This window comes from Streptomyces sp. NPDC044044 (genome assembly GCF_056434405.1).
This window is the reverse complement of record NZ_JBWKFG010000014.1, coordinates 54,232-111,902: the sequence shown is the minus strand read 5'-3', so window position 1 is coordinate 111,902 and position 57,671 is coordinate 54,232. Positions and strand designations below refer to the sequence as shown.

General features: G+C 69.6%; 49 protein-coding genes (1 of these 49 running past the window's edge). 29 read left to right on the top strand and 20 right to left on the bottom strand.

Annotated features, from left to right (window positions below):
* Positions 1–626 carry the 5' portion of an RcpC/CpaB family pilus assembly protein gene (locus tag AC07AG_RS40295; protein ID WP_478761841.1) on the bottom strand. The gene continues 106 nt to the left of window position 1, outside the view, so only the first 626 of its 732 coding nucleotides appear in the window; its start codon is at positions 624–626; its stop codon lies beyond the left edge, outside the window.
* A gap of 593 nt (positions 627–1,219) precedes the next feature.
* On the opposite strand from AC07AG_RS40295, the gene AC07AG_RS40290 reads away from it, so the two are divergent.
* Positions 1,220–2,137 carry a S1 family peptidase gene (locus AC07AG_RS40290; RefSeq protein ID WP_478761839.1) on the top strand — a complete coding sequence of 306 codons (918 nt, stop codon included), beginning with the start codon at positions 1,220–1,222 and terminating at the stop codon, positions 2,135–2,137.
* A gap of 125 nt (positions 2,138–2,262) precedes the next feature.
* On the opposite strand, the gene AC07AG_RS40285 is transcribed toward AC07AG_RS40290, so the two are convergent.
* From AC07AG_RS40285 to AC07AG_RS40265, 5 genes are all read right to left on the bottom strand, one after another.
* Complete coding sequence (locus AC07AG_RS40285) at positions 2,263–2,877, bottom strand: hypothetical protein (protein WP_478761837.1); 615 nt, start codon at positions 2,875–2,877, stop codon at positions 2,263–2,265.
* Between the two features lies 1 nt (position 2,878).
* Complete coding sequence (locus AC07AG_RS40280) at positions 2,879–3,499, bottom strand: hypothetical protein (RefSeq protein ID WP_478761835.1); 621 nt, start codon at positions 3,497–3,499, stop codon at positions 2,879–2,881.
* A gap of 31 nt (positions 3,500–3,530) precedes the next feature.
* Positions 3,531–8,132, bottom strand: coding sequence for a DUF6531 domain-containing protein (locus tag AC07AG_RS40275; RefSeq protein ID WP_478761833.1), 4,602 nt, complete (start codon positions 8,130–8,132; stop codon positions 3,531–3,533).
* A gap of 290 nt (positions 8,133–8,422) precedes the next feature.
* Positions 8,423–9,064 (bottom strand): hypothetical protein, encoded by a 642-nt coding sequence (locus AC07AG_RS40270; protein WP_478761832.1) that lies wholly within the window; start codon positions 9,062–9,064, stop codon positions 8,423–8,425.
* Between the two features lie 128 nt (positions 9,065–9,192).
* Entirely contained in the window at positions 9,193–10,176 is a 984-nt protein-coding gene (locus tag AC07AG_RS40265) for a BtrH N-terminal domain-containing protein (protein WP_478761831.1), read from the bottom strand.
* A gap of 246 nt (positions 10,177–10,422) precedes the next feature.
* Between AC07AG_RS40265 and AC07AG_RS40260 the strand changes: the two genes are divergently transcribed.
* The 19 genes from AC07AG_RS40260 to AC07AG_RS40170 all read left to right on the top strand — a co-directional run bounded on the left by AC07AG_RS40260 (position 10,423) and on the right by AC07AG_RS40170 (position 28,757).
* A complete protein-coding gene (locus tag AC07AG_RS40260; RefSeq protein WP_478761829.1) occupies positions 10,423–11,100 on the top strand; it encodes a hypothetical protein in 678 nt (225 codons plus the stop codon).
* A complete protein-coding gene (locus AC07AG_RS40255; protein ID WP_478761827.1) occupies positions 11,100–12,140 on the top strand; it encodes a hypothetical protein in 1,041 nt (346 codons plus the stop codon). The genes AC07AG_RS40260 and AC07AG_RS40255 overlap by 1 nt, the downstream gene beginning before the upstream one ends.
* A 348-nt stretch (positions 12,141–12,488) precedes the next feature.
* Complete coding sequence (locus tag AC07AG_RS40250; protein ID WP_478761826.1) at positions 12,489–12,803, top strand: hypothetical protein; 315 nt, start codon at positions 12,489–12,491, stop codon at positions 12,801–12,803.
* A gap of 1 nt (position 12,804) precedes the next feature.
* The gene (locus AC07AG_RS40245; RefSeq protein WP_478761825.1) at positions 12,805–14,091 is read left to right on the top strand and encodes an enoyl-CoA hydratase/isomerase family protein; all 1,287 of its coding nucleotides are present in this window, start codon (positions 12,805–12,807) and stop codon (positions 14,089–14,091) included.
* Between the two features lie 143 nt (positions 14,092–14,234).
* Complete coding sequence (locus AC07AG_RS40240; protein ID WP_478761823.1) at positions 14,235–15,152, top strand: hypothetical protein; 918 nt, start codon at positions 14,235–14,237, stop codon at positions 15,150–15,152.
* A gap of 44 nt (positions 15,153–15,196) precedes the next feature.
* A complete protein-coding gene (locus tag AC07AG_RS40235; RefSeq protein WP_478761822.1) occupies positions 15,197–15,940 on the top strand; it encodes a hypothetical protein in 744 nt (247 codons plus the stop codon).
* Between the two features lie 229 nt (positions 15,941–16,169).
* Positions 16,170–18,398: a hypothetical protein gene (locus AC07AG_RS40230; RefSeq protein WP_478761820.1), complete on the top strand. Its 2,229-nt coding sequence runs from the start codon at positions 16,170–16,172 to the stop codon at positions 18,396–18,398.
* Positions 18,388–19,755, top strand: coding sequence for a hypothetical protein (locus AC07AG_RS40225; protein ID WP_478761818.1), 1,368 nt, complete (start codon positions 18,388–18,390; stop codon positions 19,753–19,755). Before AC07AG_RS40230 ends, AC07AG_RS40225 begins: the two co-directional genes overlap by 11 nt.
* Positions 19,756–19,931: 176 nt before the next feature.
* Positions 19,932–20,297 (top strand): hypothetical protein, encoded by a 366-nt coding sequence (locus AC07AG_RS40220; protein WP_478761816.1) that lies wholly within the window; start codon positions 19,932–19,934, stop codon positions 20,295–20,297.
* Complete coding sequence (locus AC07AG_RS40215; protein WP_478761814.1) at positions 20,294–21,562, top strand: putative T7SS-secreted protein; 1,269 nt, start codon at positions 20,294–20,296, stop codon at positions 21,560–21,562. The genes AC07AG_RS40220 and AC07AG_RS40215 overlap by 4 nt, the downstream gene beginning before the upstream one ends.
* Complete coding sequence (locus AC07AG_RS40210; RefSeq protein WP_478761813.1) at positions 21,559–22,446, top strand: hypothetical protein; 888 nt, start codon at positions 21,559–21,561, stop codon at positions 22,444–22,446. Before AC07AG_RS40215 ends, AC07AG_RS40210 begins: the two co-directional genes overlap by 4 nt.
* The gene (locus tag AC07AG_RS40205; protein WP_478761812.1) at positions 22,443–23,201 is read left to right on the top strand and encodes a hypothetical protein; all 759 of its coding nucleotides are present in this window, start codon (positions 22,443–22,445) and stop codon (positions 23,199–23,201) included. Before AC07AG_RS40210 ends, AC07AG_RS40205 begins: the two co-directional genes overlap by 4 nt.
* A 198-nt stretch (positions 23,202–23,399) precedes the next feature.
* A complete protein-coding gene (locus AC07AG_RS40200) occupies positions 23,400–24,074 on the top strand; it encodes a hypothetical protein (protein ID WP_478761810.1) in 675 nt (224 codons plus the stop codon).
* On the top strand, positions 24,065–25,135 hold the full coding sequence (locus tag AC07AG_RS40195; RefSeq protein ID WP_478761809.1) for a hypothetical protein: 1,071 nt from the start codon (positions 24,065–24,067) through the stop codon (positions 25,133–25,135). Before AC07AG_RS40200 ends, AC07AG_RS40195 begins: the two co-directional genes overlap by 10 nt.
* A 354-nt stretch (positions 25,136–25,489) precedes the next feature.
* A complete protein-coding gene (locus AC07AG_RS40190) occupies positions 25,490–25,780 on the top strand; it encodes a hypothetical protein (protein WP_478761807.1) in 291 nt (96 codons plus the stop codon).
* A gap of 12 nt (positions 25,781–25,792) precedes the next feature.
* Positions 25,793–27,058, top strand: a complete 1,266-nt coding sequence (locus tag AC07AG_RS40185; RefSeq protein WP_478761806.1) for a hypothetical protein — start codon at positions 25,793–25,795, stop codon at positions 27,056–27,058.
* A gap of 55 nt (positions 27,059–27,113) precedes the next feature.
* The gene (locus tag AC07AG_RS40180) at positions 27,114–27,542 is read left to right on the top strand and encodes a hypothetical protein (RefSeq protein ID WP_478761804.1); all 429 of its coding nucleotides are present in this window, start codon (positions 27,114–27,116) and stop codon (positions 27,540–27,542) included.
* Positions 27,529–28,155: a hypothetical protein gene (locus tag AC07AG_RS40175; RefSeq protein WP_478761802.1), complete on the top strand. Its 627-nt coding sequence runs from the start codon at positions 27,529–27,531 to the stop codon at positions 28,153–28,155. Before AC07AG_RS40180 ends, AC07AG_RS40175 begins: the two co-directional genes overlap by 14 nt.
* Complete coding sequence (locus AC07AG_RS40170; protein ID WP_478761801.1) at positions 28,152–28,757, top strand: hypothetical protein; 606 nt, start codon at positions 28,152–28,154, stop codon at positions 28,755–28,757. The genes AC07AG_RS40175 and AC07AG_RS40170 overlap by 4 nt, the downstream gene beginning before the upstream one ends.
* Positions 28,758–28,894: 137 nt before the next feature.
* Here the strand turns inward: AC07AG_RS40170 and AC07AG_RS40165 are convergent, their stop codons facing one another.
* A complete protein-coding gene (locus tag AC07AG_RS40165; protein ID WP_249588461.1) occupies positions 28,895–29,197 on the bottom strand; it encodes a WXG100 family type VII secretion target in 303 nt (100 codons plus the stop codon).
* Positions 29,198–29,506: 309 nt separating this feature from the next.
* Between AC07AG_RS40165 and AC07AG_RS40160 the strand changes: the two genes are divergently transcribed.
* A complete protein-coding gene (locus tag AC07AG_RS40160) occupies positions 29,507–34,234 on the top strand; it encodes an FtsK/SpoIIIE domain-containing protein (RefSeq protein ID WP_478761799.1) in 4,728 nt (1,575 codons plus the stop codon).
* Positions 34,235–34,249: 15 nt separating this feature from the next.
* Here AC07AG_RS40160 and AC07AG_RS40155 read toward each other — a convergent pair whose 3' ends face one another.
* Together AC07AG_RS40155 and AC07AG_RS40150 are read right to left on the bottom strand one after the other, a co-directional pair.
* Complete coding sequence (locus tag AC07AG_RS40155; protein ID WP_478761797.1) at positions 34,250–35,911, bottom strand: serine/threonine-protein kinase; 1,662 nt, start codon at positions 35,909–35,911, stop codon at positions 34,250–34,252.
* Positions 35,912–36,027: 116 nt separating this feature from the next.
* Positions 36,028–36,903: a menaquinone biosynthetic enzyme MqnA/MqnD family protein gene (locus tag AC07AG_RS40150; RefSeq protein ID WP_478761943.1), complete on the bottom strand. Its 876-nt coding sequence runs from the start codon at positions 36,901–36,903 to the stop codon at positions 36,028–36,030.
* Between the two features lie 345 nt (positions 36,904–37,248).
* On the opposite strand from AC07AG_RS40150, the gene AC07AG_RS40145 reads away from it, so the two are divergent.
* Positions 37,249–37,452 (top strand): cold-shock protein, encoded by a 204-nt coding sequence (locus tag AC07AG_RS40145; protein ID WP_006138897.1) that lies wholly within the window; start codon positions 37,249–37,251, stop codon positions 37,450–37,452.
* Positions 37,453–37,690: 238 nt separating this feature from the next.
* Here the strand turns inward: AC07AG_RS40145 and AC07AG_RS40140 are convergent, their stop codons facing one another.
* From AC07AG_RS40140 to AC07AG_RS40115, 6 genes are read right to left on the bottom strand one after another with little or no spacing between them, the layout of a single operon-like run.
* The gene (locus AC07AG_RS40140) at positions 37,691–38,494 is read right to left on the bottom strand and encodes an ABC transporter ATP-binding protein (RefSeq protein WP_478761795.1); all 804 of its coding nucleotides are present in this window, start codon (positions 38,492–38,494) and stop codon (positions 37,691–37,693) included.
* Complete coding sequence (locus AC07AG_RS40135) at positions 38,494–39,465, bottom strand: ABC transporter ATP-binding protein (protein ID WP_478761794.1); 972 nt, start codon at positions 39,463–39,465, stop codon at positions 38,494–38,496. The genes AC07AG_RS40140 and AC07AG_RS40135 overlap by 1 nt, the downstream gene beginning before the upstream one ends.
* Before the next feature lie 2 nt (positions 39,466–39,467).
* Positions 39,468–40,325 carry an ABC transporter permease gene (locus tag AC07AG_RS40130; protein ID WP_478761793.1) on the bottom strand — a complete coding sequence of 286 codons (858 nt, stop codon included), beginning with the start codon at positions 40,323–40,325 and terminating at the stop codon, positions 39,468–39,470.
* Complete coding sequence (locus tag AC07AG_RS40125) at positions 40,325–41,272, bottom strand: ABC transporter permease (RefSeq protein ID WP_478761792.1); 948 nt, start codon at positions 41,270–41,272, stop codon at positions 40,325–40,327. The genes AC07AG_RS40130 and AC07AG_RS40125 overlap by 1 nt, the downstream gene beginning before the upstream one ends.
* A 3-nt stretch (positions 41,273–41,275) precedes the next feature.
* The gene (locus tag AC07AG_RS40120) at positions 41,276–42,958 is read right to left on the bottom strand and encodes an ABC transporter substrate-binding protein (protein WP_478761791.1); all 1,683 of its coding nucleotides are present in this window, start codon (positions 42,956–42,958) and stop codon (positions 41,276–41,278) included.
* Complete coding sequence (locus AC07AG_RS40115) at positions 42,955–44,181, bottom strand: C45 family autoproteolytic acyltransferase/hydolase (protein WP_478761790.1); 1,227 nt, start codon at positions 44,179–44,181, stop codon at positions 42,955–42,957. Before AC07AG_RS40115 ends, AC07AG_RS40120 begins: the two co-directional genes overlap by 4 nt.
* Before the next feature lie 120 nt (positions 44,182–44,301).
* Between AC07AG_RS40115 and AC07AG_RS40110 the strand changes: the two genes are divergently transcribed.
* Entirely contained in the window at positions 44,302–45,219 is a 918-nt protein-coding gene (locus AC07AG_RS40110) for a MurR/RpiR family transcriptional regulator (protein ID WP_478761789.1), read from the top strand.
* Between the two features lie 24 nt (positions 45,220–45,243).
* On the opposite strand, the gene AC07AG_RS40105 is transcribed toward AC07AG_RS40110, so the two are convergent.
* A complete protein-coding gene (locus AC07AG_RS40105; RefSeq protein WP_478761788.1) occupies positions 45,244–45,873 on the bottom strand; it encodes a helix-turn-helix domain-containing protein in 630 nt (209 codons plus the stop codon).
* A gap of 108 nt (positions 45,874–45,981) precedes the next feature.
* Here AC07AG_RS40105 and AC07AG_RS40100 point away from each other — a divergent pair, with 108 nt between their 5' ends.
* Entirely contained in the window at positions 45,982–46,764 is a 783-nt protein-coding gene (locus AC07AG_RS40100) for an AzlC family ABC transporter permease (protein WP_478761787.1), read from the top strand.
* Positions 46,761–47,075, top strand: a complete 315-nt coding sequence (locus tag AC07AG_RS40095) for an AzlD domain-containing protein (RefSeq protein WP_478761786.1) — start codon at positions 46,761–46,763, stop codon at positions 47,073–47,075. The genes AC07AG_RS40100 and AC07AG_RS40095 overlap by 4 nt, the downstream gene beginning before the upstream one ends.
* Here the strand turns inward: AC07AG_RS40095 and AC07AG_RS40090 are convergent.
* Positions 47,041–48,825 carry an AMP-dependent synthetase/ligase gene (locus AC07AG_RS40090; protein WP_478761785.1) on the bottom strand — a complete coding sequence of 595 codons (1,785 nt, stop codon included), beginning with the start codon at positions 48,823–48,825 and terminating at the stop codon, positions 47,041–47,043. The genes AC07AG_RS40095 and AC07AG_RS40090 overlap by 35 nt on opposite strands.
* 235 nt (positions 48,826–49,060) lie before the next feature.
* On the opposite strand from AC07AG_RS40090, the gene AC07AG_RS40085 reads away from it, so the two are divergent.
* The 3 genes from AC07AG_RS40085 (at position 49,061) to AC07AG_RS40075 (ending at position 51,302) form a co-directional block, all read left to right on the top strand.
* On the top strand, positions 49,061–49,636 hold the full coding sequence (locus AC07AG_RS40085) for a hypothetical protein (RefSeq protein ID WP_478761783.1): 576 nt from the start codon (positions 49,061–49,063) through the stop codon (positions 49,634–49,636).
* Positions 49,637–49,714: 78 nt separating this feature from the next.
* Positions 49,715–50,086 carry a hypothetical protein gene (locus AC07AG_RS40080; RefSeq protein WP_249588477.1) on the top strand — a complete coding sequence of 124 codons (372 nt, stop codon included), beginning with the start codon at positions 49,715–49,717 and terminating at the stop codon, positions 50,084–50,086.
* A 121-nt stretch (positions 50,087–50,207) separates the two neighbouring features.
* A complete protein-coding gene (locus AC07AG_RS40075; RefSeq protein ID WP_478761782.1) occupies positions 50,208–51,302 on the top strand; it encodes an AraC family transcriptional regulator in 1,095 nt (364 codons plus the stop codon).
* Here AC07AG_RS40075 and AC07AG_RS40070 read toward each other — a convergent pair.
* Together AC07AG_RS40070 and AC07AG_RS40065 are read right to left on the bottom strand one after the other, a co-directional pair.
* On the bottom strand, positions 51,209–54,745 hold the full coding sequence (locus AC07AG_RS40070; protein WP_478761781.1) for a tetratricopeptide repeat protein: 3,537 nt from the start codon (positions 54,743–54,745) through the stop codon (positions 51,209–51,211). The two genes, AC07AG_RS40075 and AC07AG_RS40070, sit on opposite strands and share 94 nt — an antisense overlap.
* Complete coding sequence (locus AC07AG_RS40065; RefSeq protein WP_478761779.1) at positions 54,694–55,185, bottom strand: hypothetical protein; 492 nt, start codon at positions 55,183–55,185, stop codon at positions 54,694–54,696. The genes AC07AG_RS40070 and AC07AG_RS40065 overlap by 52 nt, the downstream gene beginning before the upstream one ends.
* Positions 55,186–55,404: 219 nt before the next feature.
* Between AC07AG_RS40065 and AC07AG_RS40060 the strand changes: the two genes are divergently transcribed.
* Positions 55,405–56,565, top strand: a complete 1,161-nt coding sequence (locus AC07AG_RS40060) for a lipase family protein (RefSeq protein ID WP_478761778.1) — start codon at positions 55,405–55,407, stop codon at positions 56,563–56,565.
* Between the two features lie 57 nt (positions 56,566–56,622).
* On the opposite strand, the gene AC07AG_RS40055 is transcribed toward AC07AG_RS40060, so the two are convergent.
* Positions 56,623–57,489, bottom strand: a complete 867-nt coding sequence (locus AC07AG_RS40055) for an AraC family transcriptional regulator (protein ID WP_478761942.1) — start codon at positions 57,487–57,489, stop codon at positions 56,623–56,625.
* Positions 57,490–57,671 lie beyond the last annotated feature (182 nt).

The window sequence follows — 57,671 nt, the reverse complement described above, 5'->3', positions numbered from 1 at the left end:
GCGCCGGTGCTCACGGTGGCGTCGCTCTTGTCCGAGACGTTGTTGACGCGGGCGGCCGAGACGATGGGCGAGTCACTCGCGCTCGATCCGGCGGAGCCGCCGGTCTCCTTGTCGGAGCCGGAGGAGGCGGAGTCACCGACCTGGTAGACGTCCACGCTGTCGCCGGACTTCAGGCCGGACGCGGGGTACTGCCCCTCCTTGAGGGAGACACCGACGGCCGACTTGCCCGCGGGCAGTCCGCTCTTGCTGGAGAACATCTCGCCGACGGCCACGGCGCCCTTGGGAATGGTGTTGGTGGCCTTGAGCTTCTTCAGCCCGCCGACCTGCGACCACTTCACGTAGTTGATGCTCGCGTCGTCGGCGACCATGACGGAGGTGATGTTGCTGTCGCTCACGGACTCCCCCGCCGGGATCTCCGCCGTCACCTTCACGACCTCCACACGCTCTCCCGCGCGCAGCACGAGGACGGTGGCACCGAGGGCGCCGATGAGGATGAGCAGAACGGCCAGGGCCGCGAGTGCCGGTTTGCGCTCGCGAGGCGGCGCGGGAAGGCGCTCACCGACCGCTGGCTGAACCGGCGCGGCGGAACGGTTGTTGCCCGCCCCCGTACGCTCTTGGATCTTCACGCAACTGCTCCCCGCACGCCCAAGAAGATTCGGTCATTTTCAGACACTCGCGACTCTCTTCGCCCGCCTCGGGCGGGCTATTCAGCCCCAGGCACAGTGTCAAGTCATCGCACCGTATCAGCAGCACATAAGCCCCTCAAGGCGCGTTAAGACTGCTGCGGCCCGTCCCCCTCATCGTTATCCACGCGCAATCCGTACTCCATGGTTCCCACCCATTCCGCGATGCGGAGGAGGAGATGAGGATGTGCGTACGCGAATATCCACCCTTTGCGCAACGGGCGCCGCGGGGGGCGGTGATGAGGAACACCAACCTGGCGGTGACCGATGAGCAGCTGATCGTTCAGCCGCACGGATGACGCCGGGAGGGGCGGGGGTGGTTCCCGGTTGGGCGGAGTTCGGCCAAGTGCGGCTGGGAGGCGTCGCCGGGCCCGGGGGGGGCGCGTCAATGAACCCGCACCCATGCTCCCCCGTCTCACAGTTCGGCGCGCCACGCCCCGCAGCAGCATCAACGCGTGGGCCGGCGTACCGCACAACGGAATCCTGCTTGTTCGACATGATCGACATGCTCGACACGGAAGAGAAATTCGACCCCCATGAGACTTTCCTTTCCCTCGCGTCCTTCGCACTCCTCGCGCGTACGACGTACCGCACGGCCGGCGCCCCGCAAGACGATGGCGGCAGCCGGCGTAGCCACGGCGGCGCTCGCCATGCTGGCCACCACCACCCCCGCCGCGCACGCGATCATCGGTGGCACCGAAGTGTCCAACGACGCCTACCCGTTCATGGCGGCCGTGATGGACAAGGGCTCCGGCAGCCCGCTGGACCGCCAGTTCTGCGGCGGCAGCCTCGTCACCACGGACACCGTGATGACGGCGGCGCACTGCCTGGTGGACGACGCGGGCAAGCCCCTGAAGCCGAAGAAGCTCCAGGTGGCGGTGGGCCGCACGGTCCTTTCCAAGTCCGGCCAGGGCCAGATACGCAATGTGGCCAAGGGCGGCGTGGTGGTGCACCCGCGCTACCTGAAGCGTCAGGAGGCATACGACGTCGCCTTCATCCAACTCAGCAAGCCGGTACGGGGCATCTCCCCGATCGCCCTCCCCACGCAGGGCACGGACGCCCTGATCCGCCCGGGTCAGAAGGCGACGGTCGCGGGCTGGGGAAACACGGACACGGAACTCCCCAACACCCCCGACCGCCTGCGCCAGGTCAAGGTCCCGATCCTCTCGCACGCGGAATGCGGGACGAGTTACGGGGAGTACGACTCAAAGGTCAACTTCTGCGCGGGAGTAGAGACGAAGGACTCCTGCCAGGGCGACAGCGGCGGCCCCATCTTCCGCACTGTCCCCGGCCGCAGGGCCCCGATCCAGATCGGCGTCGTCTCGTACGGGGATGGGTGCGGGGCGCAGGGGGCTCCGGGGGTGTACACGTCGCTGAGTTCGTCGAAGCTGTGGAAGACGCTGGATGAGTCGGCGGCGGGGAAGAGGGTCAAGCGGGGGATGAACCGCCGCTGATTCGACGCTGATCCGGCGCTGATCCGGCGCTGATCCGGCGCTGATCCGGCGCGCTGATCACATGCGCGGGCGGGGGATCCGGGACCGCCCCTCGGGGGCTGAGGTTCTCCCGCCTGCGTTACTCGTCACGAACCGCCGACATGGGCTGAGAACGCAGCGATCAGGCTCGGAGGATTGGCTGCCTCCGTCGCCTCGATCTCCCACTCAGGACGGTCCATGTCGAACACGACAATCGGCACTGCCCTGCCGAGTACGGCGTCGAGTTGGCCACTGTCATGCAGATGACGGGCGAGACCGATGCACACTTCATCGAAATCAAGCACAAGTCGCTCGTCCACAGCATCCCGCACGTCCTCCACCCCGGCCTCGTCTTGCGGTCGCTCCAGGGGCCCAGCCTCACCGTCGTACCAAATCCCCTTCCTCCTCATCTCCTCGACGTAAAGCTCACCACCGACCGGGTCCTCGGGAACGCGCCCGAGCTTTTCGAATCCCTCCAACAGCCAATAGGAATACTCCCACCGGGCCGCTCCCTCGTACGAACACTCCGTGTCCAGTACGCGGCGGACCTCGCTCTCGGTGTTGTAGCCGATGGTCAGGTACGGGAATCGGGGGTCGTAGTTGACACGCCAGATGTTGAACGAGACGACATAGATCTCAGGCTTGAGGTCATCAGGAAACCTCTCCAGGATTTCCTTCGCCCCACGACGCATGTGGTCCCGGAATGTCGTGGGAACAGTCACGTCAGAATCCCCAGGGGTTGGGGTGCGGAGTGAGCGTCGGGTCCTCCGACCAGATGAGGCGGGTCTCCAGTTGATCCCCCAGGAGATCGGCCAGGCGCTCCATCATCCAGCCGTTCCAGCAGACCGCGGTGGGAAATTGCGTCGCCCTGAACGCCGGGAGCTCCGTGGGCACGGCATCCGGACGGAACACCGATGCCTGGATTCGACCGAGCTGGTCCGGAGGCGAGGACTGCTCCGTATCGAGGCAGTCGACGGCGCACTTCACGAGGTAGAGAAAGTATTCATCTTCCGTGCGCGCCGCGGGCTTTGGGGCCTTTTCAGGGGATTCAAAGTGCACCGGCAAGAGGCTGCCGGCCGCCGTGAGGTCGGCACCCAGACGGTCAACTAGACGGCGGCTGAGGGTGGGCACACTGGGAGATCCATAGGGGAATTCACTCTTACGCCAACGCGAGTCACCTGTCCACTCCACATTGAAATGAGTGGGGGGTTCTCCCTCTGAGTCATTCAGCTGCCAGCGCATGACATCCACCAGGGAGCTGTCGAAGCGAAGAAGTTGGAACTCCCGCATACTCGGCAGCAGTCGGTACACGGAGATGGGAACTTCTCGGTCTTCGGTCGTCATGCGCTTTCCACCTCTAGCCTTCCACTTTTCGTCAGGGCGTCAGCCTCGTCCAGGTTGCGGTGGGTGAAGGCGCACCGTTCACCATCTGGGCGGGCGAGAGCTCATGTTGTACCTGTTTACCGATGCTCCGCAATTCCTGACGGATCGAGGCACCGATCTGAGCGACGCTGTGGCCACGGGCCAAGCCGATTGCCTCCGTGTCCACCAGATGCTGGTTCAGTCTGATGAGGAACTTGTCGCGATGCGTGAAGTTGTGCGGCTTCGCATGACCCAAAGGTATCCCGTTCGCCGCGTCGTTGATATCAACGTTGTACCGCTTCAATATGGCTCGGCTGTCGACCGCCAGAGACTTCGGCCGTTTGATTCCGGAAGGAACAATATGCGCCGCGGCCTGACCCGGCAGCACGGGACGCCCGTCCGCTGCCAGGTTCCTGCCGAGGATCACGGAATCGCAGACAAGCCCCAAATAGTCGGTCCAGCGCTGGGGATTGGCGACATAGGCGCGCGCGTTGGGCCCCGCGTCAAGTCCCAAGGGGTCCGGACTGATGTAGGTCGCGGTGGTCGGGTCGTAGTGGCGGAGGTTGTTGTAGTGCAGCTCGGTCTCAGGGTCGAAGTACTGGCCCGGGAACCGGAGAGGGGTGGAGGTCCTGGCATCCGCGTTCCACGTGGTGAGCCCCCAGAGCGTGGTCTCGGACCGCCAGGCGACTATGCCTTCCTCGTCGACGAGTTCGGTCGGGGCGCCAACAAGATCGGTGACGATAGCGAAGAAGCGTTCGTCGACATCCCCTGGGGGTGTGCCGTCCTGGGGTGCGCTGTCCTGGGGCACGCCGTCCTGGGGCGCGCCTCCCATCGTCGTCCGTTCAATCTGGGCGACCGGGATCAGGCCGTCACGATCCCATGTGATCGTCGTCGACTGATCGCGGCTGTTCGACGGCCAGGCCGTCTGCTCCACCAAGTGCGGGCCGTCCCAGACAAAGCGGATCTCCTCTACGACCGTCGCCCCGTCCGCGGACAGCCGTCGTTTGGCGACGCGACGCCCGAGCGAGTCGTACGCGTATCGCCAGCAGGTGCCGTCCGGGGTGGTGACAGCAGTGAGGTGGTCCTCACCGTCCCAGCTGTAACGCCAGATGTCCGGTTTGCGGGACAGCCGTGTCTTGCGGCGCAGTACGACACGTCCGGCGGCGTCGTACTCGTAGTGGACGGAGCCGGCGCGCGTGACACGGCTGCCGGCGTAGGAACGATCGCCCCGGGCGTCGGCGCCGTGAAACGTGTCCGGCCACGTGGCCCGCGTCTGATTGCCCGATGCGTCGTAGGCGTACGACTCGTCCCAGCCTTCGGCGCGCACCGCCGTGACATGGCCCATCGTGTCGAGATCGAATTCCCTCCGACCCGTGGCAAAGTCGTTCATCGCGACGGCGTTGCCGTCGGCCCGGTAGGCGTAAGCCCGGCGCAAGTGCTGCCAGGAGCCTCCCGGGCCGGTCAACATCTGTTCGGTGAGACGGCCCTCGGCATCCCAGCTCAGGGAGAGGGAAGTACCCGTGCCCCCGATGCCGCGGGCGATCTCGCGCCCAAGGTCGTCGTACGCAGACGTCAGGGTGTGGCCCGAGGCAGTGAGCGTCGTACGGCGCCCCGCCGTGTCGTAGCGGTACGTGCTGGTGGCCCCCACGGGAGTGGTACGCCGGGTGGGACGGCTCAAGGCGTCGTACGACGTGGACAGCGCTCGACCGTCGATGGCCTCTTCGGTCTTGCGGCCCACTTGGTCGTACGTGTACGTGAGCGTGGCATCGGGGCTGACAGCCGTCAGCACACGGCTCGCGGCATCGTGCGTGAAGACCGTCGTCACGCCGTCCACGCACTTCTCGACCTGATTCCCCGCCACGTCATAGGTGAAGGTCGTCGTCTGCCCCACGGCGTTGGTACGACTGAGGAGTTGTCCGGCTGCGTCGTACTCGTAGGCGACGGTACGGCCGTCGAAGTCGGACTCCGATATGAGCCTGCTCGCCGGGTCGTACGCGTAATCCCATGCGAGCCCGCCGGGCCCCGTCACCTGTATCAGCCTCAGCTCGGCGTCGTGGGTAAAGGTGTGACGGGCTCCGTCCGGAGTGGTGCGGGAAACCAGCAGCCCGAAGGCTCCATAGGTGTGACGGGTGACCTGGCCGAGTGCGTCGGTGTGCGTCAGCCAGTTGCCTTCACCGTCGTACGTCCAGGACTCGATGGAACCGTCGGGGTGTGTCCTGGCCGCCATCCGCCCTTCGACGGTCCAGAGGATTCGCGTCGTCGCGCCCAAGGGGTCGCTGATGGCGGTCTGGCGGCCGAAGGGGTCGTACTCGTACCGGGTCGTCGCGCCCAGCGGTTCCGTCGCGGTGAGCTGCTGCCCGGCCTCGTTGTTCGTGAAACGGGACACCGCCCCCAGCGCGTCCGTCACTGACGTAGGAGCACCTGTTCCATCACGGGTGAACCGCGTGGTGGCCCCGTCGGCCTCGGTCAGCGAGGTGCAGTTGCCCCGCTCGTCCCATTCCTGGCGCACCACGGTGCCGTCATAGGAGACGTGCTCCACCGGCAAGTTGAGGGCGTTGTAGCTCACTCTGGAGGTGGCCCCGTCGGGCAACTGGACCTTCGTGAGGTTGCCCATCTCGTCCCGCTCCATGCGGAGGGTACGCCCGAGCGCATCGGTCCAGGACACCATCTGGTCGCGGTGGTCCCACTCCTGCAGCACCGTGTTCCCCACGGGGTCGGTCTCGGCGACGAGCTGGTAGGCGTCATTGAACTGGAAGCGCGTGCTGAATCCGAGTGCGTCGACCACGGTCGTGACGTGTGCCTCGTCGTCGTAGTCGAAGGTGTTGTCGAGCAGGCCGTCCACTCCGTGCGTGGCCACGCAACGACCACCGGCGTCGTACTCGTACCGGTACCACGCGCCGTTGCGGTCCTCCCAGCCGTTGATGCGGTGCTGGTCGTCGTGGAAGAGCTTCTGCGGCTGTCCGGAGGAGTCGTACACCTCGGCCAGGCGGCCGTGCTCGTCGTACCCGAAGCGAACCAGTGTGGGCTGCTCTGGGTGGCTGCGCAGGGACAGCTCTGTGACCCGTCCGTCCGCGCACGTCACGCCGACGCGGTAACCGCCGTGGTGGGTGACCTCGTCAGGCAGTCCGTCGGCGTCGTATGTGACCTCGATGGTGTTGTCGTTTCGGTCACTGATCATGGCCAGCGGAAGCTCGTCATCGTCAGGGGAACCCTCCGGCAACGGTCGGAAGTGCAGCCTCAGGCCGGTCTCGGGCTGCTCCACGGTGAGCGTGCCACCGGGGTGGCGGTCCCAGCTCAACGGCCAGGCCGGGCCCTCCACGGGGAGGACAGGCCCGTCCGGTTCCGGCACCGGATAGACGAGGGTCATGCCGTCGGCGGTGGTGAGCAGTGCGCTCGTGGCTTCGAGTCGCAGCCGTTGATCGAGAGTGGAGGTCCAACTCCGCCCGAAGAGGCGGCTGTTGCTATTGCTGTTGCTGTTGCTGTTGCTGTTGCTCGTGCGGTAGTGGCGCTCCAGCACAAGAGGAAGCACGCCACTCAGCTCCACGTCGGTTGCGGACATGACCATGTCGCCGGTGGCTATGTCGATCGGGTCGCCGCAGGTGAAGAGCTTCTTCACCTGCCGCCCCATGGCACGAGCGCCCTTCCCCAGCCCCTTGACGCCGAGCGACAGGCCCTTCATCCCGGCCTTGAGGCCCATCGCGCCCTTGGCGAGGCCGCGGAGGCTGGTGAGGCCCTTCATGCCGGGGATGCAGTCGAGGGCGGCGAAGGCGACGTCCCATAGGGAGGCCTCGCCGTTGGCGTATTTGTTGAGGGTGTCGGCGAGGACGACGAGGGCGGCGATGAGGACGATCGCGCCGAGGATGGGCCCGCCGATGATCATGGCGATGACGCCGAGGACGGCGACGACGACTTTGCAGACGGCGACGATGGTGTCCCAGTTGTCGGTGACCCAGTCCCCGACCTCCTCCCACCACTTGCGGTTCTGGATACCGGCGTCGGAGGCGTCTTCGAGTTTCTTCTTCGCCGTACCCGCCGCGTCCTCGCGCATCTTGCGCGCGTCCTCGGCCATCTTCTTCGCGGCATCAAGGTTGCTCTTCGCGGCGGACACATCCGACTTGGCGGCGCTCTGGGCCTTCTCGGCGGAGTTCGCGTTGCGGGTGGCGGCCTTGACCTTGTCCGGGTCGGGCTTCGGGACGTCCTTGCCACTGTCTTTGTCGTCCTTGTACTTGTCGGCTTCCTTGCCCGCCTTGTCCATCCAGGAGTCGGCGGAGGTGAGCCGGGTCTGGGCGGAGCTCAAGTCCCCTTGCGCTTCACGGCCCTTGACCAGGGCCTTGTCCGCCAGGGCCTGGGCGCGTTCCAGTTCGGGCCAGTAGGTGGAGAGGGCGTCCCCGGCCATCTCGTAGCTCTTCTTGAGCTTCTTCAGCTTGCCCGGCGCATCCTCGAACTCCGCCGTGAACGACTCCGCCGTCTTACCCGCCCAGGTCAGGATCGCGTCCTCGCCCGCCATCCCCTTGATATCGCGGAGGACCTTCGAGACATCGTCGGCGAAATCGTGGAGGTTCTTGGCGAGGTTCCGGACTCGGTCCGGATCGCCGGGAGTTGGGTCCCTGTCCAAGTCGAGGACATGCCAATCCGCCGGACGATTCCCCGCCATGCCGCAACCCCCGTCGCATCCGCCCCGTCAGTTTCCCTACACACATGCGAAGTTACTAGCCATGTGCGAAGCATGGGAAGGCGGCAGGGCCGCAGGGCAGCGGTGTCGACGGGGATCCGGAGTCAGTTCAAACAACCGCTCCCCGAGGGGGACTTGGCGCGGCCCGCGTCGTCGTCGCGCCATCCGGAGGATTCAACCGGATCTCCATGCCCCTCCCCCTTCCTTTCCTCCTCCCTCTTCCCCCCTGCCCGCTACTCCGCGAAGCGGAAGGTGGACGTCACCGCGTCGAAGATGTCGAAGAACGACTCCGCCAGGTCCAGGACCTGGCTGCTCCCCGCCACCAGCGCGACCTTGCCCTCCTGCCCCGGCACCGGAATGAACGTCTGCATCAGTACGACCCTCATCGTGCGGTCGTCGCCGGGGACCGAGACGTCCTCGATGCCGAACGCCCTGGCCGCCATCCCCACGCCCGGTATGTCCACCGTCGTGACCTTCCGGTACGTGTCGCCCTCGCGCTTGGCCTCCCGTACGCCGAGCTGGGCCACGATCGCGGCGGGGTCCGTCGGCAGCACGTCGCCGCTCGACGTGCGGGCGCCGACCAGGGAGACCGTGACCGAGCCGGTGATCGGCACGTCGCCGCCGAAGCTCTCCGCCATGCAGCCGCAGTACAGGGCTCCGGACTGCCAGGCCTCCTTGGACGCCTTGCGCAGGAAGCCCTCGAAGGTGTTCCGGTGCGGCTCCAGCTCGGGGCGTTCGCGTACGCGGTCGTTGATCATCTGGCGGATGCTGGCGTCGCGCGACTCCGGGCGGACGTCGAACTCCCACCAGGTCTCCGGCACCTTGATGCTGAATCCGCCGCGGGCGATGGTCTGCGCTTCGGTGTAGCGGGCCATGCTCTTGTCCCCGTCCCCTTTGTTGGCTCTGGCTTGTCAGCCTACGAGGCGGCACTCGGGTCCTGTGGCGAGGGCCGCCCAGCCGCCCAGCCCAGCCCAGCCCAGCCCAGCCCAGCCCAGCCCAGCCGCTAGAGCATGCTCAGTGCCTGCATCGCCTCGCGTTCGATGCGCGAGAGCTCGTGGAGGAGCGAGCCTGCTTGCACGAGGTGCTTCGCGTCGTCGGATTCGCCCACCGTCGCGACGAGTGCGGCGACCTGTGTCCAGAGGGTGGCGGCCTCGGCGTACAGGCGGTGGCCGGTGCGCAGGTGGCTGCTGTCGATCAGCTGGGCGCACTCGGCGAGGAAGTCCCGGTAGAGGTTGCGGAACAGGGCGCCGCCGGTGCCGGCCTTCTCCATCAGGACCGCGGCCCGCGGCAGGTCCACCCGCGGATTTTCGGTGCGCTGCAACCACTTCGGCACTTGCCTGGCGGCCTTCTCGATGCCCCGGTGGCCCAGGTTCGCGATGGGCGGGTTCAGGAAGGCGTCGGCGCAGGTCTTGATCGCGGGGATGATCCGGTCCTGCGGTGACGTCAGGCTGCTGGGCGCCGTGATCGTGAAGGAGCGGTGCCTTGCGGTCATGGGGCCGCGCTCGGCCCTGGCCCTGGCGAGGGCGGCGAGGCTGGTCGAGACGGCTCCGCCCTGCGGGGCGGTGTCCACCAGGTAGGCGTCCTGTTCGTCGTAGCCGTACATGGCCACGACGTGCCCGCCGAAGTGGACCTTGGTGCTGAAGTAGTCCAGGTGGTAGCTGTCGAGCTGAAGGCCCACCGGCCGACCGGCGTCGATGGGCGCCGCCACGTTCTGCCATGCCTTGCGCGGGGAGGTGGTCTCCTCGACCAGCAGCTCAAGCCCGAGTACGGCGGCCAGGTTCCTGGTGAGCTCGAACGGCTTGACCCGGCCTCCCAGGAAGGGAAAGCCGATGGCTTTGCTGTCCCAGTAGATGAAGGACAGCCCGGAGCCGAGCCCGAACAGCATGGGCTCGGACAGGTCGAGTCCCTCATGCCGCAGGAGCACGCCCAGCGCTGTCGTCTCACAGTGCTGCATGCCGCGGGCATCGATGCCTTTCACCTTGGCCATGCCGCTCATTCTTCCTCTTCCGCCCTTCACGTGCATCGTCTGTCTTCGCGCCTGTGGAGCCTGCCATTCCGGCTATTTGTGACGGGCGAGCCAATTCGTCCCCGCTGCGACCGAACTGGGCGGCTTTGTACGGCCATTCACCTCACGAGACATTCACTACTCGGCATTGTGAAACCTGGCGAATCCATTGACCACTTCAGTACCTTCGGATGGCTTGCAGAACTGTCGCCCCACCGGGAGTCCCACGTGAACCGCAGTCGCACCCTGCCCGTCGCCGTCGTCTCGCTGACGGCAGCCACTGCTCTGCTCCTGACCGGATGCGGGGGTGGGGACGACAAGGACTCGGGCAAGGACAAGATCGCTGGGGCGGATGACGGCGGCAAGAAGAGTGCGTCGCCCAGCGGCAAGAAGAGCGAGGCGCCTGTCGTGGACCGGCCCGAGATGAAGTTTCCCTCGGGCGTGCAGATCGTCTTCGACAAGGCAAACGTGTCGGATCCGGACCAGACCGCTGCCGCGAATGACGCCGGGAACTTCGTGAAGTCGATTCGGTACGGAATCGTGCAGCAGGACACGGAGGACGCGGCGTACAAGTTCTACTCGGAGTATCAGAGCCCGGCCTTCAAGTACGCCAAGGACCAGATCAAGCAGCGCGTCGACAAGGGCTTCACGATCTCCGGGGAAATGCACTTCACCGGCGTCAAGGTCGAGCCCGTGAAGAGCGACAAGTCGGCCGTCGTCACCTTCTGCAGCGACAGCAGCAAGCTGTACAGCAAGGAAGTGAAGTCGAAGAAGGTGCACCACACAGAGGAGAGCATCAGTGACTTCGACTCCTGGCAAGTCCTCATGACCGCTTCCGACAGCAACAAGGGGCTGTGGCGGGCCAAGCAGGTAGAGGTGGCGACCGAGGCGAAGGAGTGCAGGTGATGGTGAGGACAAAGGGCATAGCCCCACTGATACTGGCCGCCGTCAGTTCGTCGCTGATATTCGTCGCCGCGGGGCCCGCAGGTCCCGCGGCGGCCGGTGAGGACGGGCCGTCCAACGGCACCACCTCGGCCGAGAAGAAGGGCGACACCGTAGCCGCCGTAGCCAAGATCACCTACACCTCCACCGGCAACAACAAAGGCGGTGGCGGCCCCGTAGCCTCCGTCGACACCAACTGGACGCCGCCCGGGTGCTGGTACGCGCCGGAGTGGAAGGCCACCGAGTTCCAGGAGTACCGCCAGCGCCTCTACTTCGGCGCCCGGCATGATCCCGACGCACCCCGCGACGTACTCGGTGACATGTCCGATCAGAACCAGGCGTACGCCAAGGACGGCTACAACATCGACAAGGAGAAGGACGGCATGTGGTGGGGGGCTCAGCAGAACCCCAATGCCTCCATGGCCGAGCAGTTCAAGTGCGACAGGGAGCCTTTCTGGGTCGAGAACGGCGAGACCCCTGAGGACGTCCCGCAGGTCATCGATCCGGAGATCCTCGCAGGCCTCGCGTACGAGCAGATCAAGGTCCCCGGCACCAAGGTCACCCTCGCCCCCGACGGCCCCTCCAAGGTGAACCTCCCCACCTGGGCCTGGCTCGACAAGGGTGACTTCAGCCCCGTGTCCGTGACCGCCTCGCTCGACGCCCCCGGACTGCACATCGAGGCGACGACGACCGCGAAGCCCGTCGCGCTCAGCATCAAGCCGGGTACCGAGGACGCCGTGCGGATCCCCGCTTCGGGCAAGTGCGAGCTCAACGACGACGGTTCGATCGGTGAGCCGTACGCGAAGGGCAAGTCCAAGGAGCAGCCGCCCTGCGGCGTCACCTACCAGCGCTCCTCCGGCAACGGCACCTTCAACCTCCAGGCCACCGCCACCTGGGAGATCACCTGGGCCGGCACGGGTGGCGCGGGCGGTGACCTTCCCGACGGCGAGTACGGCAACGATCAGCCGGTCACCGTCGAGGAGGTCCAGTCCGTCAACCGCTGATCAGCAACCGTTGATCAAGTGGGTCCGGTTGGCGGCTCGTCACACGGTCGAGCCGCCACCTTCCCGCTGGGCCACGGGCGTCCGTCGCCTCGTTCCCCGCCGGACCGGGACGCCCAGAAAGTAAATGGAAGCAAAGCGGAAGGCAAAGAAGAAGCAAGATCTCCCGGGTCTGAACAGGCGAGCGTGCACCGGTTCTGCACATACCTCCCCGTCATCCCTCACCTCATAAGCGTTCGCCCTGGCGAATCCCTGCATCCCACAGTTATCGTCGGTCCCGGCGCCCTTCCCGCGCGCCCTGCCAGCCGCCGATGACCGACGATGACCGCCGAGGGGAAACACGCAGCGGACATGAGCGACCTACGCCTCGACGACACGATCTTCGAAGACCTGCGCAAGACCTTCTCCACGGTCAGCGACCGCATGGATGCCGCGCGCCGCGCCCTGCGCAATACCGACGGCTCGGCCGTCGGTGCGGGCAAGCTCGTCGAGGACGTGCACGAGTTCGCCGACGAGTGGGGCTACGGCGTCAAGCAGCTCGGCAAGCACACGCACGGCGCCGTCAAGATGATCGACAAGATCGGCGAGAAGTTCAGCGAGCTGGACCAGGAGCTTGCCGAGTCGCTCAAGTCGTCGAAGGCGGACTCGAAGAAGAAGGGCAAGTGACGTGGCGAAGCGTCCTGCCTTCCCGCACATCGGCTGGGACCCCACCCCTGGGGACGTGACGGACACCCGCGAGCTCGCGAAGAAGCTGGGTGGACTCGCGACGGAACTCGGCGCCGCCGTCCGTGACTTGGAGCGGATCGAGTGCGGGGCCTGGAAGGGCAAGACCGCCCTCGCCTTCACCGAGTACATAGGACAGGACGTCACGCCGCTCGTCCGCAAGAGCCACGAGTCCTTCGACAAGGCCTCCCGGGCGCTGCACAAGTGGGCCGGTGAACTCCAGGACTTCCAGGACGAGGCGGACCGGCTCGAGAAGTCGGCCGGGGAGAAACTCGACGCGCGGGAGAAGGCCGAGACCAAGGCCGAGGGCAAGGGGAGCGAGGAGCTCGGCAAGGCCTCCGGTGACGTCGACGAGGTCACCGGCAAGGTTCATGACCTCGAGGACCGGTACGCGCGTGCCGCCGGGCGGATCAGCAAGGAGCTCGACAAGGCCGGGGACATCGCCCCGGACGAGCCCGGCTTCTGGGACAAGCTCACCAAGGGGGTCGCTGACGCGTGGGACGCCACGGGTCAGTGGATCAAGGATCACGCCGACATGATCGCGCTGATCGGCGATCTGCTGAGTGACCTCACCGCGGTGCTGGGCCTGCTGGCCATCATCACGCTCCCCTTCCCGCCGCTCGCGGCGATCTTCGGTACGGCCGCGCTGATCGCGAGCGGGCTCGCGCTGGCGGCGCACGGAATCGCCAAGGCGGCTGGCGCGGACGTGAGTTGGATGCAGATCGGGATGGACGCGGTGGGGTTGATGCCGGGCATCGGGGCGTTCAGCAAGGGCATCAAGGTGGCCGGCAAGACCTCGAAGCTGGCCAGGAGCGCCGGCCTGGCCAAGGCCGGCAATCTCGGCAAGGGGTTCCAGGCGACCAACATCGGCAAGGCACGCATGCTGATCTCCACCGGTGAGCAGGCGGGTTTCGTCAAGGGCGGGATCAAGCTGCTGCCCGGCAAGGTAGTGCTCGGCGGTATGGCGGACAACGTGTACGAGGTCTCCCATGCCACCAGCGGTCTGGCATCGCGCATGGGCGGAATCGCCAACCAGGGTTACCACGCGGGCCAGTGGCTCGGCTCGAAGGGCGCCAACCTCATCCCGGGGGTGAACATCAACCCCCTTGGGGCCGGTATCGCCATGGACGCAGGCCTCAAGATCTTCCCCAAGATCGAGAGCATCCACCAGCACGTGGGAGAGGCGCTGTTCCCCGGTGACCAGTTCGAGAAATCGGCGGCGGGCGGGTGAGCGTCATGCGGCTGGACATCACGTCGCCGAGCATCGGGCGGCTCGGCTCCCGGCGCGAAGCGTGAGGTCGACGCAGGACGACGGAAACATGCGAACGCACGCCAAAGACCCCAGGATTACCACTTAGGAAGATACTTACCGATATGGACACCTGGCAGCCCGAACCGGGCGAGACGCTCCTCACTCGTGCGTATGTCACCTTCGCCACCGGCCAGGCCACGCGCGTCCGGGGCATGCGCTGGTTTCGCGACACCGAGCGACGTGACATCCAGAGCGAGCTGCCCGGCTGGCCTGAGGGACCCGTGTACGAGGCTCGGTCGACGGGCGGCTCGGTCGCGCGGAACGTCGGCAAAGGCGGACTGATCGCCCTCGGGGGCGCCATCATGGCCGTACTCAGCTCAGCCGGGGGCAATGTCAGCGGCGGCTCGGGGCCGGGGTCGGGCTCCGACACTCCTGACGAACCTGCCGACGAGGTCGAGGACTTCCCCGTGCTGTGGGCCGCCCCCGGCTCCGTCGCCCGCACCCTGCCCTGGCAGCTGGATCCCGCGCGCTCACCCGAGAAGCACTTCCGCACGCACGCGATCGTCACCGATCGCCGACTGGTCGTCGTGGGCTTCCCCTACTCCAAGAAGAACGATCGCCTCATCGAGGACGAAGTGCTCTGGGAGGTCCCGCGCTCCCGGATCAGCCGAGTGGAGCCGAAGCCCTTCAAGGACGGGACTGACGTCAAGGTCATCTTCAGTGACGACTCCTGGTGCAGGCTGCACGCCGTCACGCAGGAGAAGTTCACCCGGTACCTGCGCCATCCCCTCGAACTGATCCCGCTCAACGGCCTCACGCCGGCCCAGCGGGCCACAGTCGAGGCCTTCGTCGCGGCGTCTCCGGCGCCGTCTGAGGCCGGTGCCCCGGTGGTCAGTCGCCGCCCCTGCGGCCACTACGAGGTCTCCTTCATCAGGTCGTACGAAGTCGACTCGTTCTTCGGCCTCTCCGAGAACGACATGACCATGGACGCCGAAGGCGCCGAGGTGGAGTGCGAGGACCGCCACCCCGACGACTTCTAGAACCCGATGCCGCATCCGCTTCCGACCAGGACGGTCCCGCCACGATGACAACCTCCGCCGACTCCACGAGCGGAACGCCGCCCCGTCACGCCGACGAGGAACCCCCGCCCCTCTGGTTCAACGTCCCCGAAGGCTTCTTCGCACTCCCCCTGGCCGCCACTCCCGAGGAACGCGCCCAACGCTCCCAGGAGTTCGTGCGCGGCCTCTACTCCCGCGGCGACGAAAGCATCTGGGAGCCGGCCGCGCCCTATTACGAGGGCCTGGCCGAGCTCATGGCCGGGAACGGCATCTCGTACTCGGCGATGGGGCTCTTCTCCACCGCCGAGGAACCCGAAGGAGCCGCAGAGGGCGAGGACGACGGGGGGCTCGAGGCCCGATACGAAGGCGCCGACGGTGTCGCCCAGTGCGCCTTCACCGTGGCGGCCGTTCCGACGGACCAGTCGGCGAAGGACACCGACATAGCCGCCCAGGGCATCCTCTCGGTCCTCTCCCGAGAGCCGCACAACGACGCACGCTGGCTCGATCTGCCGTGCGGCCCCGCCGTCTCCTGCATCACGCTGACCAAGTACCAGCTCAGTCCGCAAGTGACCGCGTCTGGCGAGGCGGTGGATCTGCTCACCGGGCAGATCCAGGTCCATGTGCCCTTTCCCACCGGCCCGTTCACCGCGATTTTTACGCTCTACACCGCGTCCACGGACTACTGGACCGAGTTCTGCGACATCATGGCGGCCGTTCTCCGCACGGTGAGTTTCACCGAGCCCGTGGAGGACGAGGAAGACATCTTCTGACCCCTCAGGCACCTCGGTGGACGCTGGGCAACCTCCCCCCGGCGAGACCCCCCTCGCCCGCACCGAACCTTCGCCGCCGCACATTCGGCCGCCGGTACGCCTCTCGCCACTCGACGCCCCGGCCGACCCCATGGCCATGCTCCGCAAGCCTTTACGCAGGCCTCCCTCACACTGCCCCGTAACACCGCACCCATGGAAACGCCTCCGTCGCGACAGTAAAGTGCGCCCAATGAATTACGGGGTGGGACGGGTGAGCGTGGCGGGGAACAGTGCCGACGATGCGTGGTCGCGGAGTCCCCATCGCATACCTCGCGTCCGGCCCCGCGTCCGGCCCCGTGGCCGGCGCCGCCCCGCGTGGCTCGCCGCCCTTTGTTCTCTGCTCTGTTCTCTCCTCCTGCTCGGCTTCGGCGCCGCCTCTGCCGCCGCGCAGCCCACGCAACCCACGCAGGACGCGCAGCCCACGCAGGCCGACAAGCCGGGCGGTGCGAACGCACCCACCCAACCCGCCGCCCTCGCCGCCCTCCTGCGCGCCGACCCCGTCTATGTGACCGACCAGCTCCCCCGCGACATCCCCCGCTCCACCGCCCCGCAGTTCAAGAAGCTGGCCCAGCGGACCAAGGTGCCCACCTACGTCCTCGTACTGCCCGATCAGGGCATCGGCAGTGACCGGCTGCTCGCGGCCGTGCATGACCGGCTGGGGCGGGACGGGCTGTATGTGCTCGTCGACGACATGGGCGTCGCCGAGGCCAGCGCCTTCGGGGTGCGGGCGCCCGCCGATGACGCGTCGACCGTCGCGCTCTATGAACTCCCCTACGATGCGGGCCCGTTGCTCAGCTTCGAGCGGTTCACCGACGTCATCGCGCAGGGCGGCAAGAAGGCCGCCGAACGCGCGGAAGCCGCCCGCCAGGAGGACGCCGACGCCCACGGGGAGGAGGAGAAGCTGCACATCGATCCCGTCGATCGCGACAACCAGTCGTTCGTGACCGGGATCGCGCTCAGCGGCGTACCGATCCTGATCGTCGTCCTCGGTCCGTACGTACGCCGCTGGTGGCGCCGTCGCGTGACGGGTGTCGGAGCCGCCCCCAAGACGGCGGGCCCGCCCCATCGCCTCACCGCACGCCGCGTCGAGGCCGGGGCGGCCGTGCTCGCCGCCGGGGCCATCGCCCTCGGCGCCTCGCTCGCCTTCGACCAGGAGACGGCCGACGCCGCGCCGCCGCCCACCGCCTCCGACCTGTCGAGCCGCGTCGAACGTGTCGCCGACGGGCTGCGGAAGGGCGGTCCTGTCTACAGCGATCCCGAGAGTCCGCACGTACTCGACTCCGCGCAGGGACGTGAACTCAAGGAAAAGGTGCGGAAGTTCGGGCGTGGGCCGGTTTTCGTCGCCCTCGTGCCGCAGCTCACCGAGGACGAGTCCGGAGGCGAGCCCGAGCTCTTCGTGGAGGCCGTGCGGCAGAAGATGGGCGCGAAGGGCGACCACGGCGTGTACGTCGTCGCCGATCCCCTCGGCGGTTCCATCGACGTCGTCACCTACGACGTACGCATCGACGCCAATCTCGTCGCCTTCGATCTGCCCGACTCCATCCGCTACGGCGATGACGACGACCGCTCCACCGACCACCGGCTCGGCGAGCGGCTCGACGACCTGATGACGTACCTCGACAAGGCGCCACGCACCGACCGGCCCGAGACCTCCTCGCTCGGCATGGACGACGAGCCGGACCCCATCGAGGAGAACGAGCTCTCCCCGCTCTTCTCCGGCGACTTCTGGCCGGGGCTCATGGTCGGCGCGGTCGCGGCCGGTCTTGTCCTCGGGATCGCTGCCGCGCTGCTCGGCATCCTGCGCCTCGCGGTGCCGGGCCTTCGACGGCCGCGTACGACGTCGCCTCCGTCCGCCACCACGTCCTTCGAGGCTCCCCCAGATCCGTCCCGCGACTATCTGCGCCGCACGGCGCGCGACGAACTCGACGCTCTGGCCCGCGAGTTCGATGCCGCCGACGAGCAGAGCGCGCTCGCGTCCGCCGTCCGTACCCGCGTCTGGGACTGCCTCGACACCGCGACGCTCCTCGCGGACCGCGACCCCGACGGGCACGTCGACGACGACACCACACCTTCCGACCTCGCCGCCGCCGTCGTCCTCGCACGGGCGGGCCGCGGCGCGCTCGTCGGGGCCGACAAGACCTGCTGCGCGCTCAACCCGCTGCACGGCCCGGCCACGGGGTGGCGCGACGCCCAGTACGCGGCGGACGACCAGCGGCTGCGCACCATTCCGGTGTGCGCGCAGTGCCGCGTCCTCGTCGCCGTGCAGCCCCGCCTCGCCTACACGCTCCGGCTGACCCTCCCGGGGGCGCGGCGCGGTGAGCGGGTGCCGTACGAGGAGGCGCCGGGCCCGCTGCCCGCGGCTCGTCACGGAATCTCTCAACTCATCCGCCAGGTAAGGGAGTACGCCGGTGTCCAGTGACGTGAAGCGTCCCCTCGCGACGGCGGCCGTCGCCCTTGTAGCCCTCGTGGCCCTTGTGGCCCTCGTCGCGTCGGTGTCACCGGCCGCCGCGCAGGTGCCCGGGGCTCCCGGAGCGCCCGGAGCGCCGAGTCCGGGCGAGAAGGTGGCCGACGCGTTGCGCAGGTCACCCGTGTACGTCGATGCCGCGTACGCCGGCTCCGTGCCTCCCGCCCGCCAGAAGCAGCTCGTACGGCAGATCGAGAAGACCGGACTGCCGATCAAGGTCGCCTTGGTGCCGATCGTGCAGGGCGACGCGTACGGCGGTGAGGCCGACGCCTTCGCGGAGGTCGTGCACGACCGCATCGACCGCCGCGAGCTCGTCCTCGTGACGGGCGGCGACAGGTGGACCGGCGATCTGCACGGCTTCGAGTGGCCGAGTGAGAAGCACCAGGCCCGCGACGCGGTGGGCGCGGTCGGCTTCCTTGACGAGATGAAGGACGCGGGGCTCGCGGAGCAGACGGAGAAGGCGATCGAGCTGATCGCGGAGGGCGACGGCACGAAGGTGTACGAGGACGCCACGGAGCATCTGGGGGACGGTGACGGCGGAGACGGAACCGGAAGCCTCCCGCGTGAGGACGCCGACGGTGCGGGTGACGGCGGCTCCCCCTGGCTGCTGCCGGTCGCGGTCGCCGTCGCTCTCGCCCTGGCGGCCGGGGCGCTGCTCGCGTTCGTGGGCGTACGCCGCCGGAGGCGCGGCCACTCCCGACGCTACCCGAGCGCCACCGGCTCGCCCTTCGCGTTCCCCCAGGCGGTGTTCGCGGCGGCGCGTACGGCGGACGAGGCGGCACTGCGCCGCCAGACGGAGGCGGAGGTCCTCGCGCTGGGCGAGGCGGTCCAGGCGGCGGACACCTCAACTCCCGGCCTGCACCGCGCACTTGACGCCTACGCCGCAGCGGGCACGGTCCTGGACGCGGCGCGCGGCCTGCCGGACCTGGCGGGCGTGCTGGCCCTGGTGACGGAGGGCCGGGACGCGCTGGACGCGGAGGGCTCCACGGCATCGCCGCTCCCCCTCTGCTTCTTCAATCCCCTGCACGGCCGCGCCGACCTCCGCATCCGGTGGCGCCCCCTGGGGCGGCGCGATCAGCTGCACGTCGCGGCATGCGAGGAGTGCGGGGCGGCGGTCCGCGCCCGCCGGGCGCCGGAGGTACTCACGGACAAGGGCCCCGAGGGGCGCAGGGTGCCGTACTTCGAGGTGCCGGGTGAGCGGAGCGTGTGGGCGGCCACGGGGTACGGGTCGCTGATCCTGGACGCGGAGGGCGAGAGGGATGGGCTTGCGGCTCGGGTGGGGCGGGGGGACTTTTCGCGGGGGCGGGGCTGAGAGTGGGGGCGGGGCTTGAGGGCGGGGGCGGGGTAGGGGCTTAGGGGGGGGCGAGGTTTGTTCGTCCTCCCCTTCGTGAGAGAACCCGTAAACGCCGCGTCAATTCCGCATCAGCCCAGCATCAAGGCCGCACCGAGAATGGCCTGAACTCCGCACCTCCGTAGTCCACTTACGTCATGAGTGACCTCTACATCGACTACGCCATGCTGGAGCAGACCCAGCGCGACATCGGGAACATCTCCGACGTCATGAAGAAGCCGTGCCGCGAGATGGAAGAAGTCGACGGCGCCTCGATGGGGGTCCTGAAGCTGGCCAGGCGCATGGACGACTTCGGTGAGGAATGGTCCTACGGGATCAAGGAGTTGGCGAAGTTCTCCAAGTCCGCGTCGAAGGCTCTCGGCAAGATCAAGAAGAGCTTCGACGATCTGGACGAACAGATCGAGACCGAGCTCCGCAAGAAGCCCGAGGGCAAGGGCGAGGGGGAGGGCGAGGGCAAGGGCAAGAGCACGAGCCCGAGCACGAGCCAGGCCAAGGCCGCGTGAGTGGCAACCCGCAGCCGCCGTGGCTGCGCCCCGACCCCGCCGCCGACGCCCGCTTCCCCGCGATCGGCTACTGCCCCTGCCCCGGCGACCTGCGGACCGCCACCGATGTCGCAGGCATCGTGCGCCGCACGGCCAACGCCCTGCGCGACATAGCCCACGTACTGAACGGCACGGGTCGCGGCGACTGGAAGGGCAAGGCGGCGGAGGCGTTCCGGGAGCAGTTCCACGACAACTTCCGGCCCAAGGTCGACGACGCCCGTGACTCCTTCACCCAGGCCGCCCGCTCCCTGGAGGACTGGGCGACGTACATGAAGGAGAAGCAGGACTACGCCGAGCAGCTGGAGGGCGAGGCCAAGCGCGCCGAGGAGCGCGCGGGCGCCGCCCGGAAGGCCGTCGACGGACTGCCGCCGAAGCCGGGTCTGCTGGACATCGCGCAGGACAAGTCCCATGAGGACAAGGCCAGACGGGAGCGGCAGGAGGCGGACCGCAGCGAGAAGGAGAAGGCCGCGCACACGGCCAACGCCGACCTGGAGGAGATCCGGGGGCGGGCCGAGCGTCTGCGGTCCAGCTACGCGGAGGAGGGCGAGGCCGTCGCGGGGCGCCTGAAGCACGCGATGGACATGGCGCCGAACGAGCCAGGGTTCTGGGACAAGGTCGGCAAGGCCATCGGGGACTTCGCCGAGGCGATCGACAAGCTCGACGACATGATCCTCGACGGGATCAAGGACTTCCTCAAGGAGTACTCCTGGGCCTTCGCGTTCATCGGGAACGTGGCGGGCTTCCTGAGCTCGGTCATCGGCCTCCTCTCGCTCGCCTTCCCGGCGCTCGCGGGGCTGAGCCTCGCCCTCGCGGGAGTGGGGCTGCTGGCCCACTACCTCCAGGCGGTGGGCGAGACGGGCAGCTTCGGCAAGGCCCTGACCTCGCCGACGGTCCTCGTCGATGCCGCGGGGCTCGCCTTCGGGGGCGGTGCGTTCGCCGCGATGAAGGGGCTCAAGGGCATGGGGGCGCCCGCGGTCGGACTCTTCAAGACCGTGCTGACGCAGCCGGGGCGGGTCATGGGCGGCACCGAACTCGGCCTGAAGGGCGTGCAGTTCGCGGGCAACTGGGGCGTCAACTCGGTCGGGCTCGGCCCCGGCGGCGCGGCGCAGATCGGCATCGACATCGGCAAGAAGGCAGTACCCGGGGACCAGACGAAGGGTCCCGGCAAGGATGTCTGGCCGGACGCGCTCAACCCGTGGGCACTCAAGGAAGCGGCGAACAAGTGACGACCACACCACACACCGCCGCCCAGGCCGCGGGCTCACCGCCGGTGGCCCCGCGTGAACTGCCAGCCCCGCCTGAACTGCCAGCCCCGCGTGAACTGCCCACCCCGCGTGAACTGCCCACCCCCGTAGGCGAAGTGGGACTCTTCGTGCCGACGGACTGGTTCGACCTGCTCGCCGACGGACACGACGACGAGGCGGCACAGGAGCGTATCGAGCACCTGGTGGCGCAGGCCTACGCACACCGCGACCAGGGCATCCGCGCTTCCATCACCGACACCTTCGCCACGGCACGCCGCCTCTTCCTCGACGACGGCATGATCAGCTGCGGCCTGATCACACTGCCGACCACTCAGGATGACGGGCCGGTGACCTGGCAGATCTGTGCGGGAGTCATCGACGTGAGCCCGCTGGATCCCGACATCAACGCGGGTGAGGTGCTCGCGCGCCACTTCGGCGAACGCCTGGAGGGCAAGCAGGTGTACGTCGAGTCCTTCCCCACGGAGTTGGGCACGGGTTTCGGCCTGGTCTCCCAGCCCGGCATCCACCCTTCCGGCGAGGTGGACACGTTTCCCGAACTCCCTCCGCCCGGCGGGCCTCCGGTGAGCAGCCGGTACGTGGCACAGCTGGGCATGTCGGCGGCGCTGTCCTGCCCGGTGGGGGGCGGGTCGGGCCTCCTGGTCGTGGGCAACTGTCTCGACCCCGAGCAGGTGGTGTCGCTTGCGGCACTGGTGGCGCTGATCTGCGGGAAATCGACGGTGCGTCTGTACGGGAGCGGGACGGGGGCAGGGACGGGGACCGGGACCGGGACCGGGACGGGGACCGGGACGGGGACCGGGACGGGGACAGAGCAGAAGAAGACAGCGCGGGAGGTGGCCCCCGAGTGAAACCGTCGAACGCCGCCCACGAGGACTTCGCGGCCTACGACACCGCGGACAGACCCCGTGGCATCGACACCCGCCGCCCGCCGGCGTGGCTCGCGCGCCTGCTGCGCGGGACGCCTCCGGGCCGGTTCCACACCGCTGTCGCGGTCATCACCTTCGCCGCGGGCGCCATGATCTCCACGGTCGTCAGCCGCTGGCTCGTCCTTCCGGGGATCGCACTCGCCCTGGTCCTGCTCTGGTTCATCGCCATGCTGACGAACCAGCGACTGTGGCCGATGGCGTCCTTCATCTTCGCGACGGCCGCGCTGGTCCTCCTCGGCCTGTTCCTCGTCCAGGACAAGGTCCTCGACGACCGGGGACGGACGGTCGGCGGAGTCGTCGTCGACACGTCACAGAGGGGCGACAGGACATCCTGCCGGGTCCGGTTCGACGACGGACGCGTGGCGGAAGGTCCGATGGGCGGCTGCCGGGGTACGGGTGTCGGCGAACGCATCCGCCTGTACGTGGATCCCGAGGGCGAGGTCGGCCCCAGCAACACCGCCCCCGACGTCGCGCTCTGGCTCGCCCTGGCCGCGGCAGCGAACGTCGCTTTCACTGCGTCCGTCTCCTGGTCGACAGCCATCGGCATCCGCCGCGAACGGGCCCGCGAGGCCTGGGAGTTGTCCAACACCCCCGCACCTTTCGCGCCACCACCACCACCGCCACCACCGTCTCCGCCACCGTTTCCGCCCTCGCCTCCCCCGCCCGGCCACCACTGAAGAACCTGGCCATGCGCACTGAGGCCTGCGCCGCCCCCTTCGCGCTTGAGGGCGGGGAGTCCCCTCCTCCGCGTCACGACACGATGACAGTCCGCCGGAATCAGCTGAGTTGAGCCGATATCGAACCTGGCGGAACCAACAACCCCACGGATAGCGTCAGCCTGCTGGAGACACCCCTCGCCCCACCGGGAGCCGACCGTGAATCGCCGCACCATGCCCGTCACCGCCGCGCTCGCCGCGACCGCTGCCCTGCTCCTGACGGCGTGCGGCAGCGGGGACGACGGCAAGTCCAAGGACAACGACAAGATCGCCGGCGCCGACCAGGGGGCCGACAAGCCGAAGAAGTCGCCCGACTCGTCGGGCGCACCGGCGGAGGACGAGTCGGACGGCGTCGACCTGACGCTGCCCAAGGACATCGACCTTGTCTTCGACTGGGGCAAGCCGCAGGACAAGACCGAGGCCGCGGCGCTGGACGACGCCCGGCACTTCGTGCAGTCGATCTACCGGGGCGTCGCCGAGCAGACGGTCAAGGACCCGGCCGTCGCCACGTACGCGACGGACAAGGGGCTCACTTACGCCCGCACCCAGATCCAGGGCCGCGTCGACGCGGGGCTGACCTCCACCGGCACGCGACGCCACTTCCAGGAGAAGACCCGGAAGTCGCCCAACGGCAACGCGGTCGAGGTCTCGTTCTGCGTGGACTCCAGCAAGTTCTACTCAAAGGAAGTGAAGTCGGAGAAGGTCCGCAAGGGGGCACCCGGAGCGGCGTCGTACGACTTCTTCAAGATCGTTATGTCCAAGTTCCCGGGGAAGGACGACTTGTGGCGCGCTTCACTCGTGTACGTGACGGAGAAGGCAGACCAGTGCGCGTGAACCGAGCCGCGACCGCCTGCCTCTCGCTGTCCCTCGTCATCAGTGGTCTTCTGGCGGGCGGGGTCGCCCACGCCGACGAGGACTTCGGCAACGGCAAGGGCGGCGCCAAGGAAGAGGGTGGCAGCGACAAGACCGGCATCTACGCCGCCGCCAAGGTCCAGTACTCAGGAGCCGTCACCAAGAACGGCGGCAGCGGAAACGTCTCTTCCGCCGACGTCAACTGGGACCCGCCGCCCTGCTGGTACGCCCCGTACCTCGGTGCCAAGGACTTCAAGAAGAAGATGTCCGCCGACATCGAGGACCAGCTGAACACTCCCGGCTTGGGTTCGGGGGGAACCGCCCTTGGCCAGCTCAAGCGCCACTACGAGGACGACTACGGCTGGACCGACACCCCCGGCTACAAGGACTACAACGTCGACAAGGACGGCGAGGGGATGTTCTGGGCAGGTGTCGAGAACCCCAACGAGCCGGACGCGCTCAAGCGGATGTCGTGCAGCGACATCCCCTTCTGGGTCGACAACGGCGAGCCCGCGCCGCCCCAGTACGAGGAGGCCATCACGCCGGAGATCCTCGCGGCGCTCGCCTACCAGCACATGGAGCTGCCCGGCACCAAGGTCACCCTCGCGCCCGAGGGCGTCACCAAGGTGAACCTGCCGACGTGGGCCTGGCTCGACAAGGCCGTCTTCGACGACGTGAAGGCGACGGCGGCCATCAACGTCCCCGGCTTCAACCTCGAGGCGACCACGACCGCCACCCCCAAGTCGCTCACTCTGAACCCCGGCACCAAGGACGCCACCACCATCCCCGCCAACGGTGAATGCCCCATCGTCGACGGCAGGATCGGCGAGCCCTACGCCAAGGGCAAGTCCAAGGAGACCCCGCCCTGCGGCATCACGTACCGCCGTTCGTCCGGCGGCGAGACGTACCCGCTCAAGGCCTCCCTCACCTGGGAGATCAGCTGGACGGGCACGGGCCAGGCGGGAGCGGTCGGCATGCCCGACGGCACCATCGAGGCGGTCCAGGACATCACCGTCGAGGAAGTCCAGTCCGTCAACCGGTAGCCCAGACACCCCCGCCTTGGGGGGCAGCACCACGGACTTCTACGGGTCACCCGGAAGAGCGGCCACCGCCTCGGCGTTTCCAGCAGCCGATGCACTGGCAAACCTGACTACTCACGTCGACCCCGGCAGCCGCACGGCGGCCGGGGTCTTCGGCTGTCATACCCGCCGTCACGCGTTTGCTGTGCCCTTCGCATCACGACACGATGACAGTGCACCGAGATCTGACGGCTTGCCCGGTTATGGGCCCTGGCGGAACCAGCAGCCCTCTGGATAACGTCGGCCCGATGGAGACACCCATGCCCCACCGGGAGCCGACCGTGAGCCGCCGCCGCACCGCGCTCGAGGAGCGCCGACATGACTGACCTCGGTGTGGACTACGACTACCTGTACACGATCAAGAAGGACCTGGGAACAGTCCGCAGAGAGTTCAAGAACTGCTCCGGACATCAGGACGACCTGCGCGACGAGTACGGATCTCCTTTCGTCTCGGGGGCCATGGAGGAATTCACCGACAACTGGGACGACCACCGCAAGGAAATGCTGGGGAACATCGAAAAGGTCGGCAAGCTCGTCGAGCAGGCGATCGAGAACTTCGAGAAACTCGACAAAGAACTCGCCGAGGCGAACAAGCGCAAGAAGAAGTGAGGGAGAACGCCCGTGGCTGGCCGTCCGGTCGATTGGTCCCCGATTGCCGAATCAGACCCGACTCCAGGTGATCCAGACGCGGTTCGCCTGGAGGCGAAACGGCTCTCGACCATTGCGGAGACCCTGGCTCGGCAGGTCAAGAAGCTTCGCGAACTCGGTGATGACGACAACATCAAGGGCAAGTACGCGAATAGCCTGAAGGAAGAGTCCGACGAACTCGCAGGGCGCTTCGAAAAGACCAAGGGGCGCTACGAGAAGGTATCGGGCCATCTGAAGACCTGGGCCACCGAGTTGGAGCATGCCCAGGGTCTGGCCAAGAAGGCGCGTGACAAGGCCCAGGCCGACGAGAAGGACGAGGACGCCGTAGAAGATGCGCGTCAGCTGCTCTTCACCGCCACCTCTCACTTCAACACCCATGCGATCACGGCGCGCACGAACATCCGGGACGCGATCGACGACGCAGTGGAGGACAGCCCTTGGGATGACCTGGTCTCCTGGGCCAAGGAGCACGCGGAGGGATTCAAGCTCTTCCTCGATGTGCTCAGTTGGATCGGGACCGCCTTGGCCATCGCCGCGCTCTTTGTTCCAGGTCTCAATCTCCTGGTCATCGGAATCGGCCTCTTGGTCGTGGCGGGCCGCGTCGTGTTGGTGAAGGCCGGGAAGGCCACCTGGATGGATGTCGCCTTCGACGCCTTCGGGCTGCTCACCATGGGACTCGGCCGGGGCGCCATGGCCGGGCTCAAGGCCGCGAGCAAGTCGACACGGGCCGCCTCGACGGTGCACAGGGTCACCAAGCTCAAGGACGGACTGCAGGCCACCAAGTCCCTTCGCAACCAACTGGCCAACAGGCTCGCGGGCTCGACCGACGACGCGGCCAAGGCAGCCGTCCGCCAGGAGATGACCGCCCTCCGCAAGGGCATCGCCGGTCGCGCCGGACGTGTGGCCGACGAGATGCCGCCGCCCAGCGGCTGGTCCAAAGCAGCGCACCTCGGGGACGAGGAGCTCGCCTCCTTGCGCCAGGGGATCAAGCACAACAAGGCGCTGTTCGGCGAGGGAGTGTCATCGGGCACCAAGCTGGGCGGAAATGCCGCCTACAGCACCGCCATGGGATCCGCCTACGCCGGTACGGCCGTCGACTGGGGAGACAAACTGCTGGGTGACAACGACACCTTGAACGCCGCGAGCGACGGCCTGGGCCTTCCGCACAAACCCAGCTGGGAGGGCTACAACGACTTCAAGGCCAGCCACGGAGTGAGGCAGGCAGTGTCCGTCTGGTGAACACACGCAGCAGGCCATTCCGTGAGGGAAACGCAAGGAACCAGGAGCCGCTCACATGGTGGACAACAGAACGGTCGGTGCGGTGAGTAGCCTCTCGTCCGATGACCGAGTGGTGATCAGGAACGCGCGGATCGCCATCGTGACGCCGCTCGCCTTTCTCGTCATCGCCATTATCGGCGGGGTCCTCATCTCGTCAGAGGCCATTCCGAGATCACTCAGTGGTGTCTTCCGCGTCCCGGGACGGGTCCTGCCGTTGCTGGCTGTCGCCGCCCTGACCGCCGGCGTCGTCGTTCTCCACAACCGAGGCAGATGGCGCAAGGAATTCGTCCGCTACTTCGCAGGCGGTGGCCTCGCACAACTCGCCCCGCTGCTGCTGCTGATGCACCACATTCCCGCGGTACTCATCGCGCCTCTGTTGCCCGCAGCCGTCACGCTCGCCTATGCGGCGCGCCATCGAAGGAGCCGCCGCGATGCCGCCGGATGACACGATGAACGCATGTGGCTACACCCTCATCATTCCTCCGGGATGGACGAGAATCCCGCTGAAGGAAGGCACCGAGGAGGCGGTCAAGGAAATCGTCGACGAGGCCGCCGAAAGGATCTCCGGCGATCTGCCCCGGGACAAGGTGACCAAGGCGCGGCTGGAGCTGTACCGACGGCTGAACTCGTCGGTCAAGGAAGCACAGCGACGGGACGGTGTGGATCTCTACCTTCCCGTGGAGCCCATGCACGGGCTCCTCGTCGCCGCTTCCATCATCGTGGCCAAGATCGACACCGCGCCGCGCGACGGGGCCGGCCGACAGGACGTACTGACGCAGTTGCTCACCGATTCCACGGAGACCGAATCCGTGGAGGTGGCGGGCTCGGCGGCCGTACGCAGAGAGCGGACGGTGGACGCAGACCCGCAGAAGGGCGCCGAAGCTCCGTCCAGACACGTCGATTACATCGTGCAAGTACCGTCCTCCGGTGCGGATTCCGGCTGGGTCGTCGTCAGTTTCAGCACGATCGGTGACGGAGATCCCGCAAGCGACGTCACCGAAATCCTCGTCGAACTCTTCGACGCCGTCATGACCACGTTCCGCTGGAGGACCGAGTGACCGTCACTTTCTCCCTCGACTCGGACAGCGACGCCACCGTCTGGCCCGCCATGCCCGTTCTCGGCGAAGGACGGGGGGCCGCGCGGGAGCGCAAGAGGTGGGCCCGCCGTACATCGGAACTGCTCTGGTCACTCGTCGAAGATGAACCCGTCGACAAGAAGCAGGTCAAGATGCTGGCCTTCGAGCTGGACTCCGCTGCCGAACTGATCCCCCGCACGATTCCGGTGCACCAGATCTTTCTCTACGTGCCGGATCCCCGCCGGGAGTTCCTCACTTTCCTCGTGCACGCGGGCCCGAGCGAGGGAGACGTCGACTCGAAGCTGGAGGAGCTCGTCCAGAAGAACGAGCCGGGGGCCGCCCAGGACCCTGAAGTCATTGATTTCGACACCGTGCGCTTGGGCCGGGGCATGCGCTCGGTGCGCTTCTTCGTCGCGGCCAAGGCCGGCGCCATGTGCTGCTCGGTGAACTACGCCTGGCGCATCGAGGCGCTCGGCATCGATGTGATCGTGCGAACCCTCAGCGAGGACATCGGGTGGATCACGTCGAACATCGACGAGTTCGACGACTTCGCCCGGAGTCTCTTCGTCAATCTGGACACATAGCGCAGGGCTCAGCGGTCAGACGCCCGGCGGTGCGCGGCTCCGCTTCCCGTGTGGTCCGCGAAACCGGCCCGGTGGGGTGAACCACCACCTCGTGGCGGTTCACCCCACCGGAATACCTCACCAGCTCAAGGGCGTGACTACTTGCCCTTGACACCCCTCGCGAGGTCGTCATCCAGGTCCTCGTACGCCTTCGCGGCGCTGGTCAGGAACTTGCCCATGCCCGTGAGGCCCTCGATGGTGTCCTTTGCGCCCTTCTTGAACTCCTTGAAGGAGTCCTCGAAGGCCTGCGAACCCTTGCGAGTCGTGTAGCCGTTCTTCACCAGGTTCTCGATGAAGCGCTCGAGAGCGTCGAGCTTCTCATCGATCTTGTCCTTGGCGTCGTTCAGCTTGCCCGCCGCGGTCCGCATCTCCTCATATGTGATATCGGCGTCTTTGGCCATGTGGCTTCACATCCAATCCAACTCGCCGCAGGGCCATCCCCCTTGGCTCCTCAGTACGGGTCGCTCGAAGGCCGTGTGACCACTCGTACGATCTTCCGCTCTTGGGTCAGCAGCTTACGGGTGGGGCAGAAGTGAGCACACCCCGGTTGAGTCACAGGTCTGCTATGAGCTCGTGCACAGCCCGTTGCCTGCGGGAAGGGTGGAGCGGCTATCGTCACAGGAACTGTGGACAGCCTCACAGGCACTGTGGACCAGCCCATGTGACCGCCTTCCGGAAGCGGTCGCTCAGGGCTGAAGGGGAGGACGATCGTGCGCCTGACTCTGACCGTCGTCGATCCGCTCGGCGGCGCCAACGCCGACGTCGTGCTCGACGCCGATCCTGAGTCCTCCGTGGGGGACATCGCCAAGGAGCTGGCCTCACATGTGGGGTACGGCGGCGGCGACGCGCAGATCATCCCCATCGGCGGGCACCAACTGCAGCCGGGGCCAGGCCAGGGCGGGGCGCCGATCGTCTTCGTGGACGGCTATCCCATCGACGCCGCCGCGACCATCGGGACGTCGCCGCTGCGCGAGGGCGCCGTCGTCAGCCTGCACGACCCCGCCGGGTGCCTGCCCGGTGAGCCCACCGGTCTGGTCGAGTTGCGCATCGCCGGCGGGCCCGTGGCCGGCGCCGTGCACCGGCTCGGGATCGGGCGCTACGACATCGGCAGCGGACCCGCCTCGTACATCCGCATCGACGATCCGGAACTGCCCGCGCGCGCACTGACGTTGTCAGTTGCAACCGATGGCACCTGCCAAGTCGCCGTACATGGGGATATAGACGGCGTAACTCTCGAAGGCAAGCCGTTCGGTGAAGTCGAGGAGAGCGAAAAGGGCGAGGCGGACGAGAAGGACAAGAAGGGGAGCAAGAGGAGTAAGAGGAGTAAGAGGAATAAGGCCGACAAGGCCAGCAAGGGGAATCGCGGTGGCAAGGACGGGGAAAAGCGCGACCGGGGAGAGTGGCCGCTCGGTGCTCAGATCGCCATCGGCAATACCCTTCTCGAACTCGACCGTTATGCCCCGCCCAATGCCGCTCTGAAATGGTCGGAGGACGGCACAGGACTCGATTACAACCGGCCGCCCCGACTCCGTCCGCCCGAGCGCCAGACCAAATTCAAGCTGCCCAATCCGGTACGTGATTTCGAGGCCCGGCCGCTGCCCTGGCTGATGGCGCTCACGCCGCTCGTCGGTGCGCTCGTATCGGTGATGATCTTCCAGCGCTGGTACTACCTGATCATGGCGGCGCTCAGCCCGCTCATCCTGTTCGGCAACTACTTCATGGACAAGAAGCACGGGCGCAAGTCCCATGCCAAGCAGGTCAAGGAGTACAACGAACACAAGGAGCGGATCGAGAAGGACGCCCAGGAAGCCCTCGTCGCCGAGCGGCTCGACAAGCGGCAGGCCATTCTCAGCCCGGCCGGGATCCTCTCCCTGAGCACGGGTCCCCGTACGCGGCTGTGGGAGCGGCGGCGTACCGACGAGGACCATCTGCTGCTGCGCGTGGGCACCGGGCGGCTCGACTCCGAGGTCGTGCTCGACGACCCCGAGCAGGACGACCACAAGCGCGAGGTCACCTGGAAGATCGAGGACGCGCCCGTCGCGCTCTCGCTGCGCAAGCTCGGCGTCATCGGCATAGCCGGGCCCGGCGACTCCGCGCAGGCGCTCGGCCGCTGGGCGGTCGCGCAGTCCTCGGTGCTGCACAGCCCCCTCGACGTCCAGTTCTACGTACTGACCGAGAACTCCGCACGCGAGACCTGGGACTGGACGCGCTGGCTGCCGCACTCGCGGCCCGCAGGGGCGCAGGACGCCAACGTGCTGATCGGCACGGACGCCGAGACCGTCGGCTCCCGCATCGGTGAGCTGACCCAGATCCTCGCCGCACGCCAGAAAGCCGCCAAGGAGAACAACAACCGGCAGGGCGGGGCCTCCTTCGGCGACCCCGACATCGTGGTCGTCTGGGACGGGTCACGGCGCCTTCGGTCCATGCCCGGTGTGGTGAAGCTGCTGCGCGAAGGGCCCTCCGTGTCCATGTTCGCGCTCTGCCTCGACGCCGAGGAGCGGTTCCTGCCCGGCGAGTGCCAGGCCATCGTGATCGCCGAGCCGCGCCCCGAGGAGATCAGCCTGCCCGCCCGGCCCGCGTCCGGCGGCCGGACGCCAGCGCCGCCCGCCCCCGGCGGCTTCCCCTCCTTCCAGGCCTGGCACTCCACCGAGGCCGACGACAGCGAGGAAGGCGCCGAGAAGCCCCTCGAACTGCGGCTGCGCGTCGAGCAGACGGGCGCCGCCCGCATCCGCTCCGTACGCCCCGACTTCGTGTCCCCCGCCTGGTGCGGGCGGCTGGCCCGCGCCCTCTCGCCGCTGCGCGACATCAGCGGCGAGACCGAGGACTCGGCGCTGCCCGGCTCCAGCCGACTGCTCGACGTGCTCCAGCTGGAGCCGCCGACCGCCGACCAGATCACCGCGCGCTGGCGGATGGGCGGCCAGTCGACGATGGCCGTCATCGGTGAGTCGTACGACGGGCCCTTCGGCATCGACATGCGGCGGGACGGGCCGCACGGCCTGATCGCCGGTACGACCGGTTCCGGTAAGTCGGAGCTCCTGCAGACCATCGTGGCGGCCCTCGCCGTCGCCAACACCCCCGAGAACATGACCTTCGTGCTCGTGGACTACAAGGGTGGATCCGCGTTCAAGGACTGTGTGAAGCTGCCGCACACCGTCGGCATGGTCACCGACCTCGACGCGCACCTCGTCGAGCGCGCCCTGGAGTCGCTCGGCGCCGAGCTGAAGCGGCGCGAGCACATCCTCGCCGCCGCCGACGCCAAGGACATCGAGGACTACCAGGACCTCGTACGCCGTGATCCCTCGCACCCGCCGGTGCCCCGGCTCCTCATCGTCATCGACGAGTTCGCCTCGATGGTGCGTGACCTGCCCGACTTCGTCACAGGGCTCGTGAACATCGCCCAGCGAGGCCGTTCGCTCGGCATCCATCTGCTCCTCGCCACCCAGCGCCCGAGCGGTGTCGTGTCCCCCGAGATCCGCGCCAACACCAACCTCCGTATCGCCCTGCGTGTGACGGACGGCGCGGAGTCCAGCGACGTCATCGACTCCCCCGAGGCCGGGCACATCGCCAAGAGCACGCCCGGCCGCGCCTACGTCCGCCTCGGTCACGCCTCCCTCGTCCCCTTCCAGTCGGGGCGTGTCGGTGGCCGCAGGCCCGGCGCCACCGACCCGGCGCTGCTCGCGCCGTGGGCGGGTCCGCTCGGCTGGGAGGACCTGGGCCGTGCCGCCCTGGTGAAGCCCAAGGCCGAGGCGCGCGAGGAGGAGGAGATCACCGACCTCAAGGTCCTCGTGGACGCCGTGCGCGACGCGAACACGACGATGGGCATCCCCGCCCAGCACAGCCCGTGGCTGCCCGCGCTCTCCGAGACGCTGCAGCTCGACGAGATCCCGCTGCCGCCGGTGAGCGACAAGCCGGGTGCGCTGGCTCCCGCTCCGTTCGGCCTGGAGGACATCCCCTCCGACCAGGCGCGCCGCCCGGTCGTGGTCAACTTCGAGACCTTCGGGCATCTGCTCATCGGCGGCGCCCCGCGCAGTGGCCGCTCGCAGATCCTGCGTACGCTCGCGGGCTCCATCGCCCGTACGCACTCGTCGGCCGACGTGCACCTCTACGGCATCGACTGTGGCAACGGCGCGCTCAACGCGCTGACCCGGCTTCCGCACTGCGGCGCCGTCGTCAGCCGTAACCAGACGGAGCGCGCGGTGCGCCTGGTCACCCGTCTCAAGGGTGAACTGACGCGCCGCCAGGACCTGTTGGCCGACAAGGGCTTCGCCGACATCGGCGAGCAGCGGGCCGCGGTGCCCGAGGAGGAGCGGCTCGCGCACATCGTCGTGCTCCTCGACCGCTGGGAGGGCTGGCTGCCGACCCTCGGCGAGTATGACCACGGCGAGCTGACCGACGAGCTGCAGGCGATGATGCGCGAAGGCGCGAGCGTCGGCATCCACCTGGTCATCACCGGTGACCGCCAGGTCCTCATCGGCCGCATGGCCTCGCTCACCGAGGACAAGTACGGCCTGCGGCTCGCCGACCGCTCCGACTTCTCGATGCTCGGCATGAACGCGCGCAAGGTGCCGGAGGAGATCCCGCCGGGCCGCGGCTTCAAGAACGAGCACGGCACGGAGACGCAGTTCGCGCTGCTCGCCGAGGACTCCACGGGTCAGGGCCAGGCCGCGGCGATCTCCGAGATCGGCGAGGCGGCGGCGGTGCGGGACGCGGACGTGCCGCGCTCGCGCAAGCCGTTCCGCGTGGACAGCCTGCCGAGCCGGATCAACTTCGCCGACGCGTGGGAGATGCGGGACCCCGACGCCTCGCGCTCCAAGCTGTGGGCGCTGGCCGGCATCGGCGGCGACGACATCATGGGCTTCGGACCGGACCTGGCGCAGGGCGTGCCTACGTTCGTGGTGGCCGGGCCCGCGAAGTCGGGGCGCAGTACGACGCTGATGAACCTGGCGCGGTCCTATCTGACGCAGGGGGTACGTCTGGTCATCGCCGCCCCGCGGCCTTCGCCGTTGCGCGAACTGGAAGGCCAGGAAGGCGTACTGAAGGTCTTCAAGGACGACGACATCGAGAGCGACGACTTCAAGGAGGCCGTCGAGTCGGCGACGCCCGATGAGCCGATCGTGTGGATCATCGACGACGGTGAGGTCCTGGAGGACTGCGACGCGGAACGCGAGTTCAAGCGCCTCGTGCAGCGGGGCTCCGAGCGGGGCCTCGGGCTGATCATCGGTGGCGACGAGGAGGAGGTGTGCGGTGGCTTCTCCGGCTGGCAGGTGGAGGCGAAGAAGGGACGGCGCGGAATCCTGCTCTCGCCGCAGGACTCGTCGAGCGGCGAACTGATCGGCATCCGGACCACGCGGAGCATGGTCGGGGGGCCGATCGCGCCGGGGAAGGGCCTGCTGTACACGGGCAGCGGGGAGCCGGTCACCGTGACGACGCCCATGTGAGGCGGGGGCGGGGGGTCAGGGCACGCGGGAGAGCTGGGCCTCCGGGTTCCCCGACTTCTCGTTCTCCGAGAGGTAGAGGAGGGCGTCGCCCTTGGGGCGCAGGCGGACCGTGTGGCTGTTCTTCGTGCACTGGGCCGCGCTGCTCTCCTGGCCCTTGCCCTGCGCCACGATCTCCTTCTCCGACACCGACTTGAGGACCAGGTCCACGGCGCAGACCCCGCCCAGTTGGTCGGTCTGCGTCATGACCGCGAAGCGTTCGCCCACCTCGCCCTGCTCCACCTCGAGCCGGAACGTGCCCATCGGGACAGCGCCGTTCGCCGCCACCGCCTGGCCCTCCCACGTGCCGCGGTAGGAGGCGGGCACCTTGCCGGTGGCCGACGGCTGATCGCTTGCCGTCGCGGCCGGGGGCTGCTTCTGTGCGTCGCTCGACGCGTCGTCGTCCCCCCGGAACTGTCCCAGCACGAAGACCGAGCCGAGCGTCACCGCCGCCAGCGCGCCCGCGACCCCCAGGACCAGCGTGCAGCTGACCTTGCGGCCCCTGCCGTCCGCCCCGCTCGGCGTGGACGTCGCCGCGACCGAGACGCTCACGCGGCCGGGCGGGTCCGATCGGCCCGGCGTCTGCGTGGGGACGTGCGCGTGCGCGGCGGGGATCGGTGCGTAGGAAGGGTCCGGTGGGCCGAAGGTTCCGTTCCCCCGCGGCGGCTCGTGTACCGCCGCGGATCCCATCATCGACGTACCGAACGGCACCGGACCCGACGGCTGTTCCGCGACCCCCGCCCCGTCCGTCTCCAGGTCCAGGATCCGCACCGCACTCCGGCTGACCCGCTCCACCAGCGGGCCCGGCAGCCATCCCGCCGCCACCAGTGCGTCCGCGCCCGAGGGCGCGAGCCGGCTCGCGATCTCCTCCGGAGCCGGGCGCGCGGCAGGGTCCTTGGTCAGGCACTCCCTCGCCAGGTCGCGCAGATCGCCCTCCAGCGCGCCCAGTACGGGCTCTTCGTGTACGACCTTGTAGAGGAGCGAGGCGGACGAGTCGCCCGGGAACGGCGAGGCCCCCGTGGCCGCGAACACCAGGACCGCGCCCAGCGAGAAGACGTCCGCCGCCCCGCTGACCCCCTTGCCGAGGATCTGCTCCGGCGACATGTAGCCCGGCGAGCCGACGGAGACGCCCGTCGACGTGAGCGAGGCCGTGCCGTCCGTCGCCCGTGCGATGCCGAAGTCGATCAGCCGCGGGCCGTCCATCGTGAGCATGACGTTCGACGGCTTCACATCGCGGTGCACGAGGCCCAGGCCGTGCACGTGCGTCAGCGCCTCCGCAAGGCCCGCGACCAGCACGCGTACGGAATGCGCGGGGAGCGGGGGCGCGTCGCGTACCGCGTCGGCCAGGGAGGGTCCCGCCGCGTAGCCCGTGGCCACCCACGGCACCGGGCCCTCCGGGTCCGCGTCCAGGACCGGCGCCGTCCAGTCGCCGCCCACCCGCCGCGCCGCGTCCACCTCGCGCCGGAAGCGGGCGCGGAACTCCTCGTCGAGCGCGAAGTGCGGATGGACGACCTTCACCGCGACCGTACGGCCGCCCGAGCTGCGCCCCAGATAGACCCGGCCCATACCGCCCGAGCCAAGGCGGCCGAGGAGCCGGTAGGGGCCGACGGTGGTCGGTTCGCCGGGATCGAGCGGGTGCATGACGAAGGCCTCCCCCGGACGCGCCGCACGGCCGCCACCACCCGGGCCGCGGCATTGTCTGCAGCTCAGGGTAGTCCTCGGGCACGCCCCGTGGTTCTGGCGTGCCCCACCGTGTACTACGGCCGCGAACCCAGCAGTTCCACCCGCACGTCCGCCGGGAAGCCCGTCGTCTCGCCCACCCGGCGCGCGAACTCCGCCACGCCCTCCAACTGCGCGCTCCCGAAGCGGAAGTCGAGCGTCGTGAAGTACTGCTCCAGGACCCCCGCGTCGAAGGCCTCCCAGCGCGCGGCCTGCTCGGAGACCTTGCCGACCTCCTCAAGGGAGAGGTCGCGCGAGGCGAGGAACGCCTTGTGCACCGCGTCCACGACGGCGGGCTCGCGCTCCACGTAGTCGCGCCGGGCGGCCCAGACGGCGAAGACGAACGGCAGGCCCGTCCAGTCCTTCCACATCTGGCCCAGGTCGTACACGTCCAGACCCAGCCGCGGCCCGTCGATCAGGTTCGCCCGCAGCGCCGCGTCCCCGATGAGCACGGCGGCGTCCGCCTCCTGCATCATCACGCCCAGGTCGGGCGGACACGTGTAGTAGTCGGGCTGCACGCCGTGGCGCTCGGCGAGAAGGAGCTGCGCCAGGCGCACGGAGGTGCGCGAGGTCGAGCCGAGCGCGACCCTGGCGCCGTCCAGCTGGTCGAGGGGGACCTGCGAGACGATCACGCAGGACATCACCGGGCCGTCGCAGCCGACCGCCAGATTCGGGAAAGCGACGAGATCGTCGGCGTTCCTGAGGAACTCGACGAGGGTGACGGGCGCGATATCGAGATCGCCCCGCACCAGCTGCTCACTGAGCTTCTCCGGGGTGTCCTTCGTGAGCTCGAAGTCGAGCAGTGTTCCGGTCCGCGCGAGCCCCCAGTACAGAGGCATGCAGTTCAGGAACTGAATGTGACCGACGCGCGGCCGGGGGGTGCGACGGGGGCCGGGGAGCTGATCGGAGCCCACCCCGGCGATGGCGTCAACGGGAGAATTGTCCACATCGGGGAGGCTAGCCCCCTTGCGGTACGGTGCAGAAAGCGGGGCCCCGATCCCGCCTTTGTCAAGAGCTTCGGACCTGGTCCGTCAACCCCTCTGGGGGGTCCGTCAAACATCCGGGTGACGTGATCTTGCCCCCTATTGCTTTCGGCTGCCTGCGTGCTAAGCTCGCCGCAAGTTGCAGTTTGGTTTCCCTTGCAGTACAGAGCCTGCGGAGCATGTGACCCGCGGGCTCTCGTCGTTTTCAGACTTATGCAGTTGTTTCAACAATCGCAGGTTCTGGAGCAGGGCAACCCTTTGGCCCAAGGAGGGCTTATGGCTACCGGAACCGTGAAGTGGTTCAACGCCGAAAAGGGCTTTGGATTCATCGCCCAGGAAGGCGGAGGCCCCGACGTCTTCGTCCACTACTCCGCGATCAACGCGAACGGCTTCCGCTCCCTTGAGGAGAACCAGGCCGTGAGCTTCGACGTCACGCAGGGCCCGAAGGGTCCGCAGGCGGAGAACGTCACCCCCATGTAGTGGGGCGCCCCATGCGAATGGGGCGTGTGACAGTTCCGGTGACTTGATCCGGACATGGATAGCAGTACCCAAGGAGCCCTGCCTCTCCGCGCAAGCGGATTGGCGGGGCTCCTGCCTTTTTCTGGCCTGGGGGCCTTGGACGGGGGCTTTGGGTTCTTCTGCGGGTGTGTTGTGGTTGGGCGCGCAGTTCCCCGCGCCCCTTCGGGGCGCTCATCCGTGGCTTTTCGGGGCGCGCCCCTTATGAGGTGCTCAGTGCCACTGCCCCGGGGTTCCAGCCCTCTCTCGGTACCGAGGCCAGGAGCAGAGTTGTGTACGGGTCCTCCGGCGCCGCCAGGACCCGGTCCGTCGGGCCCTGTTCCACCACCTTGCCCCGGCGCATCACCAGGACCTCGTCGGTGATGTGCTGGACGACGGCCAGGTCATGGCTGACGAAGACCAGGGCCACCCCGGTGTCCCTGCGGATCTCGCCGAGCAGTTGGAGGATCTGGGCCTGGATCGACACGTCCAGTGCCGCCACCGCCTCGTCAAGGACGAGGACTTGGGGGTCCACCGCCAGTGCCCGCGCGATGGCCAGGCGCTGGCGCTGGCCGCCGGAGAGTTCGCGGGGGCGGGCGCCGGCCTCGCGGGAGCCGAGTCCCACCTGGTCCAGGAGCCCTGCCGCCGCCTTCTCGTCCCTGCCGTGCAGGCGCAGGGCCGTGCTCAGGCACTGGGTGGAGGTGAGGCGGGGGTCCAGGGAGAGGTAGGGGTCCTGGAAGACCATCTGGATCTCCCTGGCCCTGGCCAGGCGTGCGGTGCGCTTTCGGGGGGTGCGGGCCTCGCGGGGGCGGCCGTTCACTGTCACCGTGCCGGTGTCCTGGCGGGCCAGGCCCACCAGCATGCGGGCGACCGTCGTCTTGCCCGAGCCCGATTCGCCCACTATGCCTATGGAGCCGCCCGGTTGAACCGTGAATGTCACGTTCTCCGCCGCCTGGTGACGGCCGCCGCCCGGCAGGGGGTAGCTCTTGCTGAGGCCGGCCACTGCCAGCAGGTCCTTGGTCGGCATCAGTGGCTCACCTCAGTTGTGTCGGTACTCGGGATCCGCCCCGCGGAACGCCTGCCCACGACGGCGCAGGCCGCGCTCCCGCCGTCGTCCAGCGCGAACCGCTCCGGAGTCCACGTCTCGCAGGACTCCTCCGCCTCCCCGCACCGCGACACGAACGGACAGCCCCCGAACGTGTCCGACAGGGACGGCGGGCGGCCCGGGATCGGGTGGAGGGTGCGGGTCGTGTCGCCCAGGGTGGGCGAGCAGGAGAGCAGGCCCCGGGTATAGGGGTGCGCCGGTGATCCGAACAGCGCCTTCGCCGAGCGCTCTTCCACCACCCGGCCCGCGTACATGACGTACACGCGGTCGCAGTACGCGGCCGCCAGGTGCAGGTCGTGGGTGATGAAGAGGAGGCCGAGGTCCCGGGTGGAGCGGAGTTGGCGCAGCAGGGCCAGGATCTCCGCCTGCGTCGTGACGTCGAGGGCGCTGGTCGCCTCGTCCGCGAGGAGCAGGCTCGGGTCCGCCGCGAGCGCGCCCGCGATGACCACGCGTTGCAGCATGCCGCCGGAGAGTTCGTGCGGGCGCTGGCGTACGCGGTGTTCGGGGTCGGAGAGGCCTACGGAGTCCAGGAGTTCGACCGCGCGCTCGCGCGTCGCTCCCCTCTCGACCAGGAAGTCGCCGATGCGGCGCACCGGGTTGAGGGCCGCGCGGGGGTCCTGGTGGACCATGGCCACCGTCCGCGCGCGGTGCGTCCGCAGGGCCTCGCCGGTGAGGGTCAGGACTTCGGTGCCGTTCACCCGGACGGCGCCCGATGTGGCCGACCCTGCCGGGAGGAGGCCCAGTGCCGCCTTCGCCGTCGTCGATTTGCCCGAGCCCGACTCGCCGACCAGGCCCACGACTTCGCCGGGGCGCACGGTGAGGGACACCGAGTCGAGGAGCGGCCGGGCCGCGCCCGGTATCCGCAAGGTGAGGTCTTCGATCTCCAGCAGCATGGTCACTGCCTCCCTAGCCGGTCGGCGGCCCAGACCCCGACCACGTTGAAGGACACGACGACCAGTGCGATGGCCGTGCCGGGGACGAGGGCCGGGAGCAGTGCGCCCTGGACCACCGCGGCCTGCCCCTCCTGGACCATCAATCCCCAGTCGGAGGAGGGGGGTTGGGCACCGAAGCCCAGGTACGAGAGCGTCGCCAGTGACATCAGCGCCTCTCCGAAGAGGACCACCAGGTAGCCCAGGATCGCGCGGCCCAGGTTCGGCACCAGGTGCGCTACGCAGATCCGCGCGCCGCCCATTCCCTGCACCCGGTAGGCGTCGACGTACGGCTTGCGGGCCTCCGAAAGGGCGAGCGAGCGGACGTACTTGGCGATCGTGGGCGTGAAGGCGAGACCGAGGGCCAGTACTGACGTCGTCATTCCGGCGCCGAAGACGGCGATGATCAGGACGGTGAACAGCAGGCCCGGGAAGGCGTACATCACGTCGGTGAGCCGTGAGACCAGTGCGTCCACCCATCCCCCGCGCCAGGCGGCGAGCACCCCGAGGGTGACGCCGAGTACGGCCGCGACGGCGAGGAGCAGGATCGGTGCGATCAGGCTCGTGCGGGTTCCGTACAGGGCGCGGGACAGCAGGTCCTGGCCGGAGGAGTCCGTGCCAAGGAGGTGGTCGCCCGACGTCCCGACCAGTGAGGCCGAGAGGTCGATCGCGTCCGGGGCGTAGGGCGCAAGGAGCGGTGCGAACACCGCCGCCAGGACGACGAGGGCGAGCAGGCCGCCGGCCACCATCACCCCGGCGGGGCGACGGTTGCGCATGGCCGGGGGCGCGAGTGCCACGGCAGTGGCGGGAGAAGCGGTGGCCATCAGGAACGTGCCTCCTTCACGCGCGGGTCGAGGAGCGGATGCACCACGTCGACCAGCGTCGTCACCACGATGTAGCCGGTGACCATGAGCAGCAGGACCGCCTGCGCCACCGGGAAGTCATGCGTATTGATCGCGCCCACGAGGAGCGAGCCGATGCCGCTGATGCCGAACGCCGTCTCCACGACCACCGTGCCGGCCAGCATTCCCGCCATGACGAGTCCGCACATCGTGATGATCGGGCCGAGCGCGTTGCGCAGGACGTGCCGCCGGATGATGTCCCGTTCCGGGACGCCCGACACGCGTGCCGCCTCCACGTGGTCGGACGCCGCGGCGTCCGCCATCGCCTGGCGCGTGACCCGGCTGATGATGGCGAGCGCGCCGAGCGCCAACGACAGGGCGGGCAGGGTCAGATGGTGCAGCGTGCCGCCGAAGCCCTCCCCCGATCCGGAGACCGGGAACCAGCCCAGCTGCACCCCGAAGAGCGAGACGAGCGCGATGGCCGCCACGAACGAAGGCACCGAGGCCGCGAGCGTCGTTCCGCCCACCACCGCCGAGTCGATCCACGTCGAGCGCTTCACGGCGGCCAGGATTCCGGCCCCCACGCCCAGGACGACGAACAACACCGTGGCGTAGGCGACGAGTTGGAGGGTGGTGGGGAAACGGGCCGTGACCAGGTCGGCCACCTGGTCGCTGTACTTGAAGGAGCGCCCCAGGTCGAAGTGGACGCAGTCCCACAGCCACCGGCCGTACTGGACCACCAGCGGCTCGTCCAAGTGGTACTGGGAGCGGACCTGGGCGAGGCGTTCGGGCGTCAGCTTGTCCCTGCCGCCCGCGAGGAACACCGCCGGATCACCAGGCGCCGCGTACACGGCGGCGAAGATGACGAACGAGGCGGCGAAGAGGGTGGCGACAAGGCCCGCGAGGCGTCGCGAGATTCGAGCGAGCATCTCTCAACTCACCTTGCCCTTGGCTGCCTTGGGGCCGAGCTCGGCCGCCCACGGGTAGTAGAGGTAGGCCTGCGATGCGGGCGGGCCCGTCAGCTTGTCGCTGATGACCAGGGCCGTCGGGACCTGCGCGACCGAGATCCAGACACCCGCGTCCACGAACCGCTTCTGTACGTCGATCGCGAGGTCGGCCCGCTTCGCGTCGTCCAGCGTGCTCAGCGCCCGGTGGACCAGCTTGTCGTACGTCGCGTCCTTGAAGCCGACCCAGTTGTTGGACGAGTCGGAGAGGCCGTTGTCGTAGAAGCCCATGGGGTCGGCCTTGGAGATGTACCAGTCGCCGACCAGCACGTCGATGTCGGACCGCGCGGCCGGGTCGCTGTAGAACTCCTCGAACTGGGCCGTGGGCACCGTCTTGATCTGGCCCTTGAGGCCGATCCGCTGGAGCGCGGAGCGCACCGCGTTCGCGACGACCGTCCTGCCCTGACTGCTGTCCGTGCCGATCACGACGGGGTCGGTCGGCGCGCCCGCCTCCTTCACCAGTTCCTTGGCCTTCGCCAGGTCGTCGGCGGTGGGGGCGGCGGGCGCCGCGGCGGACAGCTTCTTCTGGGCCGCCTCGAACTCCGGCTTCTCGTACCCCCAGGCGCCCGAGCCGACGGGTGTGGCCCAGGGCTGGACGAGCCCGCCGTAGCCCGACCTGGCGATGCCCGTGCGGTCGATCGCGAGGGACAGTGCCCGCCGGATCTGCGGGTCCTTCAGGCCGCCGCGGGCCGTCGGGATGAGCACGAGCGACGCCGTGGAGGGGCCGTAGTGCTGGTCGAGGCCCTTGCTGGTGCGCAGGGCGGAGGCGGTGTTCGGGGACTCCGCGTACGTGCCGTCGGCGGCGCCCGTCTTGAGGGCGTTGACCAGCGCGCTGTCGGAGGCCCAGCGGAAGACGACCTGCCGGGTCAGCGGCTTCGTGCCCCAGTAGCCGTCGTACGCCTCGATGGAGATCGAGTCGCCGGACTTCCAGCCCTTCAGCTCGTACGGTCCGCTGCACGCGTCGCCCTGGCCCGGGGTGCCGAAGTCCTTTCCTGCGGCGGTCACTTGCTCCTTGTCCCAGACGATGCCCGCGTCGCCCGCGAGAGCCTTGGTGAAGAGCGCGTCGGGGGACTTGAAGCGGATGGTGATCTCGCGGTCGCCCGTCTTCTTCATGGACTTGACGTTGCCGAACTCGTCGGCCTGCTCCATGTCCGGGTCGGCGTGCCGCTTCAGGGACCACAGCACGTCGTCGGCGGTGAGCTTCGAGCCGTCGTGGAAGGTGACGCCGTCCCGGACGCCCAGGACGAGCGTCTTGTCGTCGGGTGTCTCCGCCTTCTCGGCGAGGAAGGGCTTCGTCGTCATGTCGGGCTGCAGTTGGTACAGCCGCTCGCAGACGTTCGTGAGGACGACGCGGCCCGCGCTGGTGCCCTGGGTGTCCAGGTCGAGCGAGTCCGGCTCGTCCTCCAGGAGCCAGTTCGCCTTGTCCAGCGTGCCCTTGGCGGCGGGAGTCGTCGCGGTCAGCTTCAGCTTGGCGGCGTCGGCGGGCTCGCCGCCGGTCGCGGCCGTGTCGGCGCCGCTGCATCCGGCCGCGGTGAGGAGCGTGGCCACCGCCGCGAGACCTGCGACCGCCGCCCGGCGCCCCTGCCCCCTGTTCGTGCTGGTCCTCGTCATCTGTTGTCTCCGTACGGGCCGTCGTAGAGGTTCCAGGGCATGTGCTGGTAGTCGCGGTCGCAGGGGGTGCCCGCGGTGACGTGATAGTCGCCGCTGGTCAGGTCCACGCAGGAGGAGACGAGCGTCATCCAGTGCTTGACCTCGGGCTTGCGCGGGTCGGGGTGGGTGCAGAGCGACTCGGGGTGGCCGAGGTGGTCGGACATGGCCTGCTTGATCAGCTTGCGGGACTCGTCGGCGCCGGTGGAGGAGCGCAGGGCTCCCAGGCCCTGTTCGGCGCGCGGGACGCGGACGAGCGAGTCCGACGACATGGGCCGGTAGTCGGCGGCGATCGCGGCCGGGATGCCCGCCTGGTAGTGGTTGCCGTGGACCAGGAGGCCGTCCGTGGGGTACATCCAGCCGTGTCCGGCGGGTGTCGTCTCCAGGTCGACGGCGAAGCCCTCGCGGCAGGTGAGCAGGGCGTTGGACGCGATGTGCGCGCGGGTGCGGCAGAGCACTTCGAGGGCGTCGGTGATGGAGTGCTGGTCCAGGACGCTGCGGCGTACGACGGTCTGCGGGAGGCCGATCGCGTCGCTGAAGCGCCCGCCGAGGCCGTTCGCGTTGAGGGCGATGCCCGCCGAGTTGGCGCCCTGGCGGCCGATCTGGCCCGCCTCGACCTGCATGATCAGGGTCGGGTGCGGGGGCTGGACGACGCGCAGCATGACGACGGTGTCGGCGACCCCGGCCCGCCAGTCCCAGTTCTGCCCGGCCCAGACGTGGCCGTCCCCGCTGGCCTCTCCGTAGGCGGCGAAGGAGGTGCAGCCCTCGGCGGGCTCCTCCTCCGCGGCCTGCTCCCTCTCCGCGGCCTGCCCCCTCCCCGAGGCCTGCTCGGCCTTCATGTCCGCGAAGGAGCGGTCGTAGATGACCTCGCCGCGGGCGTTGAGGGCGAGGATGTCGGTGAGGCCGACGCCCGCACCCTCGGCGATGCCGCGCATCTCCTCCAGGAGGTGGGGCGCGTAGTCGCGGACGGGCTCCGTCCAGCGGGCGGCGCGGGTGGCGACCTGGGTCCAGGTCAGGCCCGACGACTGGCCGAACGCCTCCTCGTAATAGGCGAGGGCGGCGTGCAGTTGGGGGCGGACGGCTTCGCCGTACTGGTGGCCGCGCTCGACGGGGGTGCCGGATATCTCGATGACCGGGAGGGTGCGTTCGGAGCGTTCGGGGGCGGCGGGGGCGGTGCGGGGTGCCATTGTTCTCCTCGCGGCGGAGAGGTTCCGTCAACCGTCCTGTAACGTCGATTACAGGAATCTCTCCTTCTGGAATGCGTTGCCAGGAGAGTAACGGCCATCACACGAGAGTCAATAGCTGTAATGGAAATTTCAGAGGATGGTACGGGGGCCGGGCCCTCCGGCGGGGCGGGACTCGCGCGGCTGCGGGCCGCGGTGCGCGACCAGTGGGAGACGCTCTCGACGTCCGAGCGTGCCGTCGCCCAGTACCTGGTCAGCGCCCCCGTCGAGGCCCTGCTCTTCGCCAGCGCCCAGGAGCTGGGCACGGCGAGCGGCACCAGCAACGCGACGGTCGTGCGCGCCCTGCAGCGCCTGGGCTATGCGGGCCTGCCCGCGCTCAAGCGGGAGCTGACGTCGGACTTCACGTCGGCGGTGCCGCCCGAGGTGCGCCTGCGGCAGCGCATCGCGCACGTGGGCCGGGACCTGGACGACATCTGGGGCGAGGTCTTCGACGAGGCGCAGGAGCGCATCGAGCACGCGCGGCGCCTGACGCCCGGCGAGGCGCTGCGGGACGCGGTGGGCTTCCTCGCGCAGGCCACGGAGATCCACTGCTACGGCGTCGCGGCATCCGAACTCGCCGCGCGGCACCTGGCGTTGGCGCTCGGCAGGATCGGCCGCCGGGCCCGCTACTTCGGGGACACCGGGTTCACCCTCGCCGACCGGCTGCTCGCCCTGCGGCAGGGCGACGCGGTGGTGATCTTCCAGCCGGGGCGTGCGCTGACCGAGCTGACGGTACTGATAGAGCGGGCGCGGGCGGTGGGGGCGCGGGTCGTCCTGGTCACGGACGAACTGGCGGAGCTGTACGGGCCGCGGGTGGACGCGGTCCTGACGGCGCCGCATACGCCTACCGGCATCACGACGGAGGCGCTGACCGCGCTGCTCGTGGCGGACGCGCTGCTTCTCTCCCTGGCGACGCTGGACGAGGGCCTCGCGGTGGAGACGTCACATCAACTGACGGCGCTGCGCGAACAGTTGCTGTCGCCGAAGCCGCGCAAGGGGTAGCGCGGGCGGCTCCGGAGACGCCGCTCAGACGTGCTGCATCACGAGGACGAAGGTCGTGCCCCGCTCCAGCGCCTCGTACAGATGCGGGACGTCTCCCCGGTACGACATGTAGTCACCGGCGGCCAGCTCCACCGTCTCGTCGCGCGGCCCGGCGAGCAGCCGTCCGGTGGAGACGACCAGGTGTTCCATCGACCCCGGGATGTGCGGTTCCGACTCCCTCACGCTGCCCGGCTCCAGCGCCCCGTGATAGATGTCGCGCCGGACTCCCGCGGGACCGGCGGAGAGCAACGTCCCCGCGTACGAGGCCTGTTCGGCGTGCATCGTCGGCCCCTCCCCCGCCCGGATCACGGTCACGGCGGGGGCGGGCGACTCCACGAGCACGCTGAACGGCACACCGAGCGCCACGGCGATGGCCCACAGCGTCTCGATGCCCGGATTGCCGGTGGCCGCCTCCAGCTGGGAGAGCGTCGACTTCGCGATCCCGGCCCGCTTGGCCAGCTCGGAGAGCGAGATCCCGGCCTTGGTGCGCTCACGGCGCAGGGCGGCGGCGATCCACTCGCGGGGGAGGCGGGAGGGGGTGGCCCCGCCGGTACCGGTGCCGACGGCCGCCCCGCCCCCCTGCCGTCCCGCCCCGGCGTCCTTGCCGTCAGTCATGACTCGCACTCCTCGGCTCCCGGGCCGTCGCCCGCCCGCACTCGTTCGCTACAAGAAACAGATCGTTCGGCTTGACGAACGCTTCCCACTCCGCCCATCCTACGACGTATGCGTTCGCCACACCGAACAGACAGCCCGCCAGAGCGAACGAACGACGGTTTCGTGCGCCTCTCCCATCTGCCCCGCGGCGTCCTGCGCGACATCGCCCTCGTCTGGCTCGCCGACGCCGTCGTCGGTGTCTCCTTCGGCGCCATCGCCGTCGCCGGCGGCCTGCCCGTCTGGGTGCCGGTGCTGATGTCGCTGCTCGTGTACGCGGGCTCCGCCCAGTTCAGCGCTGTCGGGATCCTCGTCGCGGGCGGCGGCCCCGTGGCCGCCGCGGCGACCGGACTGCTGCTCAACTCCCGCACGGCCGCGTTCAGCCTCGCCGTCGCCGACAGCCTCGGCCGGTCCTGGGCCGCGCGGCTCCTGGGCGCGCATCTGATCACCGACGAGACGGCCGCCTTCGTCCTCGCGCAGCCCGACCAGAAGCAGCGCAAGGCCGCGTTCTGGATATCCGGGCTCGGCCTGTTCGCCGTATGGAACGTCAGCGTCCTCGGCGGCGCCCTCGCCGGGTCCGCGCTCGGCGACACCGCCCGCTTCGGACTCGACGCCGCGTTCCCCGCGGTGCTCCTCGCCCTGGTGCTGCCCGCACTGCGCGGCGACAGCATGACGCGGCGGGCCGCGGCCGCCGGTGCCGTGATCGCGGTCGCCGCCGCGCCGGTCCTGCCCGCCGGGATGCCGGTGCTGCTCGCCCTGCTCGGGCTGCTCGCCGCCCGGCGCGGGCCCCGCCGCCCCACCGCCCGCCCCACTCCGGCCGACCCCGCCCCCACCACCCCGAGGAGCGACTCGTGAACGCCTACCTCGCCTGCGTCCTCGTCCTCGCCGCGGGCACGTACGCCTTCCGCCTCGCGGGTCCCCTGCTGCACGGACGCATCGAACTGCCCGCCCGGGTCCAGGAACTCCTGGCCGTCGGAGCCACCGTCCTGCTCGTCGCGCTGCTCGCCACGGGCGCGCTCACCGAGGGGCACGGTTTCGCCGGGTGGGCGCGGCCCCTCGGCGTCCTGGCCGGCGGGGTGCTCGCCTGGCGGAAGGCTCCCTTCGCCGTGGTCGTGGTCGGCGCGGCGGCGACTACGGCCTTGCTGCGTCTTGCGGGGGTGGCGTAGCCGACGGCGGCTCCCCCTTCTCGTAGAGACCGGCCACCACCCCCGCATACCGCTCCGCCACCGCCCGCCTGCGCACCTTCAGGCTCGGTGTGAGCAGCCCGCCCTCCACCGTGAAGTCCTCGTCCAACAGGGCGAATTCACGGATGCGGGCCGGGCGCGAGACCTCCGCGTTCGCCGCGTCCACCACCTCCTGGACCAGGGCGCGCACCCGGGGATCCCGCGACGGCGGCCCGGTCAGCTCCACGCCCTCCCTTCCCGCCCAGCCGCCGATCTCCTCCGCGTCCAGCGTGATCAGGGCCACCGGGTAGGGGCGGTTGTCGCCCACCATCACCGCGCGGGACACGAACCGCGAGCGCTGGATCGCGAATTCGCTCAGGGACGGAGTGAGGTTCTTGCCGCCGGAGGTGATGATCAGGTCCTTCTTGCGGCCGGTGATGCTGAGGTAGCCGTCGGCGTCGACGGCGCCCAGGTCGCCGGTGTGCAGCCAGCCATCGTCGTCCAGGGCGTCGCGGGTGGCGGCCGGGTCCGCGTGGTAGCCGGGGAAGACCATCTCGCCCCGGGCGAGCACCTCCCCGTCGTCGGCGATGCGGACCTCGCAGCCCTCGACGGGGCGGCCGACCGTGCCGTACCGGACCGCGCCGGGGTGGTTGAGGCTGATGACACCGGCCGACTCCGTCATCCCGTACCCCTCGTAGACCGCGATGCCGCAGGCCCGCAGGAAGTCGACGACGTGCGGCGCGATCGGGGCGCCGCCGGTCAGCGCCCACCGCACGCGCCCTCCCAGCGCCTGCCGGACCAGGCCGTACAGGGCCTTGTCGGCAGCCTCGTACGCGTCCCGCAGTTCGGGCGGCAATGCGCCGTCCGCCGCGAGCACCCCGATGCGCACCGCCTCCTCGAAGCGTTCGCGGCCCCCGTCCTGGGACTCCGCCAGGGAGAGGACCACGGAGTACACCTTCTCGAACAGGCGTGGCACGGACGGCAGATGCGTGGGCCTGGCCTCCGCGAGCTCCGCGACGACGTTCTCGATCCGCCCTCCGTAGAAGCAGAGTTCGCCGCCTTCGACGAGGGTCGTGAACTCGATGAGCTGGGCCAGGAGGTGGGCCAGCGGCAGATAGAGGTACGTCGAGTCGCCTGGGCCGCCGTCGATCAGCGGGAGCGTCGCGGACTGGACCGCGCCCAGGTTGGCGTGGGTGAGGAGGCAGCCCTTGGGCAGGCCTGTCGTGCCGGAGGTGTAGATGATGGTGGCCAGGTCGGCAGGGGTGCGGGTCCTGGCGCGGTCCAACAAGGCGTCCGGCGTTGCCTGTTCGGTGGGCGGCTCGCGGTCCGTCATCAGCAGCACGTGCCGTACGCCGGGCAGCCGCGGCCGCAGGCGCTCGATCTTCGCCGCCTGCGCGGCGTTCTCACAGATCACCACCGAGGCGGCGGAGTCACCGATGACCCACTCGACCTCCTCGTCGCCCGCCGTCGGATAGACGGGGACGACCACCGCGCCCGCCGCGAAGACGGCGAAGTGCGCGTAGGTCCACTCGGGGCGGGTCTCGGCGAGGATCGCCACGCGGTCGTCAGGACGGACGCCGAGCGCGAGCAGCTCTCCACCGAACGCCCTTACGTGTGCGCGTAGTTGGTCGTACGAGACTTCCTCCCACGCCCCGCCTTCGGACTTGAAGCGCAGGGCGGGCAGCTTACCGTGGCGGTCGGCCGCCCACTCGGTGAGGACGGCCAGGGTCTCGGGGCGCTCCGTCGGCTGCATGGCCACGACGCTAGGGACTTGGCGGGCCATCGCGGGATGACGGGAAGCGTCAGCGCAGTTGGCCGCGGAGCTCAGCTCGGCGGCGCACTTGCTCAGAAGATCCTCAAAACCCTTGTTGCGCCAGGGGCCCCGGCGTCAGTATCCCTCCCAAGCCCGACGCCCCAACCGCCCCTGACCAGGGCGGTACCGAACGGTGTCGGCCATCGCCACGCGATGAACAAAAAGGGGAACACACATGTCCATATCGAGAAACGTCCTGCGCACCGCCGCGCTCTCCGTCACCGCGGCCCTCGCGCTCGCGGCGACCGGACCGATCGCCTCCGCCACCGAGGCCGCCAACGCCCGTGCCGCCGAGCACAAGGCCGCCGCGCAAGCGCTGACCGCCGTCACCGAGGACGCCGACGTGCCGCAGATCGTCGAAGAGGGTCTGGAGGAGCGACTGGGGGCGCTTCCCCAGAACCCGACGACCCAGCAGCTCGTCGAGGCGATGTACCCGGGCGACGAGGCGGCCCAGAAGGCGGCTCTCGCCCAGCTCGCACCGCAGGGCGCACAGGCGCAGGGCGTGCAGTCGCAGGGCGTGCAGCTGCGCGGCTGGGACACCGCCTGGAAGGTGACCAAGTGCGTGGGCGCGATCGGCGCCTTCATCGCGGGCAACGCCCTCCTCGTCACCAAGGCCACCAAGTTCGGCGGCGTGCTCAAGGGCGCCAAGCTCATCGTGCAGGCCGGCAACAAGGAGGAGCGGATCAAGCTGCTCGTCGCCATCTTCGGCGAGGTCACCGGCATCTCCACCATCGCCACCGCCTGCGGCTGAGTGCAGGCCGCAGCTCAAGGGCCGAGATACGAACGGCCGGGATACGAACGGCCGAGATACGAGAGGAGGCCTTGACTCATGGAGACCACCTTCAAGGCTTCGTTCATGCTGGCCGTGGCCGCCGAGATCGTCCTTGTCGCCGTCCTGGTCTTCCAGGTCTGGCGCAAGGAGCGGCACGGCAGCACGGCACCGCTGGTGTTCACCGGCGATGACGCGCTGGCCGGTGCCGCGCTGTTCGGGGGCGCGATGACACTCACCGCGCTGCTCTCCGACGGCTGGGGCGGGATGTCGACCACGGACACCCTGCTGTACGCGGTGACGTTCGGCATCGTCACCGCGGGGTTCGCCACGTTCCTGCGCCGGGCGGACAAGGGGCGGCCCGAGTACGGGCGCATCGCCTTCCTGCTGCCCGTCGGATTCGGGGTGCTCGCGGGCCTGTCCGGCGTCTGACGGCGGGACGGGGCGGAGCGGCCGGGGAGGTGCACATCCCCGGCCGCTCCGGCCTTTTCGCCACGGGCCGCGTCGGGCCCCGGCCGTTTCGGGTGGGGCCGCGACGGGGGAAGGAAACCCCATGCCCAGCAGGACCATCACCGTCCACCACGTCCGCGCCATGCTGCACGGCGCCGAACGCCAGGGAATCGACACCGTCCCGCTGCTCCGCACCGCCCAGATCCCCCCGCTCCTCCTCGGCGACGACCGGGCCCGCATCACCGAGGTCCAGTTCGCCCGCCTCTTCCGGGAGCTGTACCGCGCCACCGGCGACGAGTTCCTCGGCCTCGGCGCGGCCGTCAGCAGGCCCGGCACCTTCGCGATGATGTGCCACGCGTCCCTCGGCTGCCGCGATCTCGGCGCCGCCGTGGAGCGCGGCGTCACCTTCTACGGCCTCTTTCCCGGCGGCCCCGACCTCACCCTTGAGCACCGCGACACCGGCAGCGCCGTCTTCGCCGTACGCAACGACCTCGAACACGACTACTTCCTCGCCGAGTGCCTCGTCATCATCTGGCACCGGCTGTGCAGCTGGCTGATCGGACGCCGCATCCCGCTCCACTGGGCCGAGTTCGGGCATCCGCCGCCCCCGCACAAGGACGAGTACGGACTCCTCTTCGGCTGCCCGGTCCGCTTCGGCGCGGCCCGTACCGGCGCCGGTTTCGACGAGCACTGGCTGTCCGCCCCGCTGATCCGGGACGAGTCCGCACTGGAGGGGATGCTGGAGCGGGCTCCGTTCGACCTCCTGTCGCGGCGCGAGTACGGGACGACGGTCGCCGAGCAGGTGCGGCGCGCCCTCGCCCGCGCGCTGCGCACCTCTCCCCGGCTGCCCTCGCTCGGCGAGATCGCCGCCCGCCTGGCGGTGAGCCCCGCGACGCTGCGGCGGCGTCTTGCCCAGGAGTCCACCTCGTACCAGCAGTTGAAGGACGCCGTGCGGCGCGACGCGGCGATCGCGGGGCTCACGGAGGGGAGCGAGCCGATAGCCGAGCTCGCCGCGCGACTCGGGTTCTCCGAGGACACGGCCTTCCACCGGGCGTTCCGGCGGTGGACGGGGACGACTCCGGGGTCCTATCGGGTGGCGCATCCCTACGACGAATCGTGGGTGCCGGAGGCCGAGTCGGGGTCGGGGGCAGGGGCAGGGACAGGGGCGGAGACAGGGTCCGGGCCGGGCTGGGGGTGATCCTCCGCCGGTGTCCCCCACCGGTGGGAGTACGCGACGTGCGACTGCTCCAGCTGTCCCTGGGCCGCCAGTGCGTCACCCATGTCCTTCAGCGCCGCCGCGTACGAACCGGGGTCGGTCTCGGGGTCCACCAGAGCGAGCACGGCCTGGTACACGGTCACCGCCTCCACGTAGGCGCCCTCCACACCCTTCTCCCCCAACTCCTCATAGGTGAGGCCCACGTTGTGGAGGTAGGCGGCCCGCCCGGCGGATTCCGGGAACCTCAGGAGCTCGCCCGTGATCTGCCGCAGCACGGCGGCGGCCTCGGCCAACTCACCCATTACCACCAGGCAGTTGGCGAGGGCGTTCATGGTCCCGACGAGCTCGCCCGGCTGGTCGGCGCGGCGGCGGTACGCGATGGACTGCTGGTAGTGATCGACCGCCTCCTCCAGCTGCCCGGCGCCACGGTAGGTGTCCGCGATGTCCTGGAGGATGCCGCCGTGGACGCCGGGGGACTCCTCGGGGTCGGCGAGGGCGCGGGCCTCCTCGAAACAGGCCAGGGCCTGCGCGTGCCAGACGGAGGGCCCGGCGAGGTTCCGGTTGGCGTACCGGAACTGCGGGCTTCCGCCGCTGAGGTGCTGGCGTCCCCGGTCGACGAGGCCGCCGACGAGCACGGCAGCCGTCGCCAGGGTCTCCGCGTGGTCGGGGCCGAGGACGCGCCGCAGGTCGGCGAGGACCTGCCGGTAGGCGATGACGGAGCCCGCCGTGTCCCCCGCGACGCCCCACGTGTAGCCGAGGCTTCGGCGCGTGGTGAGGGTGTCGAGGTGGTTGGCGCCCAGGACGCGGTCCATGTCGGACACGAGCAGCTCGAAGGTGACCAGGGCGGTGGTCACGTCGCCGGAGTCCCGCTGCCAGTAGGCCAGTTCGCGGCGGGTGCCGAGCGTCTCGGCGTGGTCGGGGCCAAGGACGCGGACCCGGTCGGCGAGCAGCTGCCGGTACGCAGCCACGGCTCCCCTCTTGTCCCCTTCCTCGCCCCGGTAGAGGGCGAGGTTGTGGCGGGCCCGGAAGAGGTCGGGGTGGTCGCGGCCGAGCACGCGCTCGCGGTCGACGATGAGCTGCTCAAGGGCGGCGATGGCGCCCGCCGTGTCCCCCGCGTCGCCCCACCACAGGGCGAGCGAGCCGCGGGTGTCGAGGGTCTCGGGGTGGTCGTCGCCGAGGACCCACTGCCGGACCACGAGGATCTGCTCCAGGCTGGCGAGCGCGCCCGCGACATCCCCCACGAGGCCGTGCGCGTGGGCGAGTTCGTGCCGGGCGCGCAGGGTGTCGCGGTCGTAGGGACCCAGGACCCGCTCGCAGTCGACCAGGGCCTCCTGGAGTCCGGTGAGCGCCTCGTCCGGGTAGCCCGCCATGCCGCGCAGGTCGGCGAGCTGGAGCCGGATGCGCAGGGTCTGGCGGTGGTCGGGGCCGAGCCGGTCGTGGGCCAGCCGCCCGAGGGTGCCGAAGTAGACGAGGGCGGCGGTGACCTGGCCGCTCTCCTGGACACTGTCCCCGGCGAGTAGGAGCACGGGGTGGATGCCGGACCGCCACAGGGCGGGCTCGGCCACCCGTCGTACGGCGTCGGCGTTGGCCCGGAGCACCTGGGCGAGCGCGGTGTCGCGCTCCACGTCGGGCCAGGCGGCGACGAGCGCGTCGGCGGCCACGACGGCGGCCTCCTCCAGGGCGCCGGGCGGCAGGGATTCGCGGAAGGTGCGCTGGATGAGCTGGTGCACGCGGACGGCCTGGTGCGGGACGCCGGGCGTGTGGTCGATCAGGCTCAGGCGGTGCAGGGCGCGCAGCGCTCCGACGGCGTCCTCCGCGGTCACGGGCTCCGGGGTGTGCGGGGTGCGGTGCGCTGCGAGGTGGGCGAGGGCGGGCGGGCTGGTGAGGACGGCCGCCGGGATGCCGTTCGGGTCGAGCAGCGCGATGAGGGCGAGCATGGGCCGGGCGAGACCGCGGGGCCGCATGGCGTCGGCGCGCTCGACGGAGAGGGACCACGTGGCGGTGATGGTGGCGGTCTGGGTGTCGGGCAGCATGCCACGCTCGGGAAAGAGACGCTCCAACTCACGGCTACGGACCCGCAGTTGCCGCCGGTACTCGGCGCAGGAAACGTCCCGGGCCTCCAACAGATAGGCGGCGGCCTGGGAGAGGGCGAGCGGCAGATCCCCCAGATCACCGGCGAGCCGGGCCACGCAGCCGGCCGGATCATGACGACCGGGGCAGCCGGAGCCCTGCCTCACACCGGCACACGCGCGGCCGTCCCGCCCGGCCCTGCCCGACCCGACATCGCCGGGCAGGGCAGCCCCAGTCCCGGCGTCATCCCACCCCAAATCACCGACCCCCACATCACCGTCCCCGGCAACCCCCCGCCCCACATCACCGATCCCGGCATCACCGCGCCCGGCAGCCCCTCGCCCCGCACCACCGATCCCCGCATCACCGCGCCCGGCAGCTCCTCGCCCCGCATAGCCGCGCCCTGCCGAACCGATCCCCGCGCCACCGTGCCCCGCATCCCCCCACCCCACATCACCGATCCCCGCATCACCGTCCCCGGCAGCCTCTCGCCCCGCACCACCGATCCCCACATCACCGCGCCCGGCAGCCCCCCACCCCGCATCACCGTCCCCCGCACCACCGTGCCCAGCAACACCGCGCCCCGCCAAACCGATCCCCGCCCCACCGTCCCCGGCAGCCCCACACCCCACATCACCGATCCCCGCACCACCGCGCCCCGCCCCCGTGCCCCCGCCCGCCCCCTCATGCCCCGCATCCAGCACCCGCATCAGGTAGTTGACCGACTCCTCCCTCGCGAAGAGCCCCACCTCGATGCTCCGGCGGCCGTGGCCCGTCAGGACCGCGTCCCTGCGTCGCGTCGTGATCAGCGTGCGGCCCCTCGGGCTCGCCGGAGGCCACAGGCCGCCCCTGCGCAGGGCGGGGTCCGCGAGGAGGTCCACCGGGTCGGCCAGGTCGTCCAGGACGATCAGCCAGCTCGGGCCGCCGGCCGGGCGCGGTTCGAGCCAGGCCAGGAACCGGGCCGCGGCCTGCTCGGAGTCCGCGCGGGCCAGGCCGAGCCACTCCTCGGCCGCCTGGGCGTACGCGGTGACGACGGCCTCGCGGTTGACGGCGGTGACCCACAGGAGCAGGTCGATCTCACCGCTGTCCCGCAGGTCACGCGCGTACCGCGCCGCCAGCTGGGTCTTGCCGACACCGCCGGTACCGGCCAGCACCTGGCCGAGCACGGCGGTTCCCCCGGCGGCCATCTCCCGGGCGAGAAGCCCGCCGACGGCACGCCCCTGGAAGCAGTGCGCCTCCTGGGGCAGCACGCCGACGAGGTGCGGCCACTCCCCTCCGGGCGGGCCTGCGGCAGCCGGTCCGCTCAGCCCTGGGGCGGAGCCGGCGGCGTAGGGCCCCCGGGGGCTCCCTGCCACAGCCCCCCGTGCACCTCGCTGATGTTGATCGTCGCGCCATGGCTCTCGTACGACCCGACCACGGAGGTCGCGCCGGGCCCCGCGACCGAGATCCCGCCGATGTCAGGTGCGGCTCCGTGCCCCTCGACGAGCGCCTGCAGCTGGGCCACCGCCTCGCGGCGCCGCGCCTCGTCAAGGGACTCCAGGAGCATCTCGAAGCGCGTACGCCACGAGACCTCTTCGTCGATGCGGGCCCGCAGAGCCGCATCACCTCCCGGCCCGGTCAGCGCCACCGCCGTCTGGTCAAGCCGCGCAAGCTCCGCCCGCTCCCGCTCCTCGTCGCCGCGCCCGAACCACCGGGCCACGGCCTGCCTGATCCCGGCCCACGCGTCCGTACCCGCGGCCCGCGCCACGGCCAGACCCCCCGCCGCGGCCAACGCCGTCATCGTGCTGTCGAGCATCCCCCCACCCCTCCTCGTACACCCGGTAGACCCGGCACACCCGGTACACCCGAAGACTCCCCCCTTGAACGTAGCGCCGGAACGGTGTCAGAGACACAGAGTCAACAAAGCTGAGCGGTCCCGTCAGCGCGAAACCTGCTCCCGCGTCACTACCGTCAACGCCTGCACGGCGCACGCAGAATGAACACCCCTGCCTCTGTGGACAGTTGGGAGAGCCGCATGCACGTACGTACCAGCGCAAGAGCTCTGGCCGTGGTGGCCGCGCTCGGCCTGTCGGTCGTCAGCCCGGTGACGGCGCAGGCCGCCCCGGCGGCGGGCGCCGACGCCCCCGGCGACATCGTCAGCTCCGCACCGAGCAGCTTCCATCCGCTGCCGGGCCAGCCGACGAACACCAAGGCCTGGAAGGTCAACTACCGCTCGACGACGGCGAAGGGCGAGCCGAACACCGTCTCCGGCACGGTCATCGTGCCGCAGGACGGCAGGAAGGGCCCCCGCCCCCTCATCACGTACGCCGTCGGAACGATCGGCATGGGTGACCACTGCGCCCCGAGCGCCGGTTTCCCCAAGGGGACGACTCTCGAAGCCAATCTCATCCAGCAGCTCACCCTGCGCGGCTGGGCGGTGGCCGTGACCGACTACGAGGGCCTCGGCACCCCCGGCGACCACACCTACACGGTCGGCAGGGCCGAGGGGCAGGCCATGCTCGACGCCGCCCGCGCCGCGATCCGCCTCCCGGAGGCGGGGCTCGGCGATGACACCCCGGTCGGCATCATGGGCTACTCCCAGGGCGGGCAGGCCTCCAGCTGGGCGGCCGAGCTGCACGGTTCGTACGCCCCCGACCTGAAAGTCAAGGGCACGGCGACCGGCGGCGTCCCCGGTGACCTGATGAAGGTGGCGGACTTCAACGACGGCTCGTACGGCTCCGGCCTCATCTTCATGGCCGCCGTCGGCCAGAACGCGGCCTTCCCCGAGCTGAACCTGGAGTCCTACCTGAACCCGGCGGGCAAGAAGCTGATCGGCGCCCTGCGCAACAGCTGCGTGGCGGACGGCGCGGTGCTCGGCGCCTTCAAGAAGATCGACGACATGACGGTGAAGAACCCCCTCGACCAGCCCGACTGGCAGCAGCGCCTGCGCGAGTCGCAGGTCGGCACGCGGGCCCCGGACGCGCCGGTGTACCAGTACCACGTGATCACCGACGAGTTGATCCCGTACGGGGTGGGCAAGCAGGTCCGCAAGGACTGGTGCGCCAAGGGCGCGAACGTGGAGTGGCACACGGTCCCGCTGGGCGAGCACGTCTCGGGGGTCATCACGCAGTCACCGCTGGCGGCGCACTGGCTGGCGGAGCGGTTCGCGGGGAAACCGGCGCGGGGGAACTGCTGACCGGCGCCGAGGGCCGACGGCGCGCGGCGGCTTCGGGAGCCCGCCGCGCGCCACCGCTCAGTCGGCCGTCCGCTCCACCGGGATCCACAGCGCCGCGTCCGCCTGCGTCCCGTCGTCCGACAGGCGGGTCCGCAGGATCTCGGGCCCCGGCCTGCTCCGGTACGGATTCGACGGGAACCACTGCGTGAACACGTCCCGCCACATGTACTGAAGCGTCTGCGGAAACGGCCCCGAGCTCTCGAACACGGCCCAGCTCCCCGGCGCGACGGTGAGCGCGTCCATGTCGTCCGGCACCGCGGCACTGCTCACCACACCGTGCCAGTAGTCGAGTTCGGTCCCCTCGGCGCGGCTCTCCTCGAGCTTGTCGCTCACCGAGATGATCCCCTCCGGCTCCTGGTCGGACAGGCTCTCGATGCGCTGCAGCGTCTCCCGGCCGAGCCCTCGGATGAACGCGGCGATGTCCGGGTTCACGCCTTCGTGCACGAGCGGGACCCGCGCCTTCCTTCCCACGACCCGGAACTCGTCCTTGTCCACGACCTTGTACCGCATGCTGCTGCTCCCTTCGACAACGAGGCGGAAGGACATCCGTGGCTGGGACTGCAGACTCGCGCCGCTCCGCCTGGCCTCACCGGGTCCGACCCCGTGCATGCCGCGGAACGCCCGCGCGAACGCCTCGCCCGACGAGTAGCCGTAGCGCACGGCCACTTCGAGGAGCGTCCGCTCCCCGGCCAGCACCTCGGCTCCCGCGACGGTCAGCCGCCTGCGCCGGATGTACTCCGACAGCGGCATCCCCGCCAGCGCGGAGAACAGCCGCCGGAAGTGGTACTCCGACGTCACCGCCGTCCGCGCCAGATCGGCCACGTCGATCTGCTGATCGAGGCGAGCCTCGATGTGCTCCATGGCCAGGTTCAACCGCTCCAGCACCCGGATCTCCTTCCCTTTCGTCACTCACGTTAGGAAGGAACCACCCTGCCGGACCCGACATCCTGTGCCCGGTCCGGTCGGGCGCGACGCGGCGCCACTCCCTGCGGATCGAGACTCACCCTCGCCCCCTGGGCGCCAACCCCGCCGCCACCCGCGCCGCGTCCGCGTACGCGGCGACGTCC

Excerpts from the sequence above, each read along its gene's own strand:
- AC07AG_RS40180 (WP_478761804.1), top strand. The coding sequence starts at position 27,114 with ATGGTGGACAACAGAACGGTCGGTGCGGTGAGTAGCCTCTCGTCCGAT.
- AC07AG_RS40220 (WP_478761816.1), top strand. The coding sequence starts at position 19,932 with ATGAGTGACCTCTACATCGACTACGCCATGCTGGAGCAGACCCAGCGC.
- AC07AG_RS40175 (WP_478761802.1), top strand. The coding sequence starts at position 27,529 with ATGCCGCCGGATGACACGATGAACGCATGTGGCTACACCCTCATCATT.
- AC07AG_RS40085 (WP_478761783.1), top strand. The coding sequence starts at position 49,061 with ATGTCCATATCGAGAAACGTCCTGCGCACCGCCGCGCTCTCCGTCACC.
- AC07AG_RS40090 (WP_478761785.1), bottom strand. The coding sequence starts at position 48,825 with ATGCAGCCGACGGAGCGCCCCGAGACCCTGGCCGTCCTCACCGAGTGG.
- AC07AG_RS40100 (WP_478761787.1), top strand. The coding sequence starts at position 45,982 with ATGCGTTCGCCACACCGAACAGACAGCCCGCCAGAGCGAACGAACGAC.
- AC07AG_RS40130 (WP_478761793.1), bottom strand. The coding sequence starts at position 40,325 with ATGGCCACCGCTTCTCCCGCCACTGCCGTGGCACTCGCGCCCCCGGCC.
- AC07AG_RS40120 (WP_478761791.1), bottom strand. The coding sequence starts at position 42,958 with ATGACGAGGACCAGCACGAACAGGGGGCAGGGGCGCCGGGCGGCGGTC.
- AC07AG_RS40110 (WP_478761789.1), top strand. The coding sequence starts at position 44,302 with ATGGAAATTTCAGAGGATGGTACGGGGGCCGGGCCCTCCGGCGGGGCG.
- AC07AG_RS40075 (WP_478761782.1), top strand. The coding sequence starts at position 50,208 with ATGCCCAGCAGGACCATCACCGTCCACCACGTCCGCGCCATGCTGCAC.
- AC07AG_RS40135 (WP_478761794.1), bottom strand. The coding sequence starts at position 39,465 with ATGCTGCTGGAGATCGAAGACCTCACCTTGCGGATACCGGGCGCGGCC.
- AC07AG_RS40060 (WP_478761778.1), top strand. The coding sequence starts at position 55,405 with ATGCACGTACGTACCAGCGCAAGAGCTCTGGCCGTGGTGGCCGCGCTC.
- AC07AG_RS40115 (WP_478761790.1), bottom strand. The coding sequence starts at position 44,181 with ATGGCACCCCGCACCGCCCCCGCCGCCCCCGAACGCTCCGAACGCACC.
- AC07AG_RS40265 (WP_478761831.1), bottom strand. The coding sequence starts at position 10,176 with ATGGCCAAGGTGAAAGGCATCGATGCCCGCGGCATGCAGCACTGTGAG.
- AC07AG_RS40165 (WP_249588461.1), bottom strand. The coding sequence starts at position 29,197 with ATGGCCAAAGACGCCGATATCACATATGAGGAGATGCGGACCGCGGCG.
- AC07AG_RS40105 (WP_478761788.1), bottom strand. The coding sequence starts at position 45,873 with ATGACTGACGGCAAGGACGCCGGGGCGGGACGGCAGGGGGGCGGGGCG.
- AC07AG_RS40255 (WP_478761827.1), top strand. The coding sequence starts at position 11,100 with ATGGTGAGGACAAAGGGCATAGCCCCACTGATACTGGCCGCCGTCAGT.
- AC07AG_RS40065 (WP_478761779.1), bottom strand. The coding sequence starts at position 55,185 with ATGCTCGACAGCACGATGACGGCGTTGGCCGCGGCGGGGGGTCTGGCC.
- AC07AG_RS40145 (WP_006138897.1), top strand. The coding sequence starts at position 37,249 with ATGGCTACCGGAACCGTGAAGTGGTTCAACGCCGAAAAGGGCTTTGGA.
- AC07AG_RS40250 (WP_478761826.1), top strand. The coding sequence starts at position 12,489 with ATGAGCGACCTACGCCTCGACGACACGATCTTCGAAGACCTGCGCAAG.
- AC07AG_RS40280 (WP_478761835.1), bottom strand. The coding sequence starts at position 3,499 with ATGACGACCGAAGACCGAGAAGTTCCCATCTCCGTGTACCGACTGCTG.
- AC07AG_RS40270 (WP_478761832.1), bottom strand. The coding sequence starts at position 9,064 with ATGGCCCGCTACACCGAAGCGCAGACCATCGCCCGCGGCGGATTCAGC.
- AC07AG_RS40190 (WP_478761807.1), top strand. The coding sequence starts at position 25,490 with ATGACTGACCTCGGTGTGGACTACGACTACCTGTACACGATCAAGAAG.
- AC07AG_RS40290 (WP_478761839.1), top strand. The coding sequence starts at position 1,220 with ATGAGACTTTCCTTTCCCTCGCGTCCTTCGCACTCCTCGCGCGTACGA.
- AC07AG_RS40140 (WP_478761795.1), bottom strand. The coding sequence starts at position 38,494 with ATGCCGACCAAGGACCTGCTGGCAGTGGCCGGCCTCAGCAAGAGCTAC.
- AC07AG_RS40230 (WP_478761820.1), top strand. The coding sequence starts at position 16,170 with ATGAATTACGGGGTGGGACGGGTGAGCGTGGCGGGGAACAGTGCCGAC.
- AC07AG_RS40235 (WP_478761822.1), top strand. The coding sequence starts at position 15,197 with ATGACAACCTCCGCCGACTCCACGAGCGGAACGCCGCCCCGTCACGCC.
- AC07AG_RS40155 (WP_478761797.1), bottom strand. The coding sequence starts at position 35,911 with ATGCACCCGCTCGATCCCGGCGAACCGACCACCGTCGGCCCCTACCGG.
- AC07AG_RS40240 (WP_478761823.1), top strand. The coding sequence starts at position 14,235 with ATGGACACCTGGCAGCCCGAACCGGGCGAGACGCTCCTCACTCGTGCG.
- AC07AG_RS40080 (WP_249588477.1), top strand. The coding sequence starts at position 49,715 with ATGGAGACCACCTTCAAGGCTTCGTTCATGCTGGCCGTGGCCGCCGAG.
- AC07AG_RS40125 (WP_478761792.1), bottom strand. The coding sequence starts at position 41,272 with ATGCTCGCTCGAATCTCGCGACGCCTCGCGGGCCTTGTCGCCACCCTC.